50 protein-coding genes (1 of these 50 running past the window's edge) are annotated in these 57671 nt (G+C 45.4%); 36 read left to right on the top strand and 14 right to left on the bottom strand.

The features are described 5' to 3' along the window. The 8 genes from BLW49_RS07965 to BLW49_RS08000 form a co-directional block, all read left to right on the top strand. On the top strand, positions 1-1317 hold the 3' portion of the coding sequence (locus tag BLW49_RS07965; protein ID WP_090723995.1) for an AAA family ATPase. Its footprint begins 186 nt before the window's first position; the window shows 1317 of its 1503 coding nt (coding positions 187-1503); its start codon lies off the left edge, out of view; it ends in the stop codon at positions 1315-1317. Positions 1318-1454: 137 nt separating this feature from the next. Continuing rightward, the gene (locus tag BLW49_RS07970; protein WP_076312854.1) at positions 1455-2324 is read left to right on the top strand and encodes a 3-hydroxyacyl-CoA dehydrogenase family protein; all 870 of its coding nucleotides are present in this window, start codon (positions 1455-1457) and stop codon (positions 2322-2324) included. After that, the gene (locus BLW49_RS07975) at positions 2321-3526 is read left to right on the top strand and encodes an acetate/propionate family kinase (protein ID WP_076312853.1); all 1206 of its coding nucleotides are present in this window, start codon (positions 2321-2323) and stop codon (positions 3524-3526) included. Before BLW49_RS07970 ends, BLW49_RS07975 begins: the two co-directional genes overlap by 4 nt. A 41-nt stretch (positions 3527-3567) precedes the next feature. After that, positions 3568-4863, top strand: coding sequence for an asparagine--tRNA ligase (gene asnS, locus BLW49_RS07980; protein ID WP_047911176.1), 1296 nt, complete (start codon positions 3568-3570; stop codon positions 4861-4863). A 17-nt stretch (positions 4864-4880) separates the two neighbouring features. Continuing rightward, positions 4881-5588 (top strand): DnaD domain-containing protein, encoded by a 708-nt coding sequence (locus BLW49_RS07985; protein ID WP_076312852.1) that lies wholly within the window; start codon positions 4881-4883, stop codon positions 5586-5588. Positions 5589-5708: 120 nt separating this feature from the next. Then, entirely contained in the window at positions 5709-6344 is a 636-nt protein-coding gene (locus tag BLW49_RS07990) for an RNA polymerase sigma factor (RefSeq protein WP_256209659.1), read from the top strand. After that, the gene (locus tag BLW49_RS07995; protein ID WP_090723997.1) at positions 6337-6807 is read left to right on the top strand and encodes a hypothetical protein; all 471 of its coding nucleotides are present in this window, start codon (positions 6337-6339) and stop codon (positions 6805-6807) included. Before BLW49_RS07990 ends, BLW49_RS07995 begins: the two co-directional genes overlap by 8 nt. Before the next feature lie 39 nt (positions 6808-6846). Further along, a complete protein-coding gene (locus tag BLW49_RS08000; RefSeq protein WP_256209660.1) occupies positions 6847-8133 on the top strand; it encodes a multi-tm2 domain protein in 1287 nt (428 codons plus the stop codon). A gap of 142 nt (positions 8134-8275) precedes the next feature. Here the strand turns inward: BLW49_RS08000 and proC are convergent, their stop codons facing one another. From proC to BLW49_RS08020, 4 genes are all read right to left on the bottom strand, one after another. After that, positions 8276-9136: a pyrroline-5-carboxylate reductase gene (gene proC, locus BLW49_RS08005; protein ID WP_090723999.1), complete on the bottom strand. Its 861-nt coding sequence runs from the start codon at positions 9134-9136 to the stop codon at positions 8276-8278. Between the two features lie 20 nt (positions 9137-9156). Beyond that, a complete protein-coding gene (locus tag BLW49_RS08010; RefSeq protein ID WP_076312848.1) occupies positions 9157-10404 on the bottom strand; it encodes a glutamate-5-semialdehyde dehydrogenase in 1248 nt (415 codons plus the stop codon). A gap of 70 nt (positions 10405-10474) precedes the next feature. Then, complete coding sequence (gene proB, locus BLW49_RS08015) at positions 10475-11581, bottom strand: glutamate 5-kinase (protein WP_090724001.1); 1107 nt, start codon at positions 11579-11581, stop codon at positions 10475-10477. A 345-nt stretch (positions 11582-11926) separates the two neighbouring features. Then, positions 11927-13132 (bottom strand): pyridoxal phosphate-dependent aminotransferase, encoded by a 1206-nt coding sequence (locus BLW49_RS08020; RefSeq protein ID WP_090724002.1) that lies wholly within the window; start codon positions 13130-13132, stop codon positions 11927-11929. A 117-nt stretch (positions 13133-13249) separates the two neighbouring features. Between BLW49_RS08020 and BLW49_RS08025 the strand changes: the two genes are divergently transcribed. Next, positions 13250-14098, top strand: a complete 849-nt coding sequence (locus BLW49_RS08025) for a carbon-nitrogen family hydrolase (RefSeq protein WP_076312845.1) — start codon at positions 13250-13252, stop codon at positions 14096-14098. A gap of 404 nt (positions 14099-14502) precedes the next feature. Here the strand turns inward: BLW49_RS08025 and BLW49_RS08030 are convergent, their stop codons facing one another. After that, positions 14503-15417, bottom strand: coding sequence for a LysR family transcriptional regulator (locus BLW49_RS08030; protein ID WP_076312844.1), 915 nt, complete (start codon positions 15415-15417; stop codon positions 14503-14505). Between the two features lie 187 nt (positions 15418-15604). Here BLW49_RS08030 and BLW49_RS08035 point away from each other — a divergent pair, with 187 nt between their 5' ends. From BLW49_RS08035 to BLW49_RS08140, 22 genes are all read left to right on the top strand, one after another. Next, positions 15605-15937 (top strand): DUF3889 domain-containing protein, encoded by a 333-nt coding sequence (locus BLW49_RS08035; RefSeq protein WP_177178681.1) that lies wholly within the window; start codon positions 15605-15607, stop codon positions 15935-15937. Between the two features lie 175 nt (positions 15938-16112). Further along, positions 16113-17534, top strand: coding sequence for a 3-isopropylmalate dehydratase large subunit (leuC, locus tag BLW49_RS08040; RefSeq protein ID WP_076312843.1), 1422 nt, complete (start codon positions 16113-16115; stop codon positions 17532-17534). 52 nt (positions 17535-17586) lie between these two features. Continuing rightward, the gene (gene leuD, locus BLW49_RS08045; protein ID WP_090724004.1) at positions 17587-18189 is read left to right on the top strand and encodes a 3-isopropylmalate dehydratase small subunit; all 603 of its coding nucleotides are present in this window, start codon (positions 17587-17589) and stop codon (positions 18187-18189) included. A 317-nt stretch (positions 18190-18506) separates the two neighbouring features. Continuing rightward, the gene (locus tag BLW49_RS08050) at positions 18507-19898 is read left to right on the top strand and encodes an N-acetylmuramoyl-L-alanine amidase family protein (protein ID WP_076312841.1); all 1392 of its coding nucleotides are present in this window, start codon (positions 18507-18509) and stop codon (positions 19896-19898) included. A 128-nt stretch (positions 19899-20026) separates the two neighbouring features. Continuing rightward, positions 20027-20704 carry a GerMN domain-containing protein gene (locus BLW49_RS08055; RefSeq protein ID WP_256209662.1) on the top strand — a complete coding sequence of 226 codons (678 nt, stop codon included), beginning with the start codon at positions 20027-20029 and terminating at the stop codon, positions 20702-20704. A 123-nt stretch (positions 20705-20827) separates the two neighbouring features. Beyond that, complete coding sequence (locus BLW49_RS08060) at positions 20828-23551, top strand: S-layer homology domain-containing protein (RefSeq protein WP_090724006.1); 2724 nt, start codon at positions 20828-20830, stop codon at positions 23549-23551. A gap of 89 nt (positions 23552-23640) precedes the next feature. After that, positions 23641-24345 carry an endonuclease III gene (nth, locus tag BLW49_RS08065; protein ID WP_076312839.1) on the top strand — a complete coding sequence of 235 codons (705 nt, stop codon included), beginning with the start codon at positions 23641-23643 and terminating at the stop codon, positions 24343-24345. Positions 24346-24362: 17 nt separating this feature from the next. After that, positions 24363-24632 (top strand): hypothetical protein, encoded by a 270-nt coding sequence (locus BLW49_RS08070; protein ID WP_047911189.1) that lies wholly within the window; start codon positions 24363-24365, stop codon positions 24630-24632. A gap of 196 nt (positions 24633-24828) precedes the next feature. Next, positions 24829-28545, top strand: coding sequence for a dynamin family protein (locus BLW49_RS08075; RefSeq protein ID WP_090724008.1), 3717 nt, complete (start codon positions 24829-24831; stop codon positions 28543-28545). A gap of 263 nt (positions 28546-28808) precedes the next feature. Continuing rightward, entirely contained in the window at positions 28809-30584 is a 1776-nt protein-coding gene (locus BLW49_RS08080) for an ABC transporter ATP-binding protein (RefSeq protein ID WP_076312837.1), read from the top strand. Continuing rightward, positions 30577-32430 carry an ABC transporter ATP-binding protein gene (locus tag BLW49_RS08085; protein WP_076312836.1) on the top strand — a complete coding sequence of 618 codons (1854 nt, stop codon included), beginning with the start codon at positions 30577-30579 and terminating at the stop codon, positions 32428-32430. The genes BLW49_RS08080 and BLW49_RS08085 overlap by 8 nt, the downstream gene beginning before the upstream one ends. A gap of 134 nt (positions 32431-32564) precedes the next feature. Then, a complete protein-coding gene (gene purT / locus BLW49_RS08090; RefSeq protein ID WP_076312835.1) occupies positions 32565-33752 on the top strand; it encodes a formate-dependent phosphoribosylglycinamide formyltransferase in 1188 nt (395 codons plus the stop codon). Next, complete coding sequence (locus tag BLW49_RS08095) at positions 33742-34197, top strand: GNAT family N-acetyltransferase (RefSeq protein WP_076312834.1); 456 nt, start codon at positions 33742-33744, stop codon at positions 34195-34197. The genes purT and BLW49_RS08095 overlap by 11 nt, the downstream gene beginning before the upstream one ends. A 295-nt stretch (positions 34198-34492) precedes the next feature. Further along, positions 34493-35260, top strand: coding sequence for a CAP domain-containing protein (locus BLW49_RS08100; protein WP_076312833.1), 768 nt, complete (start codon positions 34493-34495; stop codon positions 35258-35260). A 368-nt stretch (positions 35261-35628) separates the two neighbouring features. Then, the gene (locus tag BLW49_RS08105) at positions 35629-36489 is read left to right on the top strand and encodes a GDSL-type esterase/lipase family protein (protein ID WP_090724009.1); all 861 of its coding nucleotides are present in this window, start codon (positions 35629-35631) and stop codon (positions 36487-36489) included. Then, on the top strand, positions 36479-37441 hold the full coding sequence (locus tag BLW49_RS08110; protein WP_076312831.1) for an ABC transporter ATP-binding protein: 963 nt from the start codon (positions 36479-36481) through the stop codon (positions 37439-37441). The genes BLW49_RS08105 and BLW49_RS08110 overlap by 11 nt, the downstream gene beginning before the upstream one ends. Beyond that, complete coding sequence (locus BLW49_RS08115) at positions 37438-38427, top strand: ABC transporter permease (protein ID WP_090724011.1); 990 nt, start codon at positions 37438-37440, stop codon at positions 38425-38427. The genes BLW49_RS08110 and BLW49_RS08115 overlap by 4 nt, the downstream gene beginning before the upstream one ends. A gap of 240 nt (positions 38428-38667) precedes the next feature. After that, the gene (parE, locus tag BLW49_RS08120; RefSeq protein ID WP_076312829.1) at positions 38668-40635 is read left to right on the top strand and encodes a DNA topoisomerase IV subunit B; all 1968 of its coding nucleotides are present in this window, start codon (positions 38668-38670) and stop codon (positions 40633-40635) included. 12 nt (positions 40636-40647) lie between these two features. Continuing rightward, positions 40648-43101 carry a DNA gyrase subunit A gene (gyrA, locus tag BLW49_RS08125; RefSeq protein ID WP_076312828.1) on the top strand — a complete coding sequence of 818 codons (2454 nt, stop codon included), beginning with the start codon at positions 40648-40650 and terminating at the stop codon, positions 43099-43101. Between the two features lie 210 nt (positions 43102-43311). Continuing rightward, entirely contained in the window at positions 43312-43743 is a 432-nt protein-coding gene (locus BLW49_RS08130; protein WP_047911200.1) for a MarR family winged helix-turn-helix transcriptional regulator, read from the top strand. Positions 43744-43946: 203 nt separating this feature from the next. Further along, positions 43947-44381, top strand: a complete 435-nt coding sequence (locus BLW49_RS08135; RefSeq protein ID WP_076312827.1) for a MarR family winged helix-turn-helix transcriptional regulator — start codon at positions 43947-43949, stop codon at positions 44379-44381. Between the two features lie 9 nt (positions 44382-44390). Beyond that, positions 44391-45905: a DHA2 family efflux MFS transporter permease subunit gene (locus BLW49_RS08140; protein ID WP_076313512.1), complete on the top strand. Its 1515-nt coding sequence runs from the start codon at positions 44391-44393 to the stop codon at positions 45903-45905. Positions 45906-46022: 117 nt separating this feature from the next. On the opposite strand, the gene BLW49_RS08145 is transcribed toward BLW49_RS08140, so the two are convergent. Together BLW49_RS08145 and BLW49_RS08150 are read right to left on the bottom strand one after the other, a co-directional pair. Next, entirely contained in the window at positions 46023-46745 is a 723-nt protein-coding gene (locus tag BLW49_RS08145) for an RluA family pseudouridine synthase (RefSeq protein ID WP_076312826.1), read from the bottom strand. A gap of 4 nt (positions 46746-46749) precedes the next feature. Continuing rightward, entirely contained in the window at positions 46750-47613 is an 864-nt protein-coding gene (locus tag BLW49_RS08150) for a class I SAM-dependent methyltransferase (protein WP_090724012.1), read from the bottom strand. A 215-nt stretch (positions 47614-47828) separates the two neighbouring features. On the opposite strand from BLW49_RS08150, the gene BLW49_RS08155 reads away from it, so the two are divergent. From BLW49_RS08155 to BLW49_RS08165, 3 genes are all read left to right on the top strand, one after another. Then, positions 47829-48245, top strand: coding sequence for a hypothetical protein (locus tag BLW49_RS08155; protein ID WP_143042094.1), 417 nt, complete (start codon positions 47829-47831; stop codon positions 48243-48245). A 230-nt stretch (positions 48246-48475) separates the two neighbouring features. Next, the gene (locus BLW49_RS08160) at positions 48476-48928 is read left to right on the top strand and encodes a flavodoxin (protein ID WP_076312823.1); all 453 of its coding nucleotides are present in this window, start codon (positions 48476-48478) and stop codon (positions 48926-48928) included. 78 nt (positions 48929-49006) lie between these two features. Then, positions 49007-49738 carry a hypothetical protein gene (locus BLW49_RS08165; RefSeq protein ID WP_076312822.1) on the top strand — a complete coding sequence of 244 codons (732 nt, stop codon included), beginning with the start codon at positions 49007-49009 and terminating at the stop codon, positions 49736-49738. A gap of 11 nt (positions 49739-49749) precedes the next feature. Here the strand turns inward: BLW49_RS08165 and BLW49_RS08170 are convergent, their stop codons facing one another. Then, a complete protein-coding gene (locus BLW49_RS08170) occupies positions 49750-51207 on the bottom strand; it encodes a 4-hydroxyphenylacetate 3-hydroxylase family protein (RefSeq protein ID WP_090724013.1) in 1458 nt (485 codons plus the stop codon). A 191-nt stretch (positions 51208-51398) separates the two neighbouring features. On the opposite strand from BLW49_RS08170, the gene BLW49_RS08175 reads away from it, so the two are divergent. Further along, a complete protein-coding gene (locus BLW49_RS08175; RefSeq protein WP_090724014.1) occupies positions 51399-52103 on the top strand; it encodes a Crp/Fnr family transcriptional regulator in 705 nt (234 codons plus the stop codon). 80 nt (positions 52104-52183) lie between these two features. Here BLW49_RS08175 and BLW49_RS08180 read toward each other — a convergent pair whose 3' ends face one another. Next, positions 52184-52978, bottom strand: a complete 795-nt coding sequence (locus BLW49_RS08180; protein WP_090724016.1) for a hypothetical protein — start codon at positions 52976-52978, stop codon at positions 52184-52186. 428 nt (positions 52979-53406) lie between these two features. Here BLW49_RS08180 and BLW49_RS08185 point away from each other — a divergent pair, with 428 nt between their 5' ends. Next, positions 53407-55017 carry a thioredoxin domain-containing protein gene (locus tag BLW49_RS08185; protein WP_090724018.1) on the top strand — a complete coding sequence of 537 codons (1611 nt, stop codon included), beginning with the start codon at positions 53407-53409 and terminating at the stop codon, positions 55015-55017. Positions 55018-55072: 55 nt separating this feature from the next. Here the strand turns inward: BLW49_RS08185 and BLW49_RS08190 are convergent, their stop codons facing one another. The 5 genes from BLW49_RS08190 to BLW49_RS08210 form a co-directional block, all read right to left on the bottom strand. After that, positions 55073-55351, bottom strand: a complete 279-nt coding sequence (locus BLW49_RS08190; RefSeq protein ID WP_076312817.1) for a YxcD family protein — start codon at positions 55349-55351, stop codon at positions 55073-55075. Between the two features lie 5 nt (positions 55352-55356). Continuing rightward, a complete protein-coding gene (locus BLW49_RS08195) occupies positions 55357-55836 on the bottom strand; it encodes a hypothetical protein (RefSeq protein ID WP_076312816.1) in 480 nt (159 codons plus the stop codon). An 87-nt stretch (positions 55837-55923) separates the two neighbouring features. Beyond that, the gene (locus BLW49_RS08200) at positions 55924-56481 is read right to left on the bottom strand and encodes a PadR family transcriptional regulator (RefSeq protein ID WP_076312815.1); all 558 of its coding nucleotides are present in this window, start codon (positions 56479-56481) and stop codon (positions 55924-55926) included. A gap of 207 nt (positions 56482-56688) precedes the next feature. Beyond that, positions 56689-57264: a beta-class carbonic anhydrase gene (locus BLW49_RS08205; RefSeq protein WP_047910680.1), complete on the bottom strand. Its 576-nt coding sequence runs from the start codon at positions 57262-57264 to the stop codon at positions 56689-56691. A gap of 34 nt (positions 57265-57298) precedes the next feature. Further along, positions 57299-57640: an iron-sulfur cluster biosynthesis family protein gene (locus BLW49_RS08210; RefSeq protein WP_076312814.1), complete on the bottom strand. Its 342-nt coding sequence runs from the start codon at positions 57638-57640 to the stop codon at positions 57299-57301. Positions 57641-57671 lie beyond the last annotated feature (31 nt).

Here is a 57671-nt window from a genome sequence, read left to right on the forward strand (position 1 = left end):
GCGGGTCCCGCCAAGCTCACCTTTGAGGAAATTGGAGGACAGGACAGCGCTAAACAGGAGCTCCGTGAAGCACTGGACTTCTTAGTAAGACACGATGAAATTCAGAAGTTTGGCATTCGTCCACTGAAGGGTATATTGCTGACAGGCCCTCCGGGTACAGGGAAGACGCTGATGGCGAAGGCCGCTGCACACTACACCAATTCTGTATTTATCGCTGCTGCCGGCAGTGAATTTGTAGAAATGTATGTTGGTGTCGGGGCAGGACGTATCCGTGAATTATTTAAAGATGCCAGAACAAGAGCAGCCAAGGAAAACAAAGAAAACGCCATTATTTTTATTGATGAGATCGATGTCATCGGTGGTAAAAGAGAAGGCGGGCAGCAGCGCGAATATGACCAGACCCTGAACCAGCTGCTAACGGAGATGGACGGCATATACAATTCTGATGCACCGCGGATTCTGATTATCGCAGCGACGAACCGCAAAGAAATGCTCGACAGCGCACTTCTTCGCCCGGGTCGTTTTGACCGGCATATCCAAGTGGAGCTTCCGGATAAGAAAGGGCGTAAGCATATTCTGGAGCTGCATGCCAAAAATAAACCGCTTGCTGACGATGTAAGCCTGGATAAAATTGCGGAGGAATCCTACGGCTTCTCCGGGGCGCAGCTCGAGAGCTTGATGAATGAGGCTGCAATCTATGCGATGCGGGATAGTCTGGAGTTTATTACGCAGCGAAACCTGTCTATGGCCATTGATAAGGTGATGATGGGTGAGAAGACAGATCGTGAGTCCAATGCAGACGAGAAGAAGCGGGTTGCCATTCATGAGCTCGGACATGCAATAGCAGCAGAAGCGGTTCGACCGAACAGCGTGGGCCAGGTGGCACTCAGTCCGCGAGGACAGGCTCTCGGCTATGTTCGACATAATCCGCAGGAAGAGCAGTACTTGTATACGAAGGAGTTTCTTGAAGCTCAGATTATGATTGCACTCGGCGGTGCCGCTGCGGAGGAGATCTATTATGGAGGGCGCAGCACCGGCTCCAGAAATGACTTTGAACAATCGCTTGATATTGTCAAAACCATGATCAGTTCTGGACTAACTTCGCTCGGTATTGTTAACCTTGACATGGTATCCCAGGAAGATATGATGAGAGAAAATAACTACATTTTGAACGAGCTGTTTGCCCGTACAAAAGATCTCTTGCATGAGCATGCCACTATTTTTGATGAGTCGCTGGACATCCTGATGAAGGAAGAAGTATTGTCCGGTGGTCAATTCCGTGAACTATTTAAGAAAAATGCACTTTTGCCAGCATAATTATTTATGCTGGTTATTTTTTTTTACTTTTGATTCATGCTAAGATATTATTATATGTTGGGTCATAAAAATGTATTTTTCGACAAAGAAGGATACACACTATTCAGAAGAGACCAGGAAGGGATGGAGCAGTAACCATGTTGTTTAAAAAGATAGGAGTTATCGGCGGAGGTACGATGGGTCAAAGTATTGCCGAAATGCTGGCAGCTAAAGGCCTCGACGTTATGCTGGTAGAGCTTTCCCCGAACAAGCTTGATTATTCCATCGGAATGATCGAGACAGGGTTAGATAAAAAATTGGAGAAGTGGGCGATTACTCAGGCAGAGAAGAAATTGATCTTATCTAGAATTCATAGAGCGAATCTTAGTGATCTTTCTGCTTGTGATCTAATTATAGAGACCATTACTGAAGACCTGGAAGCAAAGATCAAATTGTTCAAACAGCTTGAGGAGATTGTGTCTGAAGATATCATTCTGACAAGTAATACCTCTACGCTGAGCTTGACTGAGCTTGCAAGTGCTACTAATCATCCTGAACGGGTGATCGGCCTGCACTGGATTTATCCGGTATCAAGTATTGATGTTGTCGAAATTATCCGCGGACTAAAAACTTCAGATGATACGTTTGAATTCACGAAGAAATTTGCTGAGGAAGTATTGGAGAAAAAAGGCGTTATGGTCTATGAGTCTCCTGGATTTGTAACTTCCCGGCTTATTTGCCTTCATATCAACGAAGCTCTTCATCTGCTTGAAGAAGGAGTGGCATCTGCCGAAGACATCGATCAAGCCGTTCGTATTGGATACAAATTCCAGCATGGACCATTTGAAATGGCAGACCGTTTTGGCCTCGATTCCGTTCATGCTGCACTTGACGGTATGTTCCGTGAGTTTGGCGAACTGAAATATAGACCTTCCACTATACTTAAGAAAATGGTTCGCGCAGGGCAATTGGGTGTGAAGACGGGCGAAGGCTTCTTCAAGTATGACAAGGATGGTGACCGGATATGAAAGTACTCGTAATTAATGCGGGAAGTTCTTCCCTGAAGTATCAAGTGTATGATATGACTGACGAATCTGTACTGGCAAAAGGATTAGTTGAGCGGATCGGTATGGATTCCTCCATTCTTACACATAAGCCGACAGGCAAAGAAGAAGTGACCGAAGTTAGCGAAATTCTTGAACATACGACAGCGATCCGTAAAGTATTGGACAAGCTCGTACATGCGGAGCACGGCGTGTTGTCTTCAATTGAAGAGATTCAAGCTGTCGGGCACCGGGTTGTTCACGGCGGTGAATTCTTTAACGAGTCTGCCCTGGTAACTGATGAAGTCAAAGCGAAGATTCGTCAATTGATTGACCTTGCACCGCTTCACAATCCAGCTGCGATCATGGGTATTAATGCTGCTGAATCCAATATGCCAGGTGTTCCTCAAGTGGTTGTATTTGATACGGCATTCCATCAAACCATGCCAGAGTCTGCGTATCTATATGCGATTCCACGCGTACTGTATAACAAGTACAAGGTTCGTCGTTATGGAGCACATGGTACTTCCCATTATTATGTAAGCCAGATCGCTGCTGAATTCTTGGAGCGTCCGATTGAGGACCTGAAGATCATTACGTGCCATGTTGGTAACGGTGGAAGTCTTACAGCGATTCAAAATGGTGTGTCTGTCGATACATCCATGGGAATGACGCCACTGGAAGGACTTATGATGGGAACGCGCAGTGGAGATCTTGACCCTGCGATTGTCCCTTATGTAATGAATAAAGAGGATTTAACGCTGAATGAAGTGAACTCTATGCTTAACAAGCACAGCGGACTGCTTGCCATCTCTGGAATCAGCAGTGATATGCGTGAAATTACAGAGGGTATGGAGAACGGAGATCCGAATTCTACACTCGCATTTAACATGTACGAATATCGTCTTCGCAAGTACATCGGTTCCTATGCTGCGGCGATGAATGGAGTAGACGTCATTGTCTTCACGGCTGGGGTTGGAGAGAACTCCGTAGTCCTTCGTCAAAGAGTACTGGAGCAGCTGACATATCTCGGAGTAGAGCTTGACGAGGAGCTGAACAAGATTCGTTCTGGCGAGCCTCGCCGTATTTCTACTGCGAATTCCAAAGTGGAAGTGTTGATCATTCCAACGAATGAGGAGCTTGTTATTGCTCGCGACACGAATCGCATTGTAGAAGAGTCAAAGTAAATTTTGAATTTGAATTTTAATAGAACGGGGAGAGATGAGACATGAGCACAAAGAGCGACATTCGCCATGTCAGTCAGCACGTTGGAGAAACGGTAACGATCGGTGCGTGGATTAACAATAAGCGCTCCAGCGGCAAAATTCAGTTTTTGCAGCTTCGGGATGGTACGGGCTATATCCAAGGGGTTGTTGTAAAAAGCGAGGTTTCTGAGGAAATCTGGAATAATGCAAAGAGCTTGACTCAGGAAAGCTCATTATACGTAACGGGTGTGATCCGCGAGGAGCCACGCAGTCAATCTGGTTATGAAATGACTGTGACGGATATCGAAATCATTCACTTAACGGAGAATTATCCGATTACTCCTAAGGAGCATGGGGTCGACTTCCTCATGGATCATCGCCATCTGTGGCTGCGTTCTTCCAAGCAGCGTGCGATTATGATTATCCGTGCTGAGATCATTCGTGCGGTTCAGGAGTATTTTGATACGAACGGATTTACGATCGTGGATCCACCGATTCTGACGCCTTCTTCTGCAGAAGGAACAACGAATCTGTTCCATATCAAATATTTCGATGAGGATGCGTACTTGACACAGAGCGGTCAGCTGTACATGGAGGCTGCTGCAATGGCGCTTGGTAAAGTGTATTCCTTCGGACCGACGTTCCGTGCAGAGAAATCCAAGACACGCCGTCATTTGATTGAATTCTGGATGATTGAGCCAGAGATGGCCTTCGTAGATCATGAAGAGAGTCTGCGTATTCAGGAGCAATTCATCGCGCATGTCGTACAGTCGGTAGTGAAGAACTGTCGTACAGAGCTTGAAAGTATCGGTCGTGATGTATCCAAGCTGGAGAATGTTACAGCTCCATTCCCGCGAATCACTTATGACGATGCGATCCAATTCCTGCAAGGTGAAGGCTTTGATATTCCTTGGGGTGAGGACTTTGGTGCGCCGCATGAAACAGCAATTGCAGAGAAGTATGACAAGCCTGTATTTATTACGCATTATCCAGCTGGGATTAAAGCATTCTACATGAAGCCAGATCCAAATCGTCCTGAGGTCGTTCTATGCGCCGACATGATCGCTCCTGAAGGCTATGGAGAGATCATTGGGGGCTCCCAGCGTATTGATGATCCGAAGCTGATGGAAGAGCGTTTTGAGGAGCATAATCTCTCCCGTGAAGCCTATCAGTGGTATTTAGATCTTCGCACGTACGGCTCAGTACCTCACTCCGGATTCGGTCTAGGACTTGAGCGGACGGTAGCTTGGATTTGCGGACTTGACCATGTTCGTGAAACGATTCCGTTCCCACGGATGCTGTATCGTCTATACCCTTAAGTCCAGGAGGAAAATGAATGAGCGAACCTAGCGTAGGAACTTGGGCGGACGGTGTCGCTTATGGCATGGCAATGGGTAGCGTCCAGCTTCCCTATGCACTGCTTCGTTATCATGCCCGGCTGGGATTATCAGAAGGAGAATTACTTCTTATACAGCATTTGCTTGGATTTCAGCAGGTGGAAGGAAATGAATTTCCGACGCTTCAGGAGCTGGCTGATCGGATGGGGATCCTTCCTGATGAGATAGCCAAACGGCTACAGCGCCTTATGAAGGAAGGTTTTATCCGGATTGAAGAGGACATGGATGCAGTGCAAGGCATTCAGTATGAACGATATAATCTGATCGGGTTGTATACCATACTGGCTCAGTGCATGTCAGAGGATCGAACCGCTCCGCTGTCAAAGTCATCTGTTCGCAGAAGTTCCTTGGAGAATGCCTTGAATCCGACTGCTGAGGAGCAAGAGGAGAAGAACATCTTCCGTATTTTTGAGAAGGAATTTGGCAGACCCTTATCTCCAATGGAGCTTGAACGAATTTCCAGCTGGCTGGATCAAGATCGATATCCTGATGAGTTAATTCTGCTGGCGCTAAAAGAAGCGGTATTTGCCGGCAAAGTCCACTTTACGTATATCGACCGTATATTGCTTGAATGGAGCCGCAACCGGGTTAGAACACCACAGGATGTGAAGGCTTATGCAGCTCGTTTTCGCAATGGAGGACGTTAAATAAATATCTGTTATTTATTCGAGATAGACATTCCTTATTTTGAGGGGTGTCTATTTTTGTTGCGATACTTCAGAATATCAACCATACCCATCCATTTTGCGAATTTTTATAGGATGAATATGAAACGATATTATTTTTTCGAAAAAATGCAGGGTTATACAAATAGCCGTCGTCTATATAAGTGGGGAAGGAGGAGAGAAGCCATTGATGAAGCAAGTTTGATCGATCAAATATTAAAGGGTGACCATGCTAAGTTTCGCGAGATTATTGATCGCTATGGCAGGCATGTATATCAGGTAACTTACTCCGTGCTTCACCAGGCACAGGATGCAGAGGACGCGGCACAGGAAGCGTTTATTCAAGTCTTTAAATCTCTCCCCCAGTACCGATCCGAAGGATTCAAGACATGGATTACCCGCATTGCTTTACATAAGGCAATTGATTTAAAAAGAAAATTGAATCGCAGGGAGGCGGAAGTGATTGGCCGTGAGGATGAGGTTGTACAAATGGCCGATCACCAGGCCGACATCATACATCAGCTGTTAAAGAAGGAGAGAAAAGAGACGCTGCTTCACAAGATATCCTCACTTCCGGCTCAGCATCGCGATATTATTGTTGATTTTTATCTGAAAGAAAAAAATTATGAACAAATTGCAGAAGAATCACAAATTGCCATAAAAACTGTAGAATCCAGACTATATCGGGCACGTCAGTGGATTAGAGCGCACTGGAAGGAGGGATCTTGGCGTGAATAAACAAGAACAGCAAGACTGGAAACGGTATATACAAGGCGAATTGCCGGAGCACGAGCGTGAAGCGATGGATAAACGCCTGCTGGAGGATCAAGAAGCTCTTGAGTCTTATTTGGCAGTCCTTGAACACACCTCAGATACGGGGTTAAGGGATGCAGAAGCCTTTGAAAAGCAAGTCATGAGCCATATCGAGCATGAGTGCAAGAAATTACAATCCAGCTCCAGTGGAAGAAACATTCAGTTTAAAAAATGGCTGAATCATAAGCTGGTCCATTATACCCTTGCCGCCTCCATAACGCTGCTATTCTTATCTACAGGCGTATTTGACCGAATGTTACCCGGACAGCTAAACGTGGATTCAGACGATAAACAGCCCTACAGCGAACAAATGGTGAGGAAAGCAACCCATTGGCTTGATGAAATTAAACCTGACCCGAATCAATTTCATAAATCAATAAAAAGGTGAATTTGAAACTATATATAGATAAATTAAAAGGTGAAAGGAATGAAGAATGTGCAGCAAGATCGCAGCAAGCTGCTTGCTTTTCTGCTTAACATGGTGCCTGGCTTGGGACATTATTACTATAGAAGCCGGGTGAAGGGATTTATTTATGGATTTATATTTTTTGGGCTGTTAGGCATCGGTTTTCTTTCGCTCGTTGGTGGAGGGGAGGAAGTAACCTTACTCTGTATTCTAGCGGCAGGAATTCTATGGTTAATCAGTATGTTTGATCTTGTCATCAAGCTTATCCGAGAGCCCGACCCTTCGGCTTATGCTCATTATCCAGGGTACCCGAATCACATCCCGCATGAGAACATGTACTACGGACATGAAGGAATACAAGATGAACACGGTATTCCCTTTCATAATCCGGAAGATCCAGCAGCGTCACCTCCTTACGGATTTCCGCCGCGTGAAGGATATGTCTATCCTGATCAGGGAAGAGGACGTGGTAAAGAAAGTGAACGGTTCTATACCATTCTCCTATCCTTTGTTCCGGGCTTAGGCCATTTGCATCTTGGTCTGCTGCAGCGAGGGCTATCCTTTCTCATTGGGTTCTTTGGGCTCGGCATCATGCTGTTTTTTGTCACTGCCATTACAGGACAGGAAATCTTTCTTCTCTTCCTGCTGCTGCTGCCGATCATGTGGCTGTACTGTATGTTTGATGCGGTGCAGCATGTGAACCGGAAGCAAGCCGGTGAGATTCTGGAGGACAAGACGTTATTTGAGCAGCTTGAACATGGCACAAGCAGAGGCAAGAAGAGCAAAGTCATTGCAACCCTGCTGGCAGCATTTCCAGGAGCCGGACATATGTATCTTGGACTGCAAAAAAGAGGACTACAGCTGATGCTGATCTTCCTTGGAAGCATTTATGTTCTAGATTTACTCGGTCTGTCCTTGTTTCTTTTTCTCATTCCAATCATTTGGTTTTATAGCTTTTTTGATGGATTACAGCAATCGAGCAAGTATGGTAGAGAGCGACTATATGATAAACCGGTCATTGAGAGCTGGACGCGATATCAGAAATGGATTGGGATTGCACTCTTGTTCCTCGGTGTTTACTATATACTAGTCCGGCTTGTTGTTCCTGAATTTGGAGATCCGTTTGGAGCTTACATCTATCGCATCCAGTCGCACATGAATACGATCATTGTATCTTTGCTGCTCATTGGCGGAGGCATCAAATTGTTATTTAAGCCGAGTAGAAGAGAATATGATGGAGAGCAGCTTCTTAGAGATTTGGAACGTGATTTGGAAGGCTCGCCATTTTCAGACGAACGAAAAAAATAGGATAGCTTCAGAAAAAAAGACCGGAGGAAGCATCACCGTTTAACAGGTGATATTCCCCCCGGTCTTCTGTTTAAATTAGACTGCAAAGCCGTATCATACATATGATGATCCAAGTTGTTGATCTGCTTGTTGTATTTTATCTCTACCTCGCTGCTTCCTTCAATTCTTCGCCCATCTCACGAGATCGTTCGGCACACCGGTGGACTGCTGCAATAACCGTCTCACTGAAATGACCTTTGGCCAGAACCTCAATGGCAGCCTGGGTCGAGCCATTAGGTGATGTAACGTTCCTCCGAAGTGTAGCAGGCGCCTCTCCTGTCTGCTGTACCATACGTGCTGCTCCCAGCACAGTCTGCACGGTCAGATCATGCGCTTGTTCGGCAGTGAGGCCACCTCTTACGCCTGCTTCCACCATCGCCTCCATCATATAGTAGATATAGGCCGGGCCACTGCCCGAAATTCCGGTCAAGGTCTCAAAATGCTCTTCTTCAATCAATGTAATTGTTCCAATCGCTTCAAATACAGTGTTTACAATCTGGCGATCCTCGTCCGTCACTTCTGGTGAGAAGGCGATTCCTGTCGCACCGAGTCCGATAGAACTGGATGTATTGGGCATAGTGCGAACGACAGCTGCTGGACGTCCAAGCAGGCTCTGAATTGTTTCTATAGTGAGCCCAGCAATGACAGAAACGACAACCTGCCGTTTGGATAGCAGAGGTCCCAGATATCGAAGCGATTCAGCCGCATCCTTCGGCTTCATGGACAAGATGATCAGATCAGCTTGTGTAAGCGCAGCTTCTTTGCTAGACGCATCTGCCGCCGTCGTCACGTTGTATTTGCGATGCAGCTCCACAAGACGGTCTTGGTTACTGCGATTGAACATCGTTATTTTCTCGGGAGAGATTACTTTTCGCGCGATGAGACCTTTAGCAATAGCTTCAGCCATAGCTCCGGCACCAAAAAAAGTGATCTTACGATTGATTAGAGATTGGGTTCCACTCATATTAATTCCTCCAGCTATGTCTAATGTTTAATTTGTCCAGAACCATAGATTCGATACTTTGTAGATGTCAGCGCAGGAAGACCCATTGGACCCCGTGCATGCAGCTTCTGAGTACTGATGCCGATTTCTGCACCGAATCCAAATTCGAACCCATCTGTAAAACGGGTAGAGGCATTATGATACACTGCAGCGGCATCTACTTCCTCCATGAACTTGGCGGCAGCGTTCGGGTCTCTAGTCACAATGCATTCAGAGTGCATCGTTCCATATTTTCGGATATGTTCTATCGCTTCTTCTATGTGATTGACTATTCGAACATTTAAGATATAGTCGTTATACTCGGTAGCATAGTTCTCCTCAGTTGCAGCTGTCGCCCATGGGACCAGCTTAAGGAAAGATTCACAGCCTCGGAGCTCGACAGAGGTATTTTTGAATTGCTCCGCAAGCTCCAGGATCGAATCGGCACCGTAATCACTGTGAATTAGCAGTGTCTCCATCGCGTTGCACACCGAGGGGCGTTGAACTTTCGCGTTAAGTGCAATCTGCAGTGCCATTTCTGGATCAGCCGCAGCATCGATATAGGTGTGACAAATACCCGCACCGGTTTCGATGACAGGAACCGTCGAATTCTGTACGACATTTTGGATTAAGGACGCTCCGCCTCTTGGAATGATGACATCAAGATATTCATTACATTTTAACATTTCATCCACACTAGAGCGATCCGCATCCTCCACCAGCTGTATTGCATCGGCAGGCAGGTCTGTTTTGGCCAGCGCTTGCTTCAGCACATGGATGATCTGCTTGTTGGAAGACAAGGCAGAGGAGCCGCCTCGCAGCAGAACGGCATTTCCTGTCTTCAGCGACAAGCCAACAGCGTCAACCGTCACGTTGGGACGAGCTTCATAGATGATGCCGATCACACCAAGAGGAACACGTTCCTTCTCAATGCGAAGCCCGTTAGGCCGTTTGATGACTTCCAGAATATCGCCAATCGGATCTGGCAAATCGATGATTTGACGCAGTCCTGAGGCAATCTCTTCGATTCGCTCATCCGTAAGGGAGAGTCTATCCAGCATAGGTAGAGCAGTTCCGTTCTGTCTACCCCGTTCAAGATCTTCTGCATTTGCCTCGATGATGGATGCCTTCTCAGCAATCAAAGCATCGGCCATTACCGACAGTGCTGCGTTCTTCTTCTCTGAGCTCAAACGGCCCAGTACCAGGGAGGCTTCTTTGGCAAGTCTTGCTTTATCATTAACTTCACTCATCATATTTACACTCCTATCTGTATTAAATGAATATCACTGTTTTGCACATATCAGTACACTAGCAATAAAATCACTTTAAAGTAATCCATTCATCGCGATGAACGACCTCAAGCCTGTGAAGTGATCCCTCCAGCTTTTTAAGCACATCAGGACTCGGCAGCCCAATAATGCTCCGCAGCTGTTCTGCATCATAATTGACGATGCCGCGTCCAATCAGGGAACCTTGAAGATTAACAACCTCGATTACATCACCAGCATGAAATTGTCCTTCAACCCGTCTGACGCCAACCGGAAGCAGGCTGTGTCCACCATAGATGAGCGCTTCTTCAGCACCTGGGTCAACATGGATGGAGCCTAACGGTGAGGAGATGAACCCAAGCCATTGTTTTTTTCGAGAGAGTGAATTCTGCCGTGTGTCAAAATAAGTACCCTTGCCATGGTCAGCTGTAGCGGCGAGAAGGTCGCCTGGCTCGTTTACACGCCCTACAAATACAGGGACACCGCCCCGGGTAGCGACTTTGGCTGCATCTACTTTGGAACGCATCCCTCCAGTGCCTACCAGAGAACCGCTTCCTCCGGCCACCTCGTAAATTTCAGCCGTTATCTCATCAATGCGATCATAGTGCTTCGCATCCGCATGATATCTTGGATCTGCTGTGTATAATCCGTCCGTATCGGTTAATATGATCAGTTTCTTGGCTTTGGTTAAGCCTGCAACCAGGGCAGACAGCATGTCATTATCCCCGAATTTGAGCTCGTCGACAGAGACGGTGTCATTCTCATTAATAACCGGAATCACATTCTGTTTGAGGAGCTCATCGATGGTCATTCCGGCGTTACCCATTCGCTTCCGATTCGTAAAATCTGTGCGTGTAAGCAAGATCTGCGCTGTTTTGATGTGGTGATGCGCAAAAGCCTGCTGATATGCCTGCATAAGCAGTGCTTGACCTACAGCAGCCGCGGCTTGCTTCTCATGAAGCAGCTTAGGCCTGGTCTCGTAGCCGATATGTCCAAATCCTGCAGCTACAGCCCCTGAAGTGACCAGCAGGACTTCATGCCCGGCTTGATGGAGAGCCGCAATTTCGGAGGCGTAAAATGACACGGCCTCGTGATTCAGTGATCCGGAATCCGTAGTGAGCGAGCTGCTGCCGATCTTGACAACAATTCTAGATGACAAGAAGCATCAACATCCTTTCTTGTGATAAAAAAAATAAAAACTTTCATCCTTGGCTGCTTAGCAAAGGACGAAAGTTTATTCTTCCGCGGTACCACCTTTATTGATGAGGGTATCATCCGACTCTTAAGCCTTATAACGTTAAGGCAACGTCCTGTATGAACAGGCCGCTCAAGGGGTAGGTTTCAGAAAAATCCGCGGTAAATTCTCTCAGCCTACTGGAATTTACTCTCTGCAAGCACGGAATTGAATTTCTTACTGGTCCCTGTCAGCACGTTTTCGCAATTTAAATTAATGATAGAATACCATGGAACCTCACTTGATGCAAAAAGAATCTAATAAAAGATATTAAAACAAATTTAGTCTGCCTATTCGTTGAACCGCTTCACGCAATCGTTCCTCCTCACTTAGGAGGCCGACCCTGACATAGCCTTCTCCATGCCTGCCGAAACCACTCCCAGGTGCGACAGCAACCTTTGCCTCTTTCAGCAATAAGTCAGCAAAGGATTCTGAGGAATAATCGGCAGGAACAGGGAGCCAGCTGAAGAAAGAACCCTGGGGCCGATTGGCCTTCCATCCGATCTGATCCAGCTCACTGAAGAGCGCATTCCGACGAGATTCATAGCGGTAAACAAGTTCTTTTACACTATCCTGTGATGAAGTCAGCGCAGTCGCGGCCGCGGCTTGGATCCCACCGAATAAGCTGACATACATATGATCCTGAAGTAGATTGATGAGGCTGATGATCTCTCTGTTGCCAAGTGCAAATCCGACACGCCAGCCTGCCATGTTATAAGACTTGGATAGAGTGTAGAATTCGATTCCTACTTCTTTAGCACCTGGTGTTTGAAGAAAGCTTACAGGCCGCTCTTCGTCAAATCCGATGGCTCCATAGGCAAAATCACTTGCTACGACGATATTGTGCTGTGCAGCGAATTCGACAGTATCTTGATAAAATGACAAAGGAGCAGTGACTGATGTCGGATTATTCGGATAATTAAGAAACATGAGCTTTGCTCTGTGAAGCTGGGGGCTGGCAATTTCATTATAATCAGGTAAAAAGTCGTTTGACTCAAGAAGGGGCATACATACCATTTCTGCTTTGGCCAGCGCTACTCCTGACCAATAATCAGGATAGCCTGGATCAGGCACCAGGCAAATATCTCCCGGATTAAGCAGTACTTGAGGAAGCTCGACAAGCCCTCCCTTCCCCCCGAACAACACAGCCACCTCCTTCTCCGCATCGAGCTCAACACCGTAATCTTCCTTATACCGATGAACAATTGCTTCCTTCAAAAATGAATATCCGCGAAATGGCGAATATTTATGATACAAAGGATTGGCTGAGGCTGTTTGCAGAGATTCTACAATGTGGTCCGGCGTTTTTGTATCCGGATTTCCTTGTCCTAGATTAATGACATCGTGTCCTGCAGAAATTTCTTGGTTGACTTTTTGAACGAGCGCAGCAAAAAATTGAGTAGGTAAGCTCTTCATGACCTCTGCTGGCTCGATATGAAATGCAGAGGCAGTGAAGGATTCTCGAGCAGACTTCATTTCATCACTCCGGTTCGGTTTGTTAAATAAAGTATTATTAATCTATCATGCTTACTCCAAGCTGTATAGATCATATAGAGTGCTGAAGAGTGATCAGGAATTGGGAAGGGGTGCAGGATGAGTATTCAAAGTCTGGATACAGAAAGCGTACAGCATCATAACAAAATAAAGCTGGCATTGCTGCAGTGCGATATTACGGTGGGCGATACCACAGCTAATCGGGAACGGATACAGCAATTGATTCATGAAACGATGCAGAAGCACCCTGATGTGCAGGTGATTCTTCTGCCTGAAATGTGGAACACCGGTTATGCCTTGACCGAAATTCATGAGCTTGTCGATGATGAGGGACGGATCGAACGCCATTGGATCAGCGAGTATGCTGCAAGCTACAAGGTAAATATTGTGGCAGGCTCCATAGCGGAGAAAAAAGATGGGAAAATATATAATAGTATGTACGTGTTTGACATGAATGGAGAACAGATTGCACGTTATGCGAAGCTTCATTTGTTCCGACTAATGGATGAGGAGAAGTATCTGGCTGCAGGAGATGAACCCGTTACGTTTACCTTAGATGAAAAATGGTTCTGCGGAGCGTCGATATGCTACGATATTCGATTTCCTGAGCTTATAAGATCTCTTGCTCTCAAGGGAGCGAAAATGCTGTTTGTACCGGCAGAGTGGCCTCAGCCAAGACTACATCACTGGCGGACTCTGCTGATGGCAAGAGCGATTGAAAATCAGATGTATGTTATTTCCTGCAACCGGGTTGGAACAAGCGGCAGCACCTCCTTCTTCGGTCATTCTATGATTATTGACCCGTGGGGCGAGATTGTTGCAGAAGGTACGGAGAATGAAGAGATTCTGGTGGGAAGCATAGATCCTGCTATGGTAGATGCAGTGAGAGAGCGCATTCCGGTATTTGAGGACAGAAGACCAGAAATCTATTTCAAAAAAAATATTTAAATTTGAATGATGATGTTTCGATTCCTTGGGACAGGTTAATATATAGTATCCCGTCACCAAAGGAGGATGATCACCATGGATTACCGCAAGGCTAACCATCTGGAAGACAAACTCAGGCGACAGGTTCACAAATTCGTAAGAGATGATAGGCACAGGCCCTTCTTAGAGAGCCGTGATGGAGATTTATCACCCCCGTGAATACTTTGAACCGCCGGATACAAATCAAGCAAACCGATTGGATTCCGGTAAAAGATTTCAAACCTACAAATGATGATTGACACTTTGTTCTTTAAGAAAGTAAAAATGCTGTAACGAAATAGCCAGGCGGCTCGGGAATGTATCCCGGGCCGCCTGTGCTGTGTATCGCTCTTATTTTCTTATTACATAATTTATCGCTCGGATCGTTAGTCTAACAGAGCCTGCATGGTTTCCTTAAAGGTTTGAATGAACGCTTCTGCTGCACCGGACAGGTACCGTCCCTGCCGATAAGCAATAACGAGTGTACGGCTAGGCGCAGGTGCAGTTAAAGGAAGATAAACCGGGACAAATTCACTGCGGGGAGCTCTTGCAATAAAACGGGGGACGAGCGTAATGCCCATGCCGGTTGCGACCAGTGATTTGACCGTTTCCATATTGTTGCTCTCAAACACGACTTTGGGCTCGAAGCCCGCTTGCTGACATAGATCAAAGGTCAGCTTGCGAAAGCCTTGTCCCTTCTTAAGAACAATGAATGATTCATCTACGAGTTCTGCGATGTCGACCGTCAAGTCAGGATACTCCTCCCATTTACGAGCAAGCGGATGCTCCTTCGGAACAGCAAGATCAATTTGCTCTTCTGCAATTTCTACATAAGAGAGGGAGGACTCCTGAAGCGGAAGGGATAGCAGGCTTAGATCCGTCTTGCCGCTGGCCGTTAATTTTTCCAGATTCATAGAAGAGTCCTCAAGCAATGTAATTTCAATATCAGGATAACGCTCACGAAATGCTGGGAGAACATAAGGCAATAAATGAGAGCCTGTAATCGGCATGCTGCCAAAGATGACTTTGCCCTTTCTCACTTGGGAGATATCGGCCATCTCTTGCTTTAGCAGCTCTACAGCATCTAAAATATTGCTCGCCTTAGATACGAAGGAAGCTCCCGCATGTGTCAGCTCTACCGAGCTTGTATTGCGCTGAAACAAGAGAACGCCAAGCTCCTTCTCCAGCTTAGACAGCTGCTGACTGAGTGATGGCTGAGCAATATGCAGCTTCTCGGCCGCTCTGGAGAAGTTTTTTTCGGATGCGATTTGTAAGGCGTATTGTAATTGTCGAAGTTCCATGGGAAGGTCACGTCCTTAAGAAGATTTCCGAATGTGGAGTACCATGATATCTATTATATAGGAATTTCCTCTAAAGCGATAACATCTAATCACCGTAATCTATAAGACATATTTTTCTTATTCTTACAGCACAATATGCAGATGATTTCCAGAAGATCAAATGAAGATTGCAAAGGAGTTAATACTTATGAAAATGATCTTTTCCCGTTTGGTTACAGTTGTCTTGATGTCAAGCCTGCTTATTGTTTACTCTGCCTTTACTACCCATCTCACAGCAGTTGAAGCGGCTGAACCTGAGTATGCACAGTGGGGGAACATCGCTGTTCAGGAGGCAAAGAAGCATTACAATGCGGTGATCACGGACTATCAGCATTTGGGACGCACGGTGCTGACAGACAAGACAGCAGAAGAAAGATTTCGTTTAATTGTGAAAAAGGACGGTACAGAGTTTCCAGTTACGGTTATCGTAAAATTTAATTCGGTCAGTAATGAGCTCATTGATGTGAAATTCAGTGAATAAGAAAATGATACGGAATTAGTACATGGACTGGAATTTGTCTATAGGGCAATCCTATCAGATCTATAGTTTTTATATCTTGGAACAATATGTCTTGCTCATGTTATATTGGATCTAATAAAGCACGGCATGACCTTGCCGTCACAATAGATCGAATAATAACTTTGAGGTGAGAATAATGAGCAAAAAGACGATGTTCGAGAAAATCTGGGATAATCACGTCATTACGCAGGAGGAAGGAAAACCAAGCATCCTCTATATAGATTTGCACCTTGTACATGAAGTAACTTCCCCGCAGGCGTTCGAAGGTCTTCGTCTCAGCGGACGCAAGGTACGCCGCCCAGAGCTCACTTTTGCAACGATGGATCATAACGTGCCAACACAAGACCGTTTCAATATCAAGGATCCGATCTCTAAGCAGCAGATTGATACATTGTCTAAGAACTGCCGCGATTTTGGCGTAACATTGTTTGACCTTGATACGATTGATCAAGGGGTGGTACACGTAATGGGACCGGAGCTCGGACTTACGCATCCGGGCAAGACAATTGTGTGCGGTGATAGTCATACATCTACACACGGTGCTTTTGGAGCACTTGCATTTGGTATCGGTACCAGTGAGGTTGAGCATGTACTGGCAACACAGTGCCTTCAACAAGCCAAAGCCAAAACGATGGAAGTGCGCTTTGTAGGCAATCGCAAGCCTGGAGTAACGGCTAAAGATATGATTCTCGGCGTTATTGCGAAATATGGTACAGACTTTGCTACCGGTTATGTCATCGAATACACAGGAGAAGCCATTCGGAGCCTTAGCATGGAAGAGAGAATGACCGTCTGCAACATGTCCATCGAAGGCGGTGCAAGGGCAGGGATGATCGCTCCTGATGAAACAACCTACGCTTATCTTCAAGGCAAGCAGTATGTTCCACAAGGTGAGAGCTTCGAAGAAGCCAAACAAAGATGGGACGCTCTTACAACAGACGAAGGTGCTGAGTTTGATGTAGTGGTGGAGTTTGATGTTGAATCTCTTATCCCTCAGGTTACTTGGGGAACCAGCCCGGGTATGGGTACGGATATTACTTCCCGTGTGCCTGTTCCAGCAGAGCTTCCGACAGAGAATGAACGCAAAGCAGCAGAGAAAGCCATTGAGTACATGGGTCTTGTGCCAGGCACGCCGATGTCCGAAATCGAAATTGACTATGTATTTATTGGATCGTGCACGAATGGACGGATTGAGGATTTACGGGCTGCAGCACAAGTCGCACGCGGCTACAAAGTATCCGAGCGGGTAACGGCAATCGTCGTTCCAGGCTCCGGACGAGTGAAGCTTCAAGCGGAGAAAGAAGGACTTGACGTTATATTTAAGGAAGCCGGGTTTGAATGGCGGGAAGCGGGATGCAGTATGTGTCTTGCAATGAATCCGGATGTGCTCCAACCGGGTCAGCGCTGTGCATCGACTTCCAACCGGAACTTTGAAGGCCGTCAAGGACGTGGAGGAAGAACGCATCTGGTATCTCCGGCAATGGCTGCAGCTGCAGCTGTTGAGGGACGGTTTGTTGATGTTCGTGACTGGAAGATCAAAGAAGAAGTAATGAACTAGTGATATATAGAACGAATTTGGTTATCTTTTGAATCGAGAGGAGAATACAAGCATGGAGGCTTTTACGAAATTAACAGGTCTTGTTGCACCTGTAGACCGAGTGAATGTGGACACGGATGCGATCATTCCGAAGCAATTCTTAAAAAGAATTGAGCGTACGGGATTCGGACAATTTTTGTTCTTTGAATGGAGATTTGACGAGCAGGGGAATGAAATTCCCAGCTTCTCCTTAAACCAAGAACAATATAAGGGGGCGTCCGTTCTCATTTCTAGAGCTAACTTCGGCTGTGGATCGTCTCGTGAGCACGCTCCATGGGCAATTCTGGACTACGGATTCCGCTGTGTTATCGCACCTTCGTTCGCGGATATCTTCTATAATAACTGCTTCAAGAACGGGATCCTTCCAATCAAGCTGTCGGAGGAGCAAGTAGAGGAGTTATTCCAGCGTACGAATGCGAACCCGGGTTATGAGCTGAACGTGGACTTGGAGAACAAAACGATTACAGATCAACATGGCTTGTTGATTTCATTTGAACTTGATGAGCACCGCAGACAATTCCTGCTGCAAGGGCTTGATGATATCGGCTTGACGCTTCAGCATGAGGACGCTATTTCTGCATACGAGCAGAAGCATGCTGCTAAATTGTTTGCATAATACAATCCATCTCAATGGATTCAAGAGAATAAACATATCAGTAAGCAGGTCTGGATAGAGATATCCGGGCTTGTTTTTTTATACACAATAGGGCTACATTTCTCGTTAATGTAATATGAAAGTAACATAGTTGATAGCTGGCATGCTAAAATATGACAAATTCGTAGCACCACAACGGATACTTTTTTGATATGATGAGATAGATCCGCAACTTTTATCCATTTCTGTCGTCTAATATTTTGTTAATAGTTGGATTCTTTCTATATTTAATAGAAAGCGAGCTATGTTCAAAAAAAGCAGAATTGGAAGGGTGACGGATGAAAAAGTTAAAAGTTTTAGTCGCATTGCTATGTTTCATGTGGATCTTCCCTGGTCTCGGACAAGCAGCGGCAGACATCAAGATCGTTCTCGATGGCAGTCAGTTGAGTCTACCCTCTGGCGTAAAGGCAGAGAATATTAACAGCAAAGTTATGATACCCATTCGTGTCGTCTCAGAGAAGTTAGGTTACAGTGTCGGTTGGGAGCAGAAGACGAAGACGGTTACTATAAAACAAGATCAAACAGTGATTAAAATGGTAGCTGGCAAGAAGACAGCGACCGTCAATGGTTCTACCGTCAATCTTGACGCTGCGCCAATCATTAAAAATGGAACAACGCTTGTACCCATCCGCTTCGTAGGTGAGACCATGGGATTACAGGTAAGCTGGAACAATCAAACGAAAACCGTATACCTCAATTCAAACAGCGGCTCAGGCGGAAGTGAAATTCCTCCTGCAGGCGGTAACGGCAATGATTCGAATTTGATTCAAGTGAATGGAATCAGCTTTACGGACAGTAAGCTTATGATTGCGACGAGCGGAGGAGCAGCTCCGACTGCGTTCAAAATGTCTGCCCCAGACCGAATTGTTGTAGACATTCCGAATGCCGAATTCAGCAGCTTGTTCGCAGATACACAAGCGCTCGACATCACCAAGAGTATTGCCGGGCAAATTGTCGTCGATGGTTATGAAGGTGTAGAGAAAGTAAGATATGCGCTTTTCAGCAATGATCCTTCCACAGTACGAGTGGTTATTGATCTGAGCTATGCGATGAATTATAAGATGACTTCCTCGAATGCAGGTTTGATTACCGTTACACTGGATACGGACAGTGGTACAACGACACCGCCGACGACGAAGAAGAAAACGGTTGTCATTGATGCAGGGCATGGAGATCAGGATCCAGGCGCAATCGGAGTAACAGGCAAATATGAGAAGAATTTTACCTTGACGATGGCACTCAAGATCGAACAGCTCCTCAAAAAGGAGCCGGGCATTAACGTTATTACGACTCGTGATGATGATACATTCCTTACACTGTCCGAACGAGTTAAAGTCGCAAACAATGCAAAGGCAGATGTATTTCTATCGATTCATGCGAATGCCGGACCGGCATCGGCAACAGGCTCAGAAACTTACTATAACCGTTCCAACAGCAAGTCACTGGCGAACACAGTGCACAAGTACATGGTACAGGCTGCAGGTCTTAGAGACCGTGGGGTCAAAACAGGTAATTTTGCAGTTATAAGAGATACGACAATGCCTGCAATATTGCTCGAGGTTGGATTCCTCAGCAACAAGAACGATGAAGCAGCACTCTTTAATACGACCTTCCAGAATCGTGTAGCAGAAGGCGTAGTGAAGGGCATTAAGGAATACTTAGGAATGTAGAATCCACAGCATGTAGTTGCATGAGTTTGTGTACGAAAGAAATGACAGTCCTTATACGTCTCTACAATTAGAAGACAGTACATTCTTCGTTCGAACTATATAACAGCTGACAAAAAAGGGTGATAGAGATGATGAGAAAAAAATGGTGGATGGTCGCATTACTGGCTGTATCACTGACTACACTTGCAGCCTGCGGTAACAATCCAACCGCCTCTCCACCGAATTCCGATTCGGAACAGCAAACAGGCAGTGAAACGGATCCGCAAACCGATGATACACAAGAACAAGAAGAAACGGAGCCGTCTAACGAAACTCAAACTCCTCCCGAAGAGAGCAACACTTCTGGAAATGGAGGGACAAGCTCCGGCGGCACGAATGGAAGCTCTGGTGAGCAAGCTGAGAATGTAGAGACCAAGGAAGCAAACATTCAGGTCTATTATACCGATCCGGAGCTGCTTGAGTTGAAGTCTGCGATGCAAACGATCTCTTACAAAACGGATTGGAGTAAATATGAAGCTGCCTTCAAGGCGCTTCAGCACAGTGACAGCGAAGAGCTGGTTCCGCTGTGGTCTGAAGAAATTACCATCAATAAGCTGGAAGTTGATGGAGGAAATATTACCCTTGATTTGAAAATTCCAGCGACCGCAAATCTGGGCTCTAGTGGAGAATCCTTTGCTATTGATGGGCTGAAGCAGACCTTCTTCCAATTTGAAGAAGTAGAGTCACTTGAGCTGCTTATCGATGGTGAGCAGAAAGAAAGTTTGATGGGACATGTGGAATTAGAACATCCCATGACAAGAGAATAGACATAGATGAATCCATTTCATAAACGTAAGGCTTTTATGGAATGGATTTCAGCTATACAGCAATATCTTGCTGACGATCATGGTATACAAATTGATGTGCACGTATAGAGAGGAGAAGTAATCTTGACTTTCAAACCTAGCAATATCAATGCCAAGCATTCCAAAAAAATGGTATCTGCCATGCTCGCCAGTCTGATGGCGCTGAGTGCCGGTGCGGGAGCAGCGGGAGCTGACACAGCTCCCGCTGCTGTAACAACGGCGGCTCAAGGCGCATTCAGCGATGTAAAGAGCGGATACTGGGCCGAAAAGCATATATACAAGCTTGCATCCCTAGACATCTTGGTGGGAGACAGAGGGCTGTTTAGACCAGGAGATGCAGTAACCAAGCAGGAAGCTGTGACGATCGCCATTCGATTCATGAACCAGAAATCCAACCTGCCTGCTGGCAGCAGCATTAAATTGCCTGAAGGCATTAGCACGAGTGAGTATGCCAAATCCTATGTATCTCTTGCTTTTGAACTGGGCCTCTTAGAGGAAGCAGAGGAAAGCAAGGAGATTTTAGAAAAGCAAATTTGGGGACAACAGGCAGCTTCGAGAGAATGGATCGCGAAGCTTGTTATCAGAGCCATTGGTAAAGAAGCCGAAGCAAACGCTGGAGGAAATGCGAATTCGAGCTTTGCTGATGACAGCCTAATTACGGCAGCGAATAAGCCTTATGTCAATCTGGCAGCAGAGCTTGAGATTGCGCAAGGAACAACAGGTAACAAATTTAATCCGCAAGGCACTGTAACAAGAGCAGAAATAACTGCGTTTTTCAACCGCGGAAGTGAATACACCGATTATGAGTATGACAATCAGTACAAAGGATACATAACCGAACGAACAGACAGCAAATTAACTTTGTACACAGGCAGTGAGTATGTAAGCTTTACAGTGAATCCAGCTACAGCGTTTTATAATAGTTCATCTTCATCCAAAATCGCACCATCTGACATTAAGCTGTACACACAAATCGTTGTGTCAGGTTCTAATTCCAATGCGGCTTATGTGGAGAGCATGAGTGATACACCTCAAGTTGAAGTCATCGAGGGAAGCTTTGAACGTCTAACCGGCAGCAAATTATGGATGTTCACGGGGAATACGTATCATGAGTTTGCATTTACAGACCTTACCGTGTTTTATGATCAGAATGGACAAGTCATCAAGCCAGAGGATATTACCGCAGGCAGCATCGTTGAATTACAGCGGGAAACCTTTACCTCTGCCAAAAATCCGGTTGTTGTACAAGTTAAATCCGGGATGGTGAACAAATCGGCAGAAGGTACCATTCAATCTATTGATTCAGCTGCAAGCACGGTGACTGTACTCAACAGCACGGGTACTACGGATGTGTTAAAGGTGCAAGAAGGAACGACCGTCATTCGTTATCATAACGAGATTGTAGCGTTAACGGAGCTTAAAGCAGGAACTGTGATTAAGTATTCCATAAAAGACAGCGTTACCCAATCCATTGAGGTTACAGCCGGTGTCGAACGTACAGTGCGTGGAACCCTCTATGAGCTGGGCTCAAATCTATCAACCATTACTTACGATCGAAACGGCTCGCTTGAAGTAAAGCTGCTTGCACCAGATCCGCAAATCGTAATCAGTGGGATCGATACTCCAAAGCTTACAGATTTACTTGCTGACAAAACCTCTGGAGATGAAGTAGAGCTTACACTGAATGCAGAGGATCAAGTGACCAAGATCCAAGTGCTTAATCGCCAGATGGAGCCGCTGAATATGGTTACGGTTGTATCCTATAACAGCAAGACCAAATTACTGACGGTGCTTGATTCTAACCAGAAGCCGCATGTGTTTACACTAAATGATGCAACAAAAGTAGATTACAACAGCACCAAGCCGACGTTATCCGGAATTGAGCCTTATTTGACGGACGGAAGAAAAGTGAACTTAACCACGATTGGTACACGTGCGCTTTCCATTAGCATTGTGTACAAATACGAAGGTACGGTGTCGGAGATCAATACCTCCTCCAAGATAGTAAAGCTGATTCAATCTAATGGGCAAACCATCAGCATTCCATATCAATCAACACCAACAGTTGAATTATATGGCAAAGCTTCGGCGTCCTTGTCTGATGTAAGTATAGGAGATCAGGTGACAGCAATGCTTAGCAGCAATCAGGACAACTTAAGCAAATTGTATGTCAAATCGGCCGCTCAATTTGAGGTCGTATCACTGAATACTTCAAATTATCGGGCAGAAGTGAAAAAAGACGGCGTAACGAGCTCCATATATGTGGATAGTCTACCGATCACGAATGATAACGGTGCAGTCATTAAGCCTTCGGATCTTCAGAAGGGGATGCTGATTAACGTATCTTTTGATGGTTCTTCTCCAACGGCTGTATCTGTAGTTAAGCAAATATGGGGCGAAATTAGTTCCATTAATGGTGGAGTTGTAACCTATAAGACAACGACTGGTTCAAATGAGACGATAAATGCGGGAAGTAAAGTGAAGGTTGTAAAGAACGGTACTACATCGAGCAGCATGAGTACACTGATTGAAGGCGACCATGTCATTGTGACTAAGGATGCTGATGGAACACCTGTATTCCAGGTGCTGACACCGCTCAGCAAAACGTTCTGGAAATACAATGCTGCAGCAAATGAATTACAGGTCAAGCGTGCATCCATGACAGATAATAACTATCGCTTTAATTTGTCACCAAATGTTTACATTCATGAAGGAGACACGACTTTAAGCGTGCAATCTCTCAAAGATAATGATAATATTGTAGTGTATCTGCTCAATAACGTAGTTATCGAGATTTCTAAACAGTAGTCATTTCTTTAAACGGCAAGCGAAAGAATGACCGTCTTGATACGGACCAAACGTATCAAGACGTTTTTTTTGTGGGAGGTAAGCTCTTCATGAATGCAGCGACAGTACGTCACATTCTTGATACGATCGCAAATATGTTTCCAGACGCTCATTGTGAATTGAACCACAGCAACGCGTTTGAACTCACCATTGCTGTATTGTTATCTGCACAATGTACGGATGAGACTGTGAATAAAGTGACAGCCGATCTATTCCAGAAGTACAAAACACCGGAGGATTATGTCTCCGTCCCGCTCGAAGAGCTCGAGCAGGATATTCGGAGAATCGGATTGTACAGGAACAAGGCAAAGCATATACAAAATTTGTGCCGGATTCTAATTGAACAGTACAGAGGAGAAGTTCCTAGCAAGCATGATGAGCTGGTTCTGCTGCCGGGAGTGGGCCGTAAGACGGCGAATGTGGTCGTTTCAAACGCATTCGGAGTCCCGGCCATAGCGGTAGATACCCATGTTGAGCGTGTATCGAAACGGTTGGGATTGGTGAATTGGAAGGATTCGGTGCTTGAGGTCGAGAAAAAGCTGATGAAGAGAGTTCCAATGGATGAATGGACGCTTACGCATCACCGTTTGATCTTCTTCGGTCGATACCACTGCAAAGCACAGGCTCCCAAATGCCAGGTGTGCCCGCTTCTCGATGTATGCCGTGAGGGCAAGAAGCGTATGAAAACGTCCCAAATCAGGAAAGATAAGGAACGTAGTTCATCTGCTTTACCTAAAAAAATTGCAAATGAATAGTAGAGGATGAGTTAATCATGAAATGTATTTCCGTGTATACTGACCAATTTGAAGCTTTTTCTGATATTTTTGAAGAGATCGTTTCAACTGAAATGAGCGAAAATGAAGAAAAAGAAATCGAGGGCATCACAGTGAGTCATTCCGGAGATGTACCTGAGCATTACTTGGAGCGCATGTCTCAGAAGCCTGAAGTAGTTGTTATGAAGGATAAGAGCAGAAATATTACCATTCTTCAGCATGGACAAGTGTTCGAAATCCTGCTTCCTGCGATGGAAAATGCGGTATAACGAAACGATTAAAGCTTAAGCTATTCAATAGCTGAGCAGCTATAGGCAACAGATTATACATTGACCGGGCACCTTTCACTAGGTGTCCGGTTATTTGGTATGAAGAACAATTTGAGCCGCGATGGTTCATTTCTATCAAGGTCAGTGATAAAATATACATATTTAACGAGATGAAGAGAAGGAGTCTTTAGAGGACATGCTGACGAGTGTAAAGAGACAGAACGACGATTTGCGTATGCGTTTACAAGATTTGCAGAAGCTCTTCCTAGACCATGATGATTCGAAAGCTGCAGCGTCAATTGCTGATCTTGAGGGAAAGGCGGAGGAGGGTGAACTGACCCTGGCTTTTTGCGGACATTTTTCGGCAGGAAAATCAAGTCTCATTAACCGCTTATGCGGCAAAAAAGTGCTGCCTTCGAGTCCGGTGCCGACAAGTGCAAATGTCGTAGCCATCCGGAATGGTCCGAGGCAAGCGAAGATTCATCGAACTGCACCCATATCGAATCGAGGCGAGCTTTCGGATCAGCCTAACCAAAACATCGATGCGGTGAATGCTGCGAGTCCGGATCCCATTACGGTGTCACCTGATGAGCTGGACGAATACTGCAAGAACGGAGAGCAATATGCTTATATTGAAGTGTGGGAGGACGTAAAGCTGCTCCAGGAACGAGCAGTTCTGCTGGATACGCCTGGAGTGGATTCCACGGATGGCGCTCACAAGCAAGCGACTGATTCAGCACTGCATTTGGCGGATGCGGTGTTCTATGTGATGGATTATAACCATGTTCAATCCGAGAATAATCTCTCTTTTGCGAAAAGTCTGTCAGATTGGGGCAAGCCGCTCTATCTCATCGTCACTCAGATCGACAAGCATCGAGATGAGGAGCTGTCTTTTGGTGAGTACCGGGCTGCGGTAGAAGCTGCATTTAATGCATGGGAAGTCTCTTATGCCGGGCTGTTGTTTACCACTTTACGAAAGCCTGAACACCCATATAACCAGCTATGTGTCCTTCCGAACGTTATTGAGGAGCTCCTGTCTATTCGAACCGAGCTGTTGAATCACAGCCTGGCATCCTCTGCGATCCATATATCGAAACAATTTCTAATGAGATATGAGGATGGAAGAGAGGAGCGTAAAGCAAGGCTCCTGACAGAGCTCGGTGGAGAAGAAGGCGCCGCGAGGCTTACCGCCCGCAAGGAAGCGATTGAACAGGAAATCCAGGCTGTCACGGAGCTCCCGCAGCTTGAACTCAACCGGATTCGAGAAGAAGTGGATCGTCTGCTTCAGAACGCGAATTTGACGCCTGCTGATGTCAGAGAGGCTGCCGGTAAGTATATCGAGAGCCGTCGCCCTGGCTTTAAGGTGGGATTTCTTTTTTCGGCAGGCAAGACAGAACAGGAGAAGCAGGAACGCTTCAATCATTTCTGGTCCTTGTTCAGCAAGCAGGCTGAAGGTCAAGCGGCATTCCATTTGAGAACGATGCTGCGTCAATTAGGCAACGCACACGAGCTGTGGAATGAGGAGTGGGATCAGAAGCTGGATGAACAGCTGTACAGTATCGATGAAGGGCTAATCACCTCGAAAAGTACTCCAGACGGAACCGTAACGGGTGAGTATGTGCTGAATTATTGTAAAGAGCTTCGAGCCGAGCTCATTGCAAGGTATCGCAAGTCTGCACTGGAGCTTGCTGAACAGCTGCTGGAGGGCTTAAAGTCGCGGGCTGCAAATCAGCATGAGGTGTTGTTAAGGGAGCTGGAAGAGCTCCGCAAACAATTCGCTGCAGCCGAGGCGTTAACGGCGATCGAGCAGGAGATCGCCGCGATGTCCGCTGCCGTGCAGGCTCTGCTGCCGGCAAAAGACCAGCTGACCGCAGGTGTGCTGCCTGCGGTCCCAGACCCTGCTGTGCCAGAGAATCTCGGCACAGCCCCGGCCGGAATATCAGCCATGTCCACATCGGCTGATATTCCGGCCGCAGCACGCGAGCCCCGCACGAGGCTCGCGCATGCGCCCTTAGCCGCTCGCAGGCACGAGCGGCTAGCCGCTGCGGCAGCCGGCCTTACGCAGGCGGCTGCCCTTGCAGCCCCGTATACCGCCATGAAATCGGCGGTACGGGGGCTCACCGCCCGCGCAGCGTCTCTTGCGGGCGGTACCTTTACCCTGGCGCTGTTTGGTGCCTTCAGCGCCGGGAAGTCTTCCTTCGCCAACGCCTTGCTTGGCGAAGCGGTGCTTCCGGTATCGCCGCATCCAACGACCGCGGCGATCAACCGGATTATGGCGCCGGCCGAAGGGGCGGCACACCGGACGGCCCGGGTTGCGATGAAGACCCATGATGCCTTATGGCAGGACCTGACCTTCTCTTTTGATCTGCTTGGACTCGGGAAGGCCGAAGAGCATTCCTGGAGAGAAAAGGTTGCTGCGCTGACTCCCCAGCAGGTACACCCGGCAGGAAGACCTCACTACAGCTTCCTCAAGGCAGCAGCTGCTGGATACAATGAAGCAGAACCTAGGCTTGGAAGTGCCTGGATTGCCAGCATGGACGAATACCGTGCCTATGTGGCAGAGGAGAAGAAGTCCTGTTTCGTGGACTCAATTGATCTGTACTATAACTGTGAGTTGACCTCGCAGGGAATTATATTAGTCGATACGCCTGGGGCGGATTCCATCAATGCGAGACATACGGGTGTAACCTTTAATTATATGAAAAATGCGGATGCTCTCGTATTTGTCACTTACTACAATCATGCTTTCTCACAAGGTGACAGGCAGTTTCTAAATCAGCTTGGAAGAGTCAAGGATGCCAAATCACTGGATAATATGTTTTTTGTCATCAATGCAGCAGACTTGGCATCCTCGGAGGAAGAGCTGGAATTGGTTAAGGAGCATGTTACAAACCAGCTGCAGCATAATGGTGTACGCGTTCCTAAGGTCTATCCGGTATCCAGTCTGATGGCGCTTCAAGCCAAACAGCAAGGTGATGAAGCCAAGCTGGATGCATCTCGGTTCACTGTATTTGAACGTGCCTTTAGTCATTTTGCGGGGGATGAGCTCCCTGATCTTGCAATCCATGCAGCCAGCAAGGAAGTCGGTCATGTTCGACAGCGTGTAGAGCAGTGGATTCGTGATGCCCGTCAGGGAGAAGCGGAGCGCCTGGCCCGCAAGCAGAAACTGACGGATATCAAACAGCACGGACTTGAGCTATTATCGGCTTATGGCTCATCTAACAAGGATGCGGAAATTGCCCAGGAAATGAAAGAGCTGCTATTCCATGTCGGACAGCGTATCAGCTACCGGATGTCTGAGTTTATGTCTGAAGCTTTTCATCCATCTGTATTGAGAGAAGACCAAGGCGATCTTAAAGGGATATTCCATGCCTCGGGAAGAGAGCTTCTGCGAATACTGTATCTCGAAATTGAGCAGGAGCTGCTGGCTACAACGCTGCGGATGGAGAGCAAGGGTCAGCGGCTGACCCAAGAGGAAGCAGAACGAACAAGCAAACGACTCGCGGAAATATCGGATGGAATTCAAGTGTATTCCGAAGTTACAGGGCATTGGGACACACCAACACTCAAACGAACCGATGTGAAAGAGCCGATTGCTTGGAAAAATGTCTGGAAATATTTCAAAAATCCAAAGCACTTTTTCGAAGGTCCTGGGAGGAAACAGCTCCAGGCGGCATTGGAGCCGGAATTAAAAGCTCTTCTTCTTCAGGAGCTTGAACACAACGAAGCGCATCTGATTACGTACTTTCAGAATTTAACTCGTGCCTCTCTAATGGATCATAAAGAACGAATGGAAGAGCAGTGGTCCGAGGAGATCTCTGGTCTGATCGGTGCATTGGAATATGCAAGTGATATCCGTACACTGGAAGAGCTGGCCTCACAATTAACTCAAGTCCAGGAAAGTTTATTTTAAACTGTTTATTACCTTGAGAAGCATCCCTCCTTTCGGGGCAACCGAAAAGGGATGCTTTTATGTTGATATCACCTAGCTAAGCTGAGAATATCCGACTATTTAATTGAGAGTTGCCCATTATTTCCTGATATTGCCCTTTCAAACCAAAAGAAGCCTGAAAATGAGGTCTTTTTCGCTTTGCCGGGGGTTTAAGCCGGTGATAAACTTCATTAATGTTCATAAGATTTTATACAAGATGAGTAAGATTTTTGAGGAGGAGAAACATGGATGTTCTCAGGCAGCTGCAGGGCTTCTTCTGGTCTAAACGGAATTTGATGTTTATGTCTATTCTGTGTTTGGCCATTGCCACTGCACTCGGGCTCGTGTACCCGAACCTTCTACGCGTGCTGATTGATGATGTCATTACCCCCGGGAATTATGAATACGTTCCCATGCTTGCCCTATCGGTACTAGGTGTAGTAATCATCAAAGCATCATTTCAATTTTTACACGGATTTCTTGGTGCAAGACTAGGGAACTACCTGGCTTATCGTCTGCGGAATGCATGCTATGAGAAGCTGCAATTCTTGTCTTTCCGTTACTATGATACGGCCAAGACGGGTGACCTGATGTCACGGTTAACCGGAGACTTGGAGGCAATTCGTAACTTTATTGGATTTGGATTTGCCCAGATTCTCAATATGGTGCTTATGGTAGTCTTTGGAGCCGTTATGATGATCTCCATCAACTGGCAGCTGACATTACTTACCCTCATTTTTATGCCTGTACTGGTCATTGTCGCCTTGAAATTTGAAACCCAGATTCACCCCGCATTTCAGGAAATGCGGCTGGCCATGAGCTCTCTGACAACCGCTGTCCAAGAGAACATTACCGGAGTACGTACCGTTAAATCCTTTGCCCGAGAGCCTTACGAAGTAGATAAGTTCTCTCTTCGCAACGAACGCTACAAATCGAATCAAATATTCGCCTCCTCACTGTGGGCCAAATTCTTCCCAGTTATGGAGCTGCTGGCATCCCTCAGTGTTGTTCTGCTGCTTGTTATCGGAGGAAGACTCGTCATCCATCAGGAGCTGACACTAGGTGAGCTTGTTGCCTTCTTTAGTTTAATTTGGTACATAATCGGACCGATGTGGAACATCGGATTTCATATCAATAACTATACTCAGTCCAAAGCATCTGGTGAACGCGTGCTTGAGCTGCTAAACCAGCCCATTGACGTACAGGATGGAGAAGATCCTATTACACTGGTGCCGGAGCAGGTCAAAGGGCATGTCACCTTCGATCATGTTACGTTTGCCTATGGTAACAAAATTCCTGCTGTTGTGGATATCAATCTGGATGCACCTCCAGGAACAGTGGTCGGGTTTCTAGGAGGCACCGGATCAGGTAAATCGACGATTATCCAGCTGCTTATGAGAGCCTACAACATTTCGAGTGGAACGATTAAGATTGATGGAATAGACATTAATGATATGAATATCAAGAGCCTGCGCAGTCAGATTGCGGCGGTCTTTCAAGAAACCTTCTTGTTCTCCTCCAGTATCCGAAACAATATTGCCTACGGCATGAAGGATGTGTCGATGGATGAAATTATTCGTGTATCCAAGCTGGCAAAAGCCCATGATTTCATCATGGAGATGCCGTTAGGCTACGATACTGTTGTTGGTGAGCGCGGAATGGGGCTGTCCGGAGGACAGAAACAGCGGATCGCCATCGCAAGAGCGCTGCTGCTGAATCCGAAGATTCTTGTCCTCGATGATGCAACCAGCGCGGTGGATATGGAGACCGAGCATGAAATTCAGTCCGGATTCCAGGAAGTGATGCGGGGAAGAACGACCTTTATTATCGCCCATCGTATCTCTTCGCTGCGTCATGCGGATGAGATCCTTGTGCTGAATGAAGGCCGTGTCGTTCAGCGGGGCACACATGAAGAGCTCATCAGCTCTCCTGGACAATACCAAGATGTATATCATATTCAATACGCAGATCATATTGCCCGCATCAAACGGGCGCCTGGAAAGCAGGTGACACATGAGTAACGATGCAGCTGTCGAAAAACAAAACATTCCCGGTGTGAAAGAGAAGAAAACACAGGAGCGCTTTGTTTATCAGGACGATGAAGTCATTGAAAAACCGTTTAACTGGGGTCAGTTTTCACGACTCTTTTCCTACATGAAACCTTACGCCAAACAGCTGCTTCCGATTGTTATTGTCATGATGGTGTTAGGAACAATTACAAAATTGACCGTTCCTTATCTTACCAGTCTGGCTATCGACAGGGCGATCGCTCCGACGGATGGAAGCAGTCCGAGTCTGACGCTGCTGTATTGGATCGCAGGTGGTATCCTGCTTCTCTATATTATCCAATGGGTAGCAGCCACAATCCGGATCAAATATACGAATATCATTGGTCAGCGGGTAATTTACGATCTAAGATCGGATCTGTTCAAGCATATTCAGAAGCTTTCCTTCTCGTTTTTTGATAAACGGCCGGCGGGCTCGGTTATGGTCCGGATTACAAACGACATTAACTCGCTTCAGGATCTGTTTACGAACGGGGTAGTCAATCTGCTGATTGACTGTGTTCAGCTCGTCGGAATTATTGTTATTCTGATGTTTATTAACTGGAAGCTGGGTCTTGCCGTCGTTCTAACAGTACCGCTCATGTTCTTTATTTCTACGAAATTACGGGTGAAGATTCGGCGGGCATGGCAGGACGTGCGTATGAAGAACTCACGTATCAACTCCCACTTGAATGAATCTATTCAAGGCATTCGTGTAACCCAAGCTTACACGCAAGAAGAAGAGAACATGAAGTTCTTTGATCAAATGAACATGACGAGCCGTAAATCCTGGAACCGTGCTTCCACGATGAACCAAGCGTTTGGTCCACTGATTGAAATTACGGGCGGAGTTGGTTCCCTCATTTTGTTCTGGTTTGGTGCTTATTTAATTCAAGAAGGAGAGCTAACCATCGGGCTTCTTGTTGCCTTTGCCAACTACGTCGGCAACTTCTGGGATCCGATTAACCGCTTGGGTCAAATGTACAATCAGCTTCTTGTAGCGATGGCATCTTCTGAACGCATTTTTGAATTCATGGATGAAGAGCCGGGCATTGCTGATAAACCAGGAGCGAAGCCGATTCCGACGATCCAAGGGAATATTAAGTTTGAGAACGTCATATTTGAATATGAGAAGGGACGGCAGGCTCTCAAGGGAATTGACCTTGATGTCCAGGCAGGTCAGTCGATCGCTCTAGTTGGTCATACGGGATCAGGAAAGAGTACAATCATCAATCTGCTGAGCCGCTTCTATGATGTAACGGAGGGCAAGCTGACCATTGACGGTTATAACATTCGGGATATTACGATCCGCAGCCTGCGCAGTCAGATTGGTATTGTGCTGCAGGATACGTTTATATTCTCAGGCACGATCCGTGATAATATCAGGTTCGGACGATTGAATGCGACAGATAAGGAAGTCGAGGCAGCTGCCAAAGCCGTCAATGCACATGAATTCATCATGAAACTGCCTGGAGGCTACGAAACGGAAGTGGAGGAACGAGGCAACGTTCTCTCCATGGGACAGAGACAGCTGCTGTCCTTCGCCAGAGCACTCCTTGCGGATCCTCGGATACTCATACTCGATGAAGCGACAGCGAGCATTGATACCGAAACCGAGCTTAAGATTCAAGATGCGCTGAAGGTATTGCTTGAAGGAAGAACATCGTTTATGGTAGCCCATCGCTTGTCCACCATTCGTAATGCGGACAATATTATCGTGCTTGATCACGGTGAAATTAAAGAACAAGGAAATCATGAACAGCTTATCCAAAAACAAGGGATTTACAATGGTTTGATCGAAGCGCAGTTCAGATTTTTGTAAATTTTATTCGCGAAATTTAAAATTTCCATGTAATATTCACAAGAAATAAGTCGAGCACTCTTGCATTATGTCTCAAGTTCCCCGAAAATAGAGAAATAGATATAGATTTCTCAGGTAGGGGGATTAGAGAGAAAATGTGGGGTGCTCCTTTTTCGGCAGAAACCAAAAAAATGCTGCTGCTTGGCAGCGGTGAACTGGGCAAAGAAGTCGTTATAGAGGCACAAAGACTGGGTGTAGAGACGATTGCTGTCGATCGCTATGACCATGCTCCTGCGATGCAGGTCGCCCATAGGTCCTACTGTATTGACATGCTGAACGCAGAAGCACTAAAAGATTTGATTCGAAAGGAGCAGCCTGATTTTATCATTCCCGAGATCGAGGCGATTGCCACAGAGGCACTCCTGGAGCTTGAACAAGAGGGATTTCGGGTTGTACCTACTGCAAGAGCAACTAGACTAACGATGGATCGTGAAGGTATACGCCGGTTAGCAGCTGAAGAGCTGGGCTTGCCTACGGCAGCTTATCGTTTTGCTGATAGTCTGGAAGAACTAGAGAAGGCAGTGCAAGAACTCGGCACGCCTTGTGTAGTCAAACCGCTCATGAGCTCTTCTGGTAAGGGGCAAACAGTATGCCGTGCTCCAGAGGAGGCATCAGCAAGCTGGAATGCTGCACTAGAAGGAGCAAGGGCTATAGCAACACGTGTCATCGTAGAAGCTTTTGTTGAATTTGAGAGCGAGATCACGCTGCTTACGGTTCGTTCCTCATCTGGTACTGTATTTTGTCCCCCCATTGGACACATACAGAAGGATGGAGATTATGTAGAATCGTGGCAGCCCCATTTCATGAACGAGGAACAGTTGGTCCAAGCACAGCATATCGCTAAGCGTATTACCGATGAGCTTGGTGGGTATGGTTTGTTTGGCGTAGAACTCTTCTTGACAAGAGAAGGGGTCGTATTCAGTGAAGTTTCTCCTCGGCCTCATGATACAGGGATGGTAACGATGGTTACGCAAGATTTATCGGAATTTGCCCTTCACGTAAGAGCAGTTCTCGGTTTTCCGGTGACGGGTGTTGAACTATTGACACCAGGCGCATCTGCAACGCTGAAGGCAGATGAAATTACAGCATCTTATACGATTCAAGGTGTTCCGGAAGCACTCGCCCTGCCTCGTACCCAGGTTCGCATTTTTGGTAAGCCTGAGACGAAGGTTGGAAGAAGAATGGCTGTTGCACTTAGTGCAGCCACCAGTGTAGAAGAAGCACGCGAAACGGCAACACAGGCCGCAAATTTGCTGAAAGTGGAGGTAAACCATGTTAAGTAATGTAGAAGCCCCAGTTCTGACCATTCGCTCATGTGAGAAGCAGGATGCAGAGTGTGTTACACATCTCATGCATGAGGTCAGCTATCCAACGACGCCAGGAGTTATGCGGGAGAGGATTGAATCTGCCCAGGTGAATGATAATACCTGTATGCTGGTGGCGGAAATGGATGGAGAGGTTGTAGGAATGCTAGGTCTGCAGTGTGTTCAATCGCATTCAGATCCAGAACAAGCGGCACAAATTACATCTTTGATTGTATGCAAAGCGCATAGAGGAGAAGGTATTGGCCGTAGACTTTTGGAACATGCGGAATCTTGGGCAAGCGAGCACGGCAGTCAGAAACTGCTTATTATCGAAGGCAATCGAGAACAGCATAAGCCGTCTTACAGTTTTTATGAGCATCTTGGCTTTACGAAACATGGATACCGGTTCAGCAAGAAGCTGTAATCCAAATAGATTATTTTATATGTCAGGCAGGTCCCTAATAAGACACTGCTAACTCAACCTAACGATCACGGATCGTTAGGTTTTTTTGTTTTCGCACTTTACGCAGATCGAATCTATAAAGTGAAGAGATAGAAAACTAGTAAAATTGAAACTAGCTGTCGAAATTATTACATTTTGGTTACGTAAATTTAATCTTTTCCAAAATTTATGGGTTAACAAATGTCGAAAGTGCTGTTATAATCCTAAGCATACCAGTTACAAAATTGTAATATTTAATACTTAGGAGCTGATATTTTTGAAGAGATCGTCTATTAAGAAAACAGTCATCGCTGGTAGTTTGAGTGCAGTTCTTGCAGCAGGAATGCTTCTGCCAGGAGCGGGTGTAGCTTCCGCTTCTCCAGCTAAGGATAAGCTCGAAAGCTATCAGCAATCCATTTTAGATTTCCTTAAGGAAAATGGTCATGAGGTGAAGGTTGACGGTAATACGATTACGATCGGCGGGAAAGTCATTACCGTTGGTGGTAACACAACTCAAAAACCGGATACAGGATCTAACGCAGGTTCGAATACTGGATCTGAAACAGGGTCTAGCAACGGTTCTAACTCCGGATCTAACACTGGTTCAAATACGGGATCTAATAGTGGTTCCAACTCTAACTCTGGTAACACTTCTACAGACTCCAGCTCTGTTGTATCCGCATATGCGAAGGAAGTTGTTGCTTTGGTTAACAAGGAACGTGCAGCAGGCGGTCTCAAACCGCTTACAATTCATACGAATCTGACAAAAATGGCCGTAGCGAAAGCGAAGGACATGAGTGACAACAATTACTTCAGTCACACATCTCCAACTTACGGTTCTCCATTCGATATGATGAAGACTTTCGGTATCAGCTACAGCTATGCTGGTGAGAACATTGCCAAAGGGCAAAAAACACCTGCTGAAGTAGTTAAAGCATGGATGAACAGTCCTGGACACAAAGCCAACATCATGAACAAAAACTTTACACTTATTGGTGTAGGGTATGTGAATGGCTACTGGGCTCAGGAATTTGTCGGAAAATAAGTTATTGTTGAATCTAATTTCATAACCCATGAACAAGGAATTATGAAGTTGCTTTAGTTAGTAAGGCTTTAAATGACCCTTAAGTCATCTCAAGCAAAATGCCATATTTTTTAGGTGCAAACATATTATGCTGTTGTTTTGGGATCTCCGTAACTGGAGGTTCTTTTTTTTGGACATTATTTGCAAATGGAGGCCTGAAGTTTTATGTTTATCATGAGAACCCATTTTACAATATGAAATTATTCATTATCGGGTTGTAAGTTTAGAGTGAAATTGGACGATCCTAATAATCCGGATTTTACATAAAACCTCATTTCGTACTTTTACCAGAAATTTTATGAATAAATTGTTGTGGAGGGAAGGTCCTTGTGAAATCTTCAACAAAAATATGGGCAATTGTAAGTACGACTTCGATTATAGTAACCATCGTTCTTATCACCGGTTTTGTCCTTGCGGTGCAGGATATTATCGCTCCATCAGGGAATACCGTACTTATGGAAGATGAAGGGGCAGATCGTGAAGTGCCCTTGGCAGCGCCAATCGAGCAAAGTAAAGAAATAAAAGTGGCAGCCATTGGAGATTCTCTGGCGAAGGGAACCGGAGATGACGATGGAAAAGGCTTTATTCGTCGTGTCGTCGGAATGCTGCAGGATGAAGAGAATGAGGTTCGAGTTACGGCCAATCTGGCTATTAATGGATTGACTACAGAAGGGCTGCTGCCGCAGCTCGATGAGACGGGAGTACAGTATGTTTTAAAGCAATCTAATTTAATTCTGCTGTCTATTGGAGGCAATGACTTATTCAAGGCAGCTCAGGCGTATGAAGAGGGCGCGGCAGAGCTGCCTGATGCTGAAGAGCTGTATGAAACTTTGCCGGGTGGAACGACTAATCTCAAAGAAATTTTACGAAAAATTGCAGAGATTAATCCAGAAGCCTGGATTGTATATGTAGGGTTATATAATCCTTTCAATGATTTGCCTGATATGAAGCTGCTGGGCAATACAGTGGTGTCTGCTTGGAATAGTCAGGCGCTGCAGCTTATTAATACAGACGATCAGATGATGATGGCCGAAACGTTTGATCTATTTGAGCATAGTGTTCCGCAATTGCTGGCTTCCGATCATTTTCATCCCAATGCACAGGGATATGAGGAAATCGCTGAACGGATCATTGAAGTGCTGGGAATTCACGATGTACATGGTCAGAGGGTGAAGACAGATGACGAGTAATTCAAGAGAGATTGTGTTGTCAGTTGAGCACTTAAAGAAGAGAATCAAGAAAAAGTGGATCATCAAGGATGTTTCATTTGAAGTTCGTGCTGGAGAAGTATTCGGCTTTCTAGGTCCCAATGGAGCGGGAAAGACAACGACGATCCGCATGCTCGTTGACTTGATCAAGCCCACGGAGGGTGTTGTGAGTGTATGCGGCTATCCCGTTCATCGACAGCCGGAGCAAGCGCTGAAATATGTAGGCTCCATCGTGGAGAATCCGGAAATGTACTCCTATTTGACCGGTTATGAAAATTTAGAGCATTTTGCGAGAATGCAGCCAGGTATTGCTGAAGAACGCATTAATGAAGTAACCGAGATTGTGGGTCTTGATCAGCGAATTCATGAGAAAGTCAGTACATATTCTCTTGGCATGAGACAGCGGCTGGGGATTGCCCAGGCCCTTCTTGGTAATCCAAAGCTGTTAATTCTGGATGAGCCGACCAATGGCCTTGATCCAAAGGGGATCAAGGAGCTCAGGGCTTTTATACGCAAGCTTGCGGATGAAGGACTTGCGGTGTTTGTCAGCAGCCATCTGCTTAGTGAGATCCAGCTCATGTGTGATAGAGTTGCGATTATAAGTAACGGAGAGATCCTCACGGTAGGCAAGGTCGATGAGCTTATTGAGGATCACAGCAATATCACGATCTGGCATTTATCTCCCAGGGAAGAAGGAGTTCGCTGGCTTCTCAGCCATTCACAGGTAAGAGAGCTGGAGGATGCAAGTATGCTGGACGATACTTTGACGGCGAGCCTCGGTAATAACGCCATTATCACTGAAATGCCCGAAAGCCTAATTCCCGATATGGTAAAAACCATGGTTCGTGCCGGAATACAGGTAGAAGGTGTACAGAAAGTCAATCCTACGCTCGAACAATTATTTTTGAAGATGACAGAAGGTGAATTGTTTTGAATAGTGTGCTGCCTCTTGTTCGTAATGAAGTCATCAAAATGATCAAGAAAAAGAGGTTTTATGTCATTCTGCTAGTATTAGTCGTACTAACACCGATGTTTACCTATGCTCAGATGAGAGAAGCTGAAACAAAACGTGAAAAGTTCGGACAGGACTGGCGGCTTGAAATGCAGCAGGCAATCACGGATAATCAGAATTCACTAGGCAGTGATCGTGTGCCGGAAGAGTGGAAGCAATATCGGCGAATATACATTCAACAGCTTCAGTACTATTTGGATCACGATATTAATCCGAATGAACCGAGCGGTGTCACGTTTACAAGAGAGTTCATGAACAATTCTATCAATTTGTTTATACCTTTGCTCGTGGTCGCCATGGCTTCTGATCTCGTGTCCGGCGAGAGGACGACAGGGACGATTAAGATGCTGCTGACAAGGCCTGTCAAGCGGTGGAAAATACTGCTGAGCAAACTAATCACACTGCTGATGTTTGTATCTCTTATTGTTCTTGCCGTATTTATCATTTGTTATCTTATTTCAGGTCTGTTTTTCGGATTTAAGGGCTTTACCTTCCCCATTTTTACCGGTTTTCAGATTCATGGCTCTGATGTGGATATGAGCAAAGTGCATGCAGTGGAGCAGTGGGAGTATCTGCTGATGCAGTCCGGATTAATATGGTTTGTTAGTATCATTGTGGCAGTGCTGTCCTTTATGGTGTCTACGCTGGTAAGAAGCACATCCGCAAGCATCGTTATTATGATGGCCGCACTGATCGCCGGCACAATATTGACGAATATGGCCGCCTCTTGGGACAGCGCAAAATATTTATTCATGGTAAATTTGAATCTGACCGGTTATTTGGCCGGAAATTTGCCGCCAATAGAAGGCATGACGCTTCTATTTTCGCTCTGTGTGCTGAGCATATGGGGGATAAGTTCGCTTGTTGTTTCATTCCTTGTCTTTACGAAACGGGATATCTTGAATTAAAATGGACAAGGATAAGAAACATCTGTTTGCATTTTTAAGCTGAGAACAGCATAGCTTGAAGACAACTTTATTCGTTCTTTATCTCTATCAATTTCATAAATCATTAAAACGGTGATTTTGAAGCTATATATACCTTTGATTGAAGCAGCTAAAGGTATTATGAAATTGATTTATTTATCTAAATATATTTTAAAAGTGTGATCATTCATGAAGAGTGAAGGCATAAGAGGGGGAGCATTCATGACCCAAGAGATGGATCTATCTGCTGACGTATCCGGGAATAACGGCTATGGAGCAGACGACATTCAAGTGCTGGAGGGACTTGTCGCTGTACGAAAAAGACCGGGTATGTACATTGGCAGCACAAGTAGCTCTGGCTTACATCATTTAGTCTGGGAAATTGTCGACAACGCTGTCGATGAGCATTTAGCAAAATACTGTGACAAGATTGAAATTACGCTACATAAAGACGCATCTGTTACGGTGCAGGATAATGGACGAGGCATTCCGACTGGGATGCACAAGACAGGTATTCCTACACCCCAGGTCGTGTATACGATACTGCACGCAGGCGGCAAGTTTGGCGGAGGCGGTTACAAAAAATCCGGTGGACTCCATGGTGTCGGTGCCTCGGTAACGAACGCTTTATCCGAGTTTCTCGAGGTGGAAATTTATCGAGAGGGTAAGATTCACCGGCAGCGCTTTGAATACTGGGTAGATAAGAAGGGAACCGAGCATGTCGGGGAGCCGGTTACAGGTCTTGAAGTTATCGGTAATACACGGCAAACCGGGACCAAGGTAAGATTCAAGCCGGACATCAAAGTTTTTAAATCCGGTATTGCTCTTAGCTACGAGACACTGGCTGATCGTTTGCAGGAGATTGCATTCCTGAACTCTGGGCTGAGAATAGTGCTCAAGGATGAGCGCAGCGGCAATCAAGACGAGTATTATTACGAAGGCGGTGCAAGTCAATTCGTAGCCTATCTGAATGAAGGCAAGGATCTACTGACAGATGTTATCCATTTTAATGCGGAAAAAGAGGACATCGAAGTCGAAATTGCGATCCAGTATAATGCGGGATATACCGAAACGATTGTATCGTTCGTTAACTCTATACCTACACGCGGCGGCGGAACACATGAAACAGGCTTCAAGACGGCATATACGCGAATCATGAATGAATACGCAAGACGTACGAGCATGATTAAGGAAAAAGACAAAAATCTGGAAGGAAACGATCTGCGTGAAGGCATGATGGCAGTCATCAGTGTTAAAATGTCTGAAGTGGAGTTTGTCGGCCAGACTAAAGATCAGCTTGGCAGTGCGTCAGCGCGCAGTACAGTGGATCAAGTCGTTACCGAGAGCATGCAGCGTTTTCTCGAAGAGAATCCGCAGGTTGCACAGACCTTGATCAAGAAGGCAGTTCAGGCTTCGAAAGCGAGAGAAGCGGCGCGTAAAGCCAGAGATGATATGCGATCCGGCAAGAAACGGAGTGAAAGCTCTAATCTGGGCGGGAAGCTGACACCGGCACAGTCCAAAGATTACTCTCGGAATGAGCTGTTCATCGTTGAAGGTGATTCCGCAGGCGGCTCAGCGAAGCAAGGGCGCGATTCCAAGATTCAGGCCATTCTGCCGCTCAAAGGCAAGCCGATGAATCCGGAGAAGGCAAAGCTGGCCGATATTATGAAGAACGAAGAATACCGGGCAATTATGTCTGCCATCGGTGCAGGAATCGGCACTGAGTTTGCTGTCGAAGACAGCAATTACTCCAAGATCATTATTATGACGGATGCGGATACAGATGGCGCTCATATCCAGGTATTACTACTAACCTTCTTTTATCGCTATATGAAGCCGCTTATTGATGCAGGGAAGGTGTATATTGCGCAGCCTCCTCTCTATAAGATCAGCCGGAAGACAGGTAAGCTTGAAACGGTCCGTTATGCGTTTACGGAGGATCAGCTGCAAATTTATGTTAAGGAATTCGGCAAAAATTACGAGTTACAGCGTTATAAAGGTCTGGGCGAGATGAATCCAGAGCAGCTGTGGGAAACGACGATGGATCCGGATACCCGTACCTTACTGCAGGTGAAGATTGAAGATGCAGCCAAGGCCGAAAGAAGAGTAACCACTTTGATGGGTGATAAGGTTGATCCGCGTAAGCGCTGGATCGTTGAGAACGTAGATTTTACAGAGTACGAAGAATAGAAGGTGCTTTGAATGAGTTTATCTGAACAGTTTTTACCAGCATTTCTAGAAGAAGTTGTAGGCGATCGATTCGGTCGTTATTCTAAATACATTATTCAGGATCGGGCGATACCTGATGTGCGTGATGGGCTCAAGCCCGTTCAGCGTCGTATCTTGTATGCCATGTACGATTCAAACAATACGCCTGACAAACCGTACCGCAAATCTGCAAAAACCGTTGGTGATGTGATGGGTAATTATCATCCCCACGGGGATTCCTCCATCTATGAGGGAATGGTGCGTATGGCGCAGCCTTGGAAGATGGGACATGTGCTTATCGATGGACATGGAAACTGGGGTTCTCAGGATGATGATCCAGCGGCAGCAATGCGCTATACCGAAGCACGCTTGTCACCGATTGCAATGGAAATTCTGCGCGACATTGAGAAGCGTACGGTTCTATTTAAAGACAATTTCGATAACACGGCCAAAGAACCGGTCGTTCTCCCATCTCGTTTTCCGAATCTGCTTGTGAACGGGGCAAGCGGGATCTCGTCCGGCTTCGCTACAGAGATTCCAACACATAATTTAAGAGAAGTAATTGACGCGTGTATTGCTGTGATGGAGAAGCCTTCCATCTCTCTTGAAGAAATTATGACCTTTATCAAAGGACCGGACTTTCCAACAGGCGGCATCATTATGGGTGGAAGTGGAATTCTGGACGCCTATCGTACGGGTAAGGGCCGCATCTATATTCGTTCCAAGACGGAAATTGAAAATTTGCGGGGCGGTAAGCAGCAGATCGTCATTACCGAAATTCCTTATCAGGTCGTTAAGTCACGGTTGGTTACTGCGATGGAAACGATTCGCCTGGAGAAGAAGATCGAGGGCATTGCTGAGGTGCGAGATGAGAGCGGGCGTGAAGGCTTGCGTATTGTCGTTGAGCTCAAAAAAGAAGCAGATGCCCAAGGAATTCTTAACTATTTGCTCAAAAAAACCGATCTTCAAGTCACGTATAACTCCAATATGGTGGCGATCGTGAATAAAGCACCTCATCAGCTTGGGCTTAAGCCGATACTTGAAGCTTATATTGCGCATCAGCGTGAGGTTGTCACTCACCGAACGCAATACGATCTCGAGAAAGCCGAGGATCGGGCTCATGTTCTGGAAGGACTTGTCAAAGCGCTTAACATTCTGGATGAAGTTATTGCTGCCATTAAAGCATCCAAGAATCGCCAGGATGCCCAGAACAATCTGGAATGGATGTTTGGCTTTACCGAGCGGCAGGCAGACTCCATTCTTACGTTACAGCTGTATCGTCTAACGAATCTGGAGATCACTACGCTGCAAAAAGAGCTGGATGAGATCCAGAAGAAAGTCGCCGAGCTTCGGAGTATTCTCGAAAGTGATCGGAAGCTCATCAGTATCATTCGAAAGGAGCTTAAGGAGATCCGTGAGAAGTACGGCATAGAACGCCGTTCTGCCATTCAGGAAGAGGTAGAGGAGCTGAAGGTTAACCTTGAGGTTCTCGTCAATTCGGAGGACGTGCTCGTGACGTTGTCCAACGAAGGATACATCAAGCGCACAAGTATGCTTTCCTTTACCCGTTCAGGAGGAGACCGGAGCAGCTCGGGTGTGATTGAAGGTGATGTCATCTCTTCGTATTATGATGTAAATACGCTGGATAATTTGCTTGTGTTTACACAGCGGGGACAATATTACCTTCTGCCAGTCCATCAGGTGCCGGAATTCAAATGGAAGGATCCGGGGACTGCGATCGTTAACGTTATTCCATTATCGAAGGAAGATCGAGTTGTCAGCATCATACCGGTACGCAGCTTCGAGCAAGAAGAGGCAAGTCTCGTCTTCGTAACACGGAGAGGGCAGATCAAGCGAACTGCATTAAAAGATTATGTGACCAAGCGTTCTTCGGCAGTTGCCGCATGCAAGGTCGGTGCAAATGATGAGGTTATCCGTGTTCATCTCAGTACGGGAGGAAGGCACATTCTGCTTATCTCCAAGCTGGGACAAAGTGTAAGATTCCTGGAGGATGAAGTGAACCCAATGGGCCGTGTATCCGGCGGTGTGAAAGGGATACAATTAAAAGACGAGGATGAGCTTGTCACGGCTGTATGGGTTGATGAGGATGAAGGAGAAATCTTTACCATAACGGATCTTGGTTATGGAAAGAGATCCCTTCTGCTTGATTATCCGCTGCAATCCCGCGGCGGTAAAGGTGTTGCCACCTTTGAATTCAAGGAAGGCAAACGTGTCAAGCCGAATGGCAGCCAAATCGTCGCTGCATACCATGTCAAAGAGCCACTGCAGCTGATCGCGTTGACAGAACAAGGCAAAATGCTAGGATTTTCTACAGAATCGGCACCGATCTCTGATAAGAGAAGTACAGGCAAAGCGCTGGTCAGCGTAGAGAAGAATGACTCGATTGTACGGGTCATAGATAATCGGGCGGTTGATTCGACATCCTAAATTATGTCATAAGAGCCTCTGATACGCCAGAAAACGGCATCAGGGGCTTTTTTTGACGTTACAATGCAAAGAATAAGAACCTTCGTCGATACCGGTCGAGTCGCCGAAATGGGGCAGGAATTGCATCAAAAAGAGCGAAATGATTCATCAGCTAAATAGTTAATGACTAAAGCAAGCACTTAATCTCTACAAGAGAGGGGAGAAGAACAGATGCATTCTTCTGAATTCGCTAAACTATGGGCAAGGCTGACGAAGGACTACAAAGCCCATATGGATCAGGCCCTTGCTCCTGCATTAACTGAGGCTCAGCTGACGGTGCTTGAACTGCTATCCGAGCAACCCCGTATGAAGCCGTCCGAATTCATTCCTTATCTGTCTACAACACCTGCAGCTATAACGATGCTGCTCGATCGTATGGAGAAGAATGAGCTTATACTTCGCAGCAGGGACGATCGCGATCGCCGAATTGTATGGGTCACATTAACAGAGAGAGGAAAACAAGAGGCACAGCGCGGAATGATTATCCGTGAAGATTTTATTAGCGGGACACTTGGCAAAATTTCTTCGCATAATCAACAGCTGCTTGTCTACCTGCTGACCAAGATCACTTCCCAAAGCTCCCCAACCAAGCAAACTTCTTGATAAAGATGAATTGGTTTATCCTTCTAATGGGATACGCGCTGCGTATTCCTTTTTTGTTTGGGCAATATAATTGATAAGAAAATAATTACATATAGAAGGTGTTGACTATTTTTTAAAACGGTCTATAATATTACTTTGTACTCCTTATATTTCGTATACGAAATATTTTATAAAATAATTATTTTGTAGCAAAGGTGAGTATCATGCTCGAATACGATGAGATGTATCAGATATTCTCGTCCTTTCGTCAGGTGAACCAGAGCTTTCATCGACTATTCTGGAAACAGGAAGAGGAGATGGAGATTACCCGTATTCAAATGCTGGTATTATCTATCCTAATTGAGCATCCTAACATTGGGTTGGCTGAATTAGCGGAGCTCTGCCATATGGGAAGCAGTACAACGAGCGGTGTCGTTGACCGTCTTGTTAAGGCTGAACTCGTGGAGAGAGACAGATGCCTTCATGATCGGAGGTCTTTGGAGCTTCAGGTTACGGTGAAAGGGAGAGAAGTGCAGAAGAGAGTCTATGAGCTATGGATGTCAAAAGTATCTCATATGATGGATTTACCGAGGGAAGATATCGACAATTTGCTTCGTATTCATTCCTTGATGCTTGAAAAGATGGAGAAAGAGAGATGATTGATTAATATGAGTAGTATTGCTGCAAATCAGTCTGGAAAGACGATCGAATTCAAAAAAGGTCCAATCTTATTTGCGATGCTGCTGGGTGCGTTTGTTGCCTTTTTGAACCAAACATTACTTAACGTTGCTTTGCCTAAAATTATGGAGGACCTCAGCGTAGGTGCAACAACAGTCCAATGGTTATCCACTGGCTTTATGCTTGTAAACGGCGTTTTGATTCCGATTACGGCATATCTGATGGCGAAGTTTACGACTAGACAAATTTTTATTACCGGTATGACTTTATTTACACTAGGTACTTTGCTGTGTGCACTTAGCCCTACCTTTGCTGTCCTTATGACTGGGCGTGTTGTTCAGGCAGCAGGTGCAGGTGTGATCATGCCGTTGTTATCCGTTGTTATCCTTAATATTTTCCCGATTGAACAGCGTGGACGTGCGATGGGGATGATCGGTATTGCCATGATTCTGGCTCCAGCGATCGGCCCTACATTATCTGGATGGGTTGTTCAAACCTTTGACAGCTGGAAATTGCTATTCTACATTATTCTACCAATTGCTGTAATCGCCGTGCTTGTGGGGATAAAGTTTGTAAAAAATGTTACAGAAGTATCCAATCCGACGCTTGATATTACTTCGGTTATTCTATCAACGATCGGTTTTGGCGGACTGTTGTATGGCTTCAGTGATGCCGGCTCTAACGGCTGGAACGATCCGATCGTTATCACTTGCTTGGTTGTGGGTGCGATCTCCTTACTGGTGTTTGTCCTTCGTCAATTCAAGATGGATGTTCCACTGCTCGAGTTCAGAGTGTTCAAGAATTCCATGTACACGCTGAATACAGCGGTTCTGATCGTCGTAACGATGGCGATGTTCTCAGGTATGATTCTCCTGCCGATTTATTTGCAAACGATTCGTGGAATCAGTGCTCTTGATTCCGGGCTGTTGATGCTTCCAGGTGCAATCGTTATGGGTATCATGTCTCCTATTACGGGCTCCTTGTTCGATAAATTTGGAGCAAAATGGCTTAGCATTATCGGTCTGATTATTACGATCATAACAACATGGGAATTCAGCACATTAACGATGGATACGTCTTATACGCAGCTGATTATCGTGTATACGCTCCGGATGTTCGGTATGTCACTTCTCATGATGCCGGTTCAAACCGCTGCCTTGAATGATATACCTCAAAATCTGAATGCTCACGGAACGGTGATGCTAAATACACTGCGTACGGTATTCGGAGCCATCGGAACGGCTATTTTCATCACCATATTCAGTAACCGTACGACTCATTATGTGGAAACGCATATGGCAGATATTAATCCACAGGATCAAGCTGCCATGCTTCAACTAGCAAATGATGCGCAAATCAACGGTATTAACTTCTCGTTTATTATTGCTACAGGGGTTACCGTAGTGGCACTGGTACTCGCCTTCTTTATTAAGAGATCCGTACCGAAGGATGCAAAAGGCGTGGCTATGAAGGTGGCAGAAGTTAGCACTAGTGATAACAAATAATTAGATGAATCAATTTCATGAATCAGCAGCTAAGAAGTACTATGAAATTGATTTAATAATATAAAAATCCCGATCTGCTTGAATTGCAGATCGGGATTTTTACGTATATGGATAATTTTATACGAAAGGCTGAGTCGCTGCACTTTTATACAAAGGTTCAGGCCATTCGCTCCATGGAAATTTGCGGGGCGGAACGGAAATCAGCTGCACGTGTTCCTTCGTTACGGGATGAGGAAAGCCAACGGACACGGACCAAAGCGCGAGCTGCTGTCCTGGCTTGTTTAATTCCGCTCCATATTTTTGGTCCCCATATAAGGGGCAGCCCATCGCCATGCATTGAACTCGTATCTGGTGCGATCTCCCTGTATGCAGTACTACCTGAACGAGTGACAGCTTGTCTGTCTGTCCCAGCACATAATAATCCAAGATCGCATTCTTGCCGCCAGGCGTACCTTCCGGCACAACAGATACGATGTTTGTCTTCTCGTTCTTCAGCAGTGTATGCGTAAGTCTACCCTGCTTGGCAGGAGGAGTACCGTGAACAACAGCCATATAAGTCTTCTCAAACTTTCGAGTTCTGACCGCATCCGATAGTCTGGATGCAGCTTTTGAAGTTTTAGCAAAGATCATAGCTCCTCCAACAGGTCGATCCAGACGGTGGACGAGGCCAAGATATACATTTCCCGGCTTTGAGAATCGGACTTTAATATCCTCTTTGAGAATGGACAACATATCCCTATCACCGGATGCATCGGCCTGTGTTGGCACATTGACGATTTTTTCGACACCAAGCAGGTGGTTGTCCTCGTATAATATAGATAGTGGCTGTGAATCACTCATCGGATCAAGACTCCCAGCGACCCAAGATTCCACAAGGCAGCATCATATTGGATGCTGTAATCGGAAGCCCGATCTCACCAGATGAAATTTTACCGCCGTATTTATTTTGCATCGTCATCGTTAACATATTAGACAGCACGGTAGGAGAGATTCCTGTTGTATACGAATTAATGAGAACAAACAGGGGGTTATCCGTAAGAATGCCTGTGCATGACTCCAGGAATGGGTAGAGGTTCTGCTCCAGCTTCCAAGTCTCTCCATTCGGTCCACGTCCATAGGATGGAGGATCCATAATGATTGCGTCGTAGCGATTACCGCGGCGATGCTCGCGTTGAACGAATTTGAATACATCGTCTGTTATAAAACGGACAGGCCGGTCGCTAAGTCCTGAGAGCTGTACATTCTCCTTAGCCCATTGAACCATGCCCTTCGCTGCATCAACGTGTACAACGCTGGCACCAGCGTAGGCACTAGCTACAGTGGCACCACCGGTATAAGCGAACAGATTCAGTACCGAGATCGGTCTGCCGGCATTTTGAATCTTGTCGATCATCCAGCTCCAGTTCGCTGCTTGTTCGGGAAATAAGCCCGTATGCTTGAAATTGGTTGGCTTAATGTAGAATTTGAGCTCTTCATAAGAGATTGTCCAGCGTTCGGGGAGGGGCTTCTTCATATCCCAATTACCTCCGCCGGAGGAGCTGCGATGATAGTGGCCATGGACGTTTCTCCAAGCTCCAGTTTCCTTCTCAAGCGGCCAGATGATCTGCGGATCGGGTCTGCGGAGAATAATATCTCCCCAGCGCTCAAGCTTCTCTCCGCCGCCTGTATCTATGAGTTCATAGTCTTTCCATTGCTGTGATGCGTACATGTAATAATCCATCCTTCAAGTTCATTTTCATCTTATATTTACGAATTGCTATAATTACAATTAGGTACTATTGTACAACAATTACGTGTTTTCATGCCAGTATTCCCCGTTTTTTGCGTTATATTAGCTTAAGCTTGGAATTCAAGAGGATTTTTGATTCATTGGAAATGTGCTTAATCACCTCTTTTGGGGTAAAGTAAAAGAAGGGAGGTTTGATGATGAGTAATAGCAGAACATGGATCGCAGTAACTCTTGTTGCCCTTGGAGTATTCTCTATCCTCTTGTACACCTACTCCTTCGTTGCGATGCAATCCGGATTCGATCTCGGATTTGTGCTATTCGGTGCTGCACCGCTGGCTTACGGCCTGTATGAGCTCTCTTCCATGAAGAAGAGACGGGAGCTTGGCCTTGAAAAGGAGCTTATGAAGCTCGCGATGAAGCATGAGTATTTATTAACGATATCTGAAATATCGCTCTACACGGACCTACACAGCAAGGAAGCAGAACACATTATAGCCAGCTTGCGAAAAAAGGGATTGGTAAAGATCAAGGTTGCGGAGAATGGAACCTGGGTATATGAATTTGAGCCTTTGCTGACGAAAGAACAAAAAATGACCGCTGAACGCGTATAGATAGTGCTGTGACAAGCCTGTATGAATATAGAACTTAGTATAGAAAGGTTGAGCCGTTTTCTCTTTAGAGAAAGCGGCTTATTTTGTGTCGGAAATTTCAGCAGAATACACGATTTTCATTCATTTGTCGCAGGATAGCGGATCAGGCTGTCGTTCATTTATTGTTGACAATGAGAATCATTATCAAATATGATGGTTCCATATCAAAAGTAAATGAGGGATAATTAACGATGGCAAACATCTTAATCGTATATGCAAGTTTAACAGGGAATACAGAAGAAATTGCGGAGCTTATTGCAGAAGGAGTACAGAATGCAGGTCATACAGCTGTACTGAAATCAGCGGAGAATTGTAATGCCGATGAAATGCTGAATTATGATGGAACCATGATCGGTCTATACACCTGGGGAGACGGAGATTTGCCGGATGAGTTCCTTGATTTTTATGATGAGCTGGACGAAGTGGATCTGAGCGGCTATAAAGTAGCCTTGTTTGGAAGCGGAGATACATCATATGACTTGTTCTGCGGCGCGGTAGATACGGCTGAAGCCAAGCTTAAGGAGCGTGGAGCCATTGTTACGGAGCCTTCACTAAAAATAGAGTACAGCCCGCTGGACGAGGAGAAGAAGGACTGCAGGGCGCTGGGTGAGCGTTTTGCCGGAATTTTAGCACATGTATCCTAATTTGTGAAATTGATTCAGATTATAACTAGACAGCGGCATAAATGGAGAAGAGCTTAAGCGAGAAGGAGAGAGATATCAATGGAGAGACCTTCTGAAGCGATACCACATAAGAGGATATTAACAGATTATAAGCTGGAGGAAATGTTATGGTCTGAAAGATCCCTTAACCGACTAAGAAATTTAGCCAAGGGCAAGCAGCAGAGCCTGGAATGGAGACATCGGGTTCAGTATGCTGTCAGTCATACCATTAACGATTACTACAGCTTGACACCGGAGGTTCGCAGAGAAGTACCCATTCAGTATTTGTTAGAGAAAAGATGGCCTAAACATACTACAGATTTTGAATCCAGCGATCATTTTTGGAATGTGAAATGGGGAGTAACCGATGAGCTTGTCCGGCTGCTAACACAGCATACGGAGCTGTTACAGCCTGTCCTGCTGTATGAAGAGCACAAAGCTTATATATCAGACTTACATATGGACCTGTCTGTTATCTTCCAGGTAGCATGGCAGCCTGATCATATGGTGCAGAAAGGGCTCTATATCCAAAAATATATTGTCAATTATCACGAAGAAGTCATTCGGGCATACCAAAACATGATGATTGTATTCTGCCACCATGCTTTTGGATGTATTCCAGAACGAATCGAAGTCAATTGTTTGCTGGACCGGCGCAAGATAACGTTAATCCCGGACGAGCACAGATATGATGAGGCCTTGGATTATGTCAAGCTCGTTACCCCTCTATGTCTGGATACAGTTGGAGCGTCGGATATTCCGCTATACGACGCCCCAAGCAAAGTCAATTAACAGCTCCGAGATCATGTATCTCGATTAGCTAGAAAGTTATGAATCAGCTGGCGATAATCTTCATGATTATCATAGCTGTTGTACATACGAATGTGAACCGTTTGGGCGCTTCCAAAAAAGAAGCGTTCAAATTGACTTTGTCTTCCTCCAAATGGTCCGGCAGTAAGCTCCCATACCAGCCTGAATAATGCAATACGATCCTTGGCCTCCGTTGTGAGGCCTTTTAAATATTGATTCACATATAGACTTGGTTCTGACGAAAGATCATTTTTCATAGGGGACATAATGATGCCGCTGGATCCAAGCAATTGAAGCATATTGATTACTTCAAGATAAAATGGAGGAAACTGAACGCTTGCAGCGAGAAGTGGACTGCTTGAAGGGATCAGGATTCCCTGTTCATCCAGCTCGGCAGAAGTTTCAGAAGCAAGTCTCAGTGCTTTGAAGTTCTCCAGCATGGTCATGATTTTTGAAACATTGGCAACAGAAAGAGGCTCCAGCCCAACATTTTGTTCATCAGCCAAAGTTTCAAATAAACCCAGAAGAAATTCAGTTTTGGCAATGTAACGTGATATAATTTGATGTCCAATATGGGTATGAAAGTGGCCATCATGAAAGAGCCTGAAGCCAAAGGTTTCATCCCCATAATAGAACATGCGGTTATGCGGTACCAGTACCCTGTCAAAAATAACTAGTGTATCCATCTCCTCGAATCTTGAGCTCAGTGGATGATCATAGGATGATTCTGATGCATGACTTTCACGGCAAATAAAGGTCATTCCCTCAAGAGTATTTGGAACGGCAAAAGCAAATGCATAAGGGTTCACTTCATCCTCAGGAGCAAGAGAAGGGGTAGGGAAGACAATCATCTCGTCACAGGTTGGTCCTTGCGTTGCCATCATAAAGGCTCCGCTGACGATGTAACCTTCCTCGGTAATTTCTTCAACTTTTGCAGCGATGGAATCCTCGAACTGATCGATTTGACCGGACCATTTACTAGCAGGAGGCTGAATAAAGGCGTGGGATAAAGTAATGTCGTGATCTCTGCAATAGGCATAGTAATCTCTTAAGTTTTGAGCAAATGCGGGGTTATGCTCCTCCAGCGTATGTGCGGCAGTATAGAAGGACATCATCGCTGTATTCATGTAATCTGGTGATCTTCCAAGAAAACCATGATGCTCCCTTGACCATAGCTCAATCATCTTTCTTCGTTTCTGCAAATCTTCCAAGCTGCTTGGCGGTAGATACGATAGACCTACGGACTCACCCGTGTCTGGAGATAAATAAGTCATTTGATCTTTATATTTGTCATCACACTGCATGTCATACAACTTGGCCTGCGTTTGCATGAGTCCACTAAATACGGGATGCTTAGATAATGGACCATTAACTCGTTCGCCATTATACCATAAGTTAATGTGTTGGCGATCGATTCGTTCAATGTACTGTTTACCGTTTTTGATTGGCACATCGCTCACCTCTTTGGGTACTGTTCACTCATGCGTCCCGATTTTATTTTTAGCATAATGTACGGGAGAACGAGTTCATAAGTACCTTGTACCTGGGCTTCTAGCCGAAGAAAGGGCGTTTGCCTGCATGATTAACAAAAATTGTATGGTAATCGTTAATCTACATATATAACGAGAGGAGCTTCTTGAATTTGAAACTTTTGCATAATGAAGATTTGCTAATGAGATTTATCCAAACATATGAGCTGGATATACTGCTGAACACTGTAAATATTCACGATATGAAGCTGTATGAGCTTATGCATGGAGATCGGGTGTGCTCGAGCGGCGACGATATCGACCATTTATTCTTCCTGGTACAGGGCAGGCTTAAAGTCTATACGACCATGTCAAATGGAAAGTCTCTTGCCCTCCGGTTCAATGATCCACTCAGCTTGATAGGAGATGTGGAGCTGGTGACGAAGAATAAGGCGAGTACGACAGTAAAATGTGTAAGACCCGCCATTTTGATTGGAATCAGCTATTCAGCTCTTAATCAGCATTACATCACTCAGCCTGCATTTCTGCATTTCCTGCTGGAGCATATGTGCTACAAGCTGACGAGTCTGAATCGTTCGAGCAGTGTTAATTTGCTATATCCATTAGATAAGAAATTTGCGGGGTATTTGACCTCTATGATGTTGGATTCAGAGACGGGGGTTGTCCTGAATAAAATATCCAGCCGCAGCTTGAACGGAATTGCGGACTTGCTTGGTACAAGCTATCGCCATTTAAATAGAGTGGTCAAACAATTTACGGAGATCGGCATCTTGGAGCGCAGGCGAGGGGAGCTTATACTGTTGGATGAACAGAAGTTGAGGGATATGGCACCTGATGATTTATATTTAAAGCGATAGCACAAGCATCAAAATAAAGATGACAGCATTTCGCTGTCATCTTGAATCAATCATTCTATGGTTAATAATAATAATATAGCTTAATAAAATGGCTGATTAAAGCATGCGGTTAATTGAGAAACGGAAGCATTTTTACGCAAAGACTCAAATAAATGGATGGCCTTTTTGAAATAATTGTCATTATTAAGTCTGTCAGCTGCCCATAATGTATAGACCGCTGTACACAGCGCCTCAGAATGCTGATCGTTCAGCTGTTCATACTGAGCAAGCAAATATTGATACGATAAATATTGGGAAGCCATATTACGTTCTGCATAATAATCATAGCTATTGATATTTTGCTTAAACCGCAATAATTGTCGATCAATACAGTAACCGTGTTCAATGGCAGATTCAAGCAGGATCGAGAGACCGATTAGCACTGCATCACCTGAATAATTCTCTAGATAAGCTTCATATTCGGGCAGTTTGCTCATATTTCCACGCAATATTTCAAGTGTTAACAAGTGAGCGGCAGCAAATGATTTGAATTTCTCAATTACGGCTTCACCCGCCTTCGTACCATCACTAAGCCAGCTCAATTCCGAATAATAAGAAATATATTTGATCGACTCAGAGTATTGTTTTAGCTTTTGATAAGATAAGCTCGACATTAAGTGACTATAGGCAAAATAGTAGATGATATGCTTGTTGTATACATTGGTGGGACCATTTCGATGTACAATATCAAAATGTACCAGTTCAGCAGCATGTAACAAAGCTTGAGATAAAGTAATGACTTCCTCCCAGTCCTCATGTGCGCAGCTTACTTCGATACTTTTAATAAGTGAATCCATATTGTTAGCTCTAACAAGTATATCAGGATCTACAACCATACTCACCTTCTCCTCAGTCTCACAAATTTACTTTATTTTACATATAGGTATACCAAAGGTCAATATATTCGTGAAAATTGTTAGTTAATAAGATTAGAAAAATGTAAAGCTCATATAGCTGATTAATTAGGGTTTAGGTTAGTGAATGATGTAAAGGTAGTTGTAACAGGATAGAACAATGATTGAGAAGAAAAATAGAGGTAGATACATATATAAATTTGCATTGCTGACGATCGGAACTTAATTATTATTTAAACAATTTTTCGAAATATAAACAAGATTAAAGATTTTTTTCTGACGATGTTCAATAAATGGTCAATTTTAATTCAGTGCTTCATATTGTTGCTTCATATTGTAAGTTTCTGTTGAAGTATGAATAAGTGGATTAGCCGTTATCTTAAACAGATTATCTAGAAATGGAGGAGCTTATGATTAGAGAAACGGAAGGTCATCATTTAAATCGAGTCATTCAAGAAAATGAACAATATACGGCTGCAGCTGACGAAGAACTTCTGCACGGGGCCTACCGTCAGTTGGAGAATGCCTTTGATTCCGAACTCGGAAAAACAGAAGCAGGGTACCAGCCTTTCTCTCCTGCTCAACTCATGTTCTTAATGAATTATGCTAGGGTATATAGCCAGCCCAAAGCCTTAGAAATGGTGGAACATACCCTGCATCGAATGTACCGAAGCAGTATTTATGATCATGTGGGTCATGGTTTTTTCACATATTCAGCAGATGAGAGGGGTCTTGTTCCGCATTTTGAAAAAATGCTAAATGACAATGCCTTGCTTGCAATGACTTACCTTGAAGCCTATCAGTTAACAGAGCATCCGCTGTATGCGGAAATCGCAGAATCCATTTTCTCTTATGTATTAAGAGAGATGACTTCGTCTGAAGGAGCCTTTCATGCTGCAGAAGGTGCCAACTCGGAAGGGGAGACTGGACGATATTATGAATTTACCCGCCAGGAGATTGAAGATGTACTGGGTGTAGAGGAGATGCATCGATATTGTAATGTGTACGCTATTGAGCCTGAAGGTGATTTCGCAGGACAGAGCATTCCCAGTCTGATGAAAGGAACGCCTGAGGAGCAGGCGGAGCGGAGAGGTTTAAATCCACTCGCCCTGCGCAATTTGCTGGAGGAAGACCGGCAGAAGCTGCTGCAATATCGTGAGACGAGGGTGCGTCCACTCAAGGATAACCGTGTGCTGACTGCTTCGAATGGCCTGATGATCGCAGCTCTGGCCAAGGGGGCTAAAGCGTTGCAGCAAACGACATATGCAGATGCTGGAGCTAAAGCGGCTGATTTCATATGGAACAAGCTGCGTGATCAAGACGGCAATCTGCGTTCAGGCTATCGAGATGGAGAATTTGTGCATCCAGCGAATGTAGAAGACTATGCTTCTTTGGCTTGGGGACTGATGGAACTGTATGAAGTGACAGGGCAGCCTGCATATTTGGTTAAAGCACTGGAGCTTAAGGATGCACTGTTCAGACGGTATTGGGACCCCACAGAAGGGAGCTTCCAACGGTCAGGGTTAAATCGAGAGCAGCAATATAATTACGGAAATGAGATTGATGGATATGCATTGCCTGCAGGTGCTATGGTTCTTTCGTTGCTGATCACCAAATGGGCAGCTATAACTCAGGATAGTGAGCTGATGCAGAAGGGAGAACAATGGCTTCATTCTATGGCAGGAGAAGCGAGTTCCCATGCTGATCGTCATGCGATGTATCTGCTTGGCATGTCCTACGCACGACTCGGAGGACGCCAAATTATAATCAGTGGAAGAACGAATGATATCAAAATGCAGGAGATGATCTCCATCATCCACAAATCCTATACGCCTGATGCTTCCATTATTATTAACTATGAAGGCAAGTCAGAGTATGCCTTGGCCGAACTTATTCCTGGTCTAGTCGGCAAGCCCGCCATTAATGGAGAAGGAACTGTGTACATTTGCCGGGGCTTCTCCTGCAGCGCTCCTATAACGTCAACGGAGCAGCTTCGAGAAGAGTTTAGGCCTGTGAACTAATAAGCAAAAATAAAACCGCCTCGAGCTTATGCTCGAGGCGGTTAACGTTCATTGACTACGTACGAATTCTGGCTGTAATTTCTTCATCAAGCTCTAGTGTAACATCCTCACGGTAGGCACGGATATTATATTCTTGATGTACATATCGCAGAATAGCTTCAATCATATTGGATTCAATGAGAAATTGACTGCGGCCCTGAGCCCAAACCTCAGCGGAGTAGCCTGTATCTTCATCCCAACTAAGCTCCACCTGTACATCTGTCGGTTTGATCTGCTTACGTTCAGCGATATGAAGACATATGGCATTAACAATCTCATCCATTGTGATTACCATAGAGCTTAGTACCGTCCGTTTCCGTCATAGATGTTGCGGGATTTTTCTTTCTCTTCACGACGTCTCTTGATAGCTCTGTAGATACCTACACCCAGGCTGATTAATACAAAGATGGCAAGAAGGTTAATTGCAAGACCAAGAAGTTCTCCGAAGAAGCCCATTCCTCCGAACAATCCCCCGAATAGCATACCTGCAAGTCCACCAATCATTAGACCTTTCATAAGTGAGCCGCCGCTGAAAAATCCGCGGTTTTGGTTCGTTGTAGAATTGGTAGCATTGTTATTACGGTTCGTTGTAGAATTTGAGACATTGCTGTTACTATCATTCGAACGATTAGGTGTATTTGTATAAGATTTAGTTCCGGATTTGAAACCGCCGCCACCACGGCGTGCATCTGCATTATCTGGAATTGCTACAGTCGAGAAGATCAAAGTAAATGCCATCATGACCATAAGTAAACGTTTTGAACTGATCCATTTTTTCATGTGAGAAATGTTACCTCCTAAGAGTGATTTTTAGTGTTTAATACTTACATACGCTTAAAAAATATGTTGGTTTCATATTTTTTAATTTTAATGTGAATTGGATAATTTTTGTTCAGTATGACCGGAACGAATCAGGTCGGATACCCAATCACACCATTCCATTCCTGCCTTGGCTTTCATTGCTGCCTTCGTGTTGACAATATAATCACCGAAATAGGAATGTGTGGGCTGTACAGCTTCGTCTGGAAGTGCCTTGAGAAGATCTTCGTAATAATCTTGACGAATCTGGTACCACTGTCTGCGTTCTTCAATCCATTGTCTGAGCAGGGCCGGATTCGTGATTTGAAAACAAATCAGCCGAAGACTCAGTTCGTCCCGAATAGGCGATGTAGATACGGGTGTATACATCCATTCCAATAATACCTGTATTCCCTTATCCGTGATCTTATACATCTTCTTATCCGGCTTATCTGTCTGCTCAATCCAGCGTGAAGAGAGAAGCTCATCCTCTTCCATACGGGACAGCAGCGGATAAATCTGACTGTGCTTGGCAGGCCAGTGGGGCTGAATCCTCAGCATGAGATCATAGCCAGATGATTCATCACGTGTCAATAACCCGAGCAAACCATAAGACAGTATGTTCAAGTGGACATGTCTCCTTTACTAAACTATAGTCTTGAATAACAGCGTAAAAGCGTTTTCCAGGACCATATATGTTTAAAAGTGTACACCACGACTGTATGGTTTGACAACCGTTATTGCCGAATGACAAGTAAACTGTTGTTATAAATGTCACAGAAATTTAATAAAAAAATGGCCTGGACTGCTGATTAGCAATCCAGACCCAAGGGATTAGAGAGATGCCTGGTTCTCATAACCATCCACAACAAGATCGAGAGCGCCTGTCTTAGGATCAATGATCATGCCGTGAACAGGAGTACCTGGGGGCAATAGTGGGTGATTTCGAATCAACTCCACAGTTTCCATTACCCCTTCATGGACATTGTCAAACCCGCGCAGCCAGCGATCCAGCTTAATTCCTGCATGGTCGATCGTCTTGAGCACCTTCTCGTCGATGCCACGTTCTACCATATGCGAGAGCATCGCTTCACCATTTAGAGAGGCCATGCCGCATTCATGATGACCGACGACGACGACCTCGTCAGCACCCAGCTCATATAGGCCGACTAGAACGCTTCGCATCGCACTTCCGAATGGATGTGAGATGATAGCGCCGGCTGTTTTAACGATCTTGACGTCACCATTCTTGAAGTTCATCGCTTTGGGAAGCAGCTCGACAAGACGGGTGTCCATACAAGTTACGATCATCATTTTCTTCTGTGGGAATTTATCGGAGATATAGGCTTCATATTCTTTTTTCTCCACAAAGTTACGATTATGCTCCATGATTTGACTAATACTGTTCATTTGTTTATACCTCCAGTTAATGAGTAATTATTATCTAAGCATTGACCGCACGTTCATCGCGCGGAAAAATGTATAAACCATAGTGCTGACCACTGCTGGACAGACGTAAAGACAGGTCTCCGGGATCGGTTGCCAAATTCAGCTCTTCTTCAAAAAAAACAGCCTTTTGGCTGTCCAAAATAAACGTTAGATCCGGAACGTTGGTATCCAATACGATATCCCCGTCTTCCTGCTCATCAACAATACGAAACGCAGGAACTCCGCTAACCGCACAGCCGCACCCCTCGCTGTCATACATCAGTCGAATGAAGCCTGGCCTGTTACCGAGAACTTTGGTCAGGAGTTCTTCAGCTGCCTTACTAAGATTGATTTTCATAATTTAGGCCCACTCCTTTACTTGATCATTT

The organism is Paenibacillus sp. PDC88 (assembly GCF_900106725.1).
In the GTDB taxonomy this organism is placed as follows: Bacteria; Bacillota; Bacilli; order Paenibacillales; family Paenibacillaceae; genus Paenibacillus; species Paenibacillus shunpengii.

Bases quoted from the DNA above. Each gene is read 5' to 3' on its own strand.
- BLW49_RS08050 (WP_076312841.1), top strand. From the start codon at position 18,507: ATGAAAAAGTTAAAAGTTTTAGTCGCATTGCTATGTTTCATGTGGATC.
- parE (WP_076312829.1), top strand. From the start codon at position 38,668: ATGACCCAAGAGATGGATCTATCTGCTGACGTATCCGGGAATAACGGC.
- BLW49_RS07985 (WP_076312852.1), top strand. From the start codon at position 4,881: ATGAGCGAACCTAGCGTAGGAACTTGGGCGGACGGTGTCGCTTATGGC.
- BLW49_RS07990 (WP_256209659.1), top strand. From the start codon at position 5,709: ATGAAACGATATTATTTTTTCGAAAAAATGCAGGGTTATACAAATAGC.
- purT (WP_076312835.1), top strand. From the start codon at position 32,565: ATGTGGGGTGCTCCTTTTTCGGCAGAAACCAAAAAAATGCTGCTGCTT.
- BLW49_RS08185 (WP_090724018.1), top strand. From the start codon at position 53,407: ATGATTAGAGAAACGGAAGGTCATCATTTAAATCGAGTCATTCAAGAA.
- BLW49_RS08000 (WP_256209660.1), top strand. From the start codon at position 6,847: ATGAAGAATGTGCAGCAAGATCGCAGCAAGCTGCTTGCTTTTCTGCTT.
- gyrA (WP_076312828.1), top strand. From the start codon at position 40,648: ATGAGTTTATCTGAACAGTTTTTACCAGCATTTCTAGAAGAAGTTGTA.
- BLW49_RS08190 (WP_076312817.1), bottom strand. From the start codon at position 55,351: ATGGTAATCACAATGGATGAGATTGTTAATGCCATATGTCTTCATATC.
- BLW49_RS08135 (WP_076312827.1), top strand. From the start codon at position 43,947: ATGCTCGAATACGATGAGATGTATCAGATATTCTCGTCCTTTCGTCAG.
- BLW49_RS08140 (WP_076313512.1), top strand. From the start codon at position 44,391: ATGAGTAGTATTGCTGCAAATCAGTCTGGAAAGACGATCGAATTCAAA.
- BLW49_RS08035 (WP_177178681.1), top strand. From the start codon at position 15,605: ATGAAAATGATCTTTTCCCGTTTGGTTACAGTTGTCTTGATGTCAAGC.
- BLW49_RS08145 (WP_076312826.1), bottom strand. From the start codon at position 46,745: ATGAGTGATTCACAGCCACTATCTATATTATACGAGGACAACCACCTG.
- BLW49_RS08150 (WP_090724012.1), bottom strand. From the start codon at position 47,613: ATGTACGCATCACAGCAATGGAAAGACTATGAACTCATAGATACAGGC.
- nth (WP_076312839.1), top strand. From the start codon at position 23,641: ATGAATGCAGCGACAGTACGTCACATTCTTGATACGATCGCAAATATG.
- BLW49_RS08205 (WP_047910680.1), bottom strand. From the start codon at position 57,264: ATGAACAGTATTAGTCAAATCATGGAGCATAATCGTAACTTTGTGGAG.
- BLW49_RS08075 (WP_090724008.1), top strand. From the start codon at position 24,829: ATGCTGACGAGTGTAAAGAGACAGAACGACGATTTGCGTATGCGTTTA.
- BLW49_RS08020 (WP_090724002.1), bottom strand. From the start codon at position 13,132: ATGAAGTCTGCTCGAGAATCCTTCACTGCCTCTGCATTTCATATCGAG.
- asnS (WP_047911176.1), top strand. From the start codon at position 3,568: ATGAGCACAAAGAGCGACATTCGCCATGTCAGTCAGCACGTTGGAGAA.
- BLW49_RS08095 (WP_076312834.1), top strand. From the start codon at position 33,742: ATGTTAAGTAATGTAGAAGCCCCAGTTCTGACCATTCGCTCATGTGAG.
- BLW49_RS07975 (WP_076312853.1), top strand. From the start codon at position 2,321: ATGAAAGTACTCGTAATTAATGCGGGAAGTTCTTCCCTGAAGTATCAA.
- BLW49_RS08195 (WP_076312816.1), bottom strand. From the start codon at position 55,836: ATGAAAAAATGGATCAGTTCAAAACGTTTACTTATGGTCATGATGGCA.
- BLW49_RS08155 (WP_143042094.1), top strand. From the start codon at position 47,829: ATGATGAGTAATAGCAGAACATGGATCGCAGTAACTCTTGTTGCCCTT.
- BLW49_RS08160 (WP_076312823.1), top strand. From the start codon at position 48,476: ATGGCAAACATCTTAATCGTATATGCAAGTTTAACAGGGAATACAGAA.
- BLW49_RS08030 (WP_076312844.1), bottom strand. From the start codon at position 15,417: ATGGAACTTCGACAATTACAATACGCCTTACAAATCGCATCCGAAAAA.
- BLW49_RS08210 (WP_076312814.1), bottom strand. From the start codon at position 57,640: ATGAAAATCAATCTTAGTAAGGCAGCTGAAGAACTCCTGACCAAAGTT.
- leuD (WP_090724004.1), top strand. From the start codon at position 17,587: ATGGAGGCTTTTACGAAATTAACAGGTCTTGTTGCACCTGTAGACCGA.
- BLW49_RS08085 (WP_076312836.1), top strand. From the start codon at position 30,577: ATGAGTAACGATGCAGCTGTCGAAAAACAAAACATTCCCGGTGTGAAA.
- BLW49_RS08025 (WP_076312845.1), top strand. From the start codon at position 13,250: ATGAGTATTCAAAGTCTGGATACAGAAAGCGTACAGCATCATAACAAA.
- BLW49_RS08130 (WP_047911200.1), top strand. From the start codon at position 43,312: ATGCATTCTTCTGAATTCGCTAAACTATGGGCAAGGCTGACGAAGGAC.
- BLW49_RS08070 (WP_047911189.1), top strand. From the start codon at position 24,363: ATGAAATGTATTTCCGTGTATACTGACCAATTTGAAGCTTTTTCTGAT.
- BLW49_RS08080 (WP_076312837.1), top strand. From the start codon at position 28,809: ATGGATGTTCTCAGGCAGCTGCAGGGCTTCTTCTGGTCTAAACGGAAT.
- BLW49_RS07970 (WP_076312854.1), top strand. From the start codon at position 1,455: ATGTTGTTTAAAAAGATAGGAGTTATCGGCGGAGGTACGATGGGTCAA.
- BLW49_RS08010 (WP_076312848.1), bottom strand. From the start codon at position 10,404: ATGAGTGAAGTTAATGATAAAGCAAGACTTGCCAAAGAAGCCTCCCTG.
- BLW49_RS08165 (WP_076312822.1), top strand. From the start codon at position 49,007: ATGGAGAGACCTTCTGAAGCGATACCACATAAGAGGATATTAACAGAT.
- leuC (WP_076312843.1), top strand. From the start codon at position 16,113: ATGAGCAAAAAGACGATGTTCGAGAAAATCTGGGATAATCACGTCATT.
- BLW49_RS08055 (WP_256209662.1), top strand. From the start codon at position 20,027: ATGATGAGAAAAAAATGGTGGATGGTCGCATTACTGGCTGTATCACTG.
- proC (WP_090723999.1), bottom strand. From the start codon at position 9,136: ATGAGTGGAACCCAATCTCTAATCAATCGTAAGATCACTTTTTTTGGT.
- BLW49_RS08180 (WP_090724016.1), bottom strand. From the start codon at position 52,978: ATGGTTGTAGATCCTGATATACTTGTTAGAGCTAACAATATGGATTCA.
- BLW49_RS08110 (WP_076312831.1), top strand. From the start codon at position 36,479: ATGACGAGTAATTCAAGAGAGATTGTGTTGTCAGTTGAGCACTTAAAG.